The following is a 57,671-nucleotide window of genomic DNA, read 5'->3' as shown; positions in this document are numbered from 1 at the left end:
GGCTTCCGGCGTATGGGATGCTCAACCGGTCTCCGCGTTTGTCCCCGGCCGGTTGATGCCTGATGTATCCGGCCATCTTTGCCTTATTCCTGCCTGCCGTGTCGACATGGTCACCACGGCGCCAGAACTCCCGATGACGACAGGTGAACTTCAGCTCACCGAACTGTTCCTATATCATCAGGCTGCTCTTTCCTTTCACCTGTCCCACAAACGCCGATACACGTATCTTTCGTATGCGCCAACTTCTCTGTGTCTCCCATGGTGACCTTTTTGATGTGCTTATGGGCACAGTTGCCGGACCGCACCTCTTTCTCAGCAAATCAAAAGGAGTGGTTATCACTTATGCATAACTATACGTTTTCGGGAACCCCCAGCCCGGCGGGGGGGGCTTTTAGTCAGGACCACCCGTAAAACAGGCGGCTTGTTCAGCCCTGCAAGGGCTTGTTGCTTACCCACGCATTAAGGGCTCCGGCTTGAACTTCTCTGGTCGGCGCCCTCTCTTTTTCAACAGTTCAAGCCCCATGTCCTTTGACCCGCAGCCTGCTCCTCAAGGAGCTTTCCCTGCTTCGTACGGAACGGATCCGTATATTCCCTGACCGTTCTCTTATCTGGCATGATATCTTCTCCATCCTGCTCCCGTATCTATTTCCTGATTCTTGCTTCGTTCAAACCTGCTGTGCCGACGTCATATCCCACGCTCCGGAATCTCCGGTTGCCATACCGGTATTTCCGCCGGGAACATTCATCAACAATCATCAGGGAACTTTTACCCTTGATATACCCCGTAACCGACGACAGCGCATGCTTTGGCGGTATCATGACAGGCATATGCACATGGTCCATCATCCTATATCCCTCCATCATTTCCCTTCCCTTGCAACGACAAAAGCTGTCGTATGATTTTTCCTGTCTCCTCACGGTATTGCCCGTAAATCACGTTTCTCCTGTACTTCGGGGTGAAGACCATATGGTACCTGCACGGCCGTTTCGTATGCGCCAGATGTTGTTCTTTCGCCATAAAAAAAACACCTTTTCGATGGGGACGGGAGCCTGGACAACTCCGTCTTGTCGAAAAGGTGTTTTTTCAGGTATAACCGTTTTGGCCTCCACCCGCTGAGCGGGTGTTTTTCTGTTTCGGTCGCTTCCGCTCCCTCAACTGCCTGAAGGCCTTTCTCATCCCGTGCCCCTGCCGTCCGGCGGACGGCAGGGGGGCGTTCCTTTCTCAGTTTCCAGAGTGGGCCGCATACAGCCCTTCCGGCGTTTCCAGCACCTTCTTCAGGTGCGCCACCACGTTCTGGTCGAAGCTGGGGCTGCCTTCCAGAGCGGCAATGGCCTTTTCCCAGCTCATGCCCTCACGGTAGGAACGGGAACTCACCATGGCGCAGAAGGCGTTGAGCACGGAAAGCACGCGGGCTTCGGGCAGGATGTCCTCTCCGGCAAGATGGCGCGGATAACCCGAACCGTCCATGTTCTCGTACATTTCATGAAGCGCCCTGGCGATGGGCAGATCAAAGTCGATATTTTCCAGAAGGTTGCAGGCATGTTCCGGAACCTTGCGCACTTCCTCCAGTTCCTCAGGCGTAAGCCTGCCCTTCTTGGTCAGAAGTTCTCGGGGAATGAAGAGCTTGCCCACCTGGGAAAGCATGGCGCCCATGACCACGGTATTTCTGCCGTCTTCGGAAAGGCCCATGCTCTTCGCCACCAGCTCGCCCAGCCTGGCCATGCGGTGCGAATGCCCGGCAAGGTAGGGATCGACGCTTTCCTCGGCGCGGGTGAAGGCCTCGATAAGGCTCCTCTGCTGCTGACGCATGCGGTCGCTGCGCCGCCGGAATTCCGTGATGTCCTTCATACTGACCACGGCGCCGCGCATGCTTTCGCGCATGCGGCTTTCGCTGGAATCAAGGAAGGGGAAGAGCGTCACACGGTACAGGCGCTTTTCTCCGTCATGCTCCAAATACACTTCACAGCCCTGATCCCGGTTGTTGATGGCCACCTGGCGGATGCGGTCGAGAAGTTCCGAAGCCGTATCCACGGGGAAGCAGGAAAAGAGCATCTGCTCTTCCACGTCCTGCACCTGTCTGCCGATAATGGAGGCAAATGCGGGGTTGCAGATATGGATCTGCCCCTTCACGTCGGCCATGAACAGGCCGATGTCCAGAGAAGTGTTCACGCTGTCCAGAAGTTCCTTCTGGCGGGAAACGAGCTGATTGAGGCGCTGCAGTTCGGCCGTCACGGCCCGCTGCTGACGGCCGAGTCCCATCCACCACAGCAGTCCGCAGAGCAGTATGAAGCTCAGCCAGCCGAGCACGCCGCCCACATAGACGGGAAGTTCGGCCCGGAAAAGCAGCCTGTCCACGGCGGCTACGGGCGTTTCATGAATGATGCTCCAGTCCAGCCCGGGAATGAACACGGACATGGAATACACCATACTGTCCTGCGACACGCTCCTGCGCAGGGCAAAGGGAAGCGAACCGCCGGACTCGGTGAACTGACGCGCCGAATCCGCGGCCAGCGCCACGGGCGCGGGCACATGCAGCAATTCCCAGGCATCGCCGTTGCGCTGCATGATGTAGGAAACCGAAAGGTCGTTCTGCTTGGGGCGCGCGGTGAACTGCGACACCTTGGCAAGCACCGGCGTGGTGGACATGAACACGGCCACGCGCTTTTCGGGATTTTCCAGGTCGGACACAGGTTCAAACACATCCAGCGCCAGACCGTTGGGACAGGCCCTCACGGGCAGAAACGCGGTTTTTCCCGTTTCCATGGCCTGCACGGCGGCCCGGGCCTGAGCGGCGGAAAGCGGAGAAGGCGTGCTCAGCGCGGAAAGAATGGTCTGACCTTCGCGGTTGACGAGGCGCGCATCCAGCAGGCCGTTATAATTCATGAATTCAAGCAGTATTCTGCGGATGGCGGGCACTTCCTCGGAAAGCACGGCCGCGCTGCCGGAAAAGCTGATGCCGTGATCGGCGTTGTTGATGCTGCCCGCCACGGCTTTATCCAGCCCAAAGAGGTCGGAGGAGAAAAGCCGGTACGTTTCTGAAGCGCTCACGCGCAGCCTGAGCTTCTGCATGTCCGTATTCCATATATCGATGGCCCGGACGGCATCATCCAGCCAGGAGGACACGTTCTGCTCATAGCGTTCCAGCAGCTCAAGCCGCCTGTTTTCCAGCTGGGAAAAACAGAAGAACAGGGCTACCCCCCCTGAAACAAGCACAAGACAAAGCGCGGCCAGAATAGCCGATTTTTTGGAAAAACCGGAATATCCGGCCTGTTTCGGGCTGTTCATAGGTCTCCTCCATCCTCTCTGCGGAAAACGTCTTCTCTCTTCGCCGGGTCCGCGTCGGTACCTGCGCTAGCGCGGCTTTACATGAACCCAGCGGTATTTCTCGTTCACCGAAAACTGCGGCGCGTAGTTGCGCACTCTCTGCGCCGGCCGCACGGAATCGGAAAGATTGTCCAGAATATAAATATCATCGCCCTGGTACACGGCAAGTATGGCATGGCCTATGTTGCGGATGGTTTCCCGCACCACCACGATGCGCATGTCGTCCACCGGCACGCCGAGTTCCTTGAGCGTATAGTACTTGACGATGCAGTAATCCTCGCAGTCGCCGGACTTGCTCAGAAATTCATAGGGAGCGGCCCAGTAGTCCTGCTTTCTGTACACTTCCTGGTCGGTACGGTAGGGCCACCTGTTCCAGAACCTGTTGACGATATCAAGCTTTTCCCGGAAGGGTCTGCCTTCCGCCTTTTGTCTCAGATCCTTCCAGAGCGTGGAGGAGTTGAAACGGTTCTCGTCGAAAAAAATCGGTTTCTTCCGGTTTCTTTCTATAGCGGAAAGCCAGTTCTTCTGCTTTTTCAGCTCCATTTGAAATTCCACCGTTCCGAACAGGCGCGGCCTGGCCTGTGCGGAGGAGGCGAGGAACGGAACATACGCCAGTGTACAGGTCACGCACAGCAAAAGCGCAAGCATACGCCCGACATGTGCCATGTGCGCCAGAATCCCCATGGGTACTCCACATCCCCCTTTTCTTCTGCCGGAAGATTAATGTCCGAACCCGGCCCTGTAAAGGATACTTTCCAGAGCCGGGTCAGAAAAGCCGGAGGAGATCCTCCGGCTCTTGTACGCTCTTATTCCGGCATGGTGATCTGATCGAGAGGCTCGCTGTCGTGAGGAGTCACCTTGAGCATGTCGGTCTTGATGCCCAGGCTGGGCAGAAGATCACCGGCAAGGGCCTTCATACGGTAGGCGGCGATGAGGGTGTTGCCCAGAGCCGTGGCGGCCTGCGTGGAGGAGTTGAACAGTTCGTTTTCCGCATCCAGCACGTCGAGCAGGCTGCGTTCGCCGAGCACGAACTGCTCTTCGTAGGCGCTGCGCGTGGTCTTGTTGTACTCGATGGCTTCGCGGTAATGCTCAAGCTGCTTCTGGGCGGAAAGAAGCTGCGTCCAGCTTTCTTCCACGTTGAGCTTCAGATCGTCCATGTAGTCGTAAAGCACCTGGCGGCTCTGACGGATGCGGGCCGCGGCGGCCTTGCTTTCCGCCACGTCGGCGCCGCTGTTGAACAGATTCCAGCGCACCACGGCGGCTACGCCGAATTCCGCGGTCCACAGTTCGCTCTTGCCGTCGCGGTCGGAGTAGGAAGGCCCGGCTTCAAGGCTGAGGGAAGGGCTGTAGGCGGACTGCACCTGTTCCCTGACGGCTCTGGCGGCCTTCACGTCTTCCAGATACGCGGCAACCTTGGGGTTACCCTTCTGGGCGGCCTTGAGCACTTCATCGGCATTCTTGAACATCTTGGCAGGCATGTTCACCGGGCCGAGATTCATGGCGGAACGGCCGGTGAGGCGGGTATAGGTGTCTTCACCTATGCGCAGGGAGGCGCGGGCTTCGGTAAGGGTGGAACGGGCGCGGGAAAGACGGCTCTGCGCCTGGGAAACGTCGGCCATGGTGTCCACGCCCTGCGCTTCGCGGGCGCGGGCCTTGGCAAGAATGTCCTCATGGCTCGCCACGTTGTCCTGGGCGAGTTTATAGATCTGCTGACGGCGCAGCACGTCCACATGGGCGATGATGGCGTCAAGCGCCAGCGTATTGGCGTTGTCCAGCACACGATGATCCAGCGAACGGTAGGTGGCCTCGGCCTCGCGCACGCGGCCGCGGGTCAGCCAGCCGTCCCACAGAGGCTGGGTCACCAGAAGCGAAGCGGAGGAATAGGGCGCCACATCATTATAGCCGTAGGAACGGGTCGTGCTGTCGGTAAGCTTGCCGAAGCCGCCCCTCGCCGTAAGATCAACTCTGGGACCGTAACCGGCCTTCGCCCTGTCGACCTCATGGCCGACCGCGCTGCGGTTTTCCTGAATGGCCTTCAGGGAATTGTTGGTGTTCAGCATGGACTCAATGGACTGCTTCAGGGAAGTGGGTGCATCTCCTGCCGCCAGCGCAGGGACGCAGAGCATGACGCCGAGACAGCCGGAAACAAAAACGGTGAACAAAGGTTTCATACATCCTCCGATCGGTTTGTTCGCAATGCTTTCTCCCCAGAATTTCCCCCCCCGGGGGGGAGACACATCGGCAGGAAACATGCACGAAATATGAACTCATACCAGACGCAAAACCGGGAAAAACACTGCGCCCTGCGGCGCAGACAAAGCTGCGATTTTTCCATCTCCTCAGAAACACTTATAAAATTTGTATACTATTATATATATTTTTCTCATATCACCGTCAAGATTTTTTTCCACTTTCATGCGCGGAATAGCATTTCCGTCTTTTCCCTTCCTTATTCTGAACGTGTTTTCTCTTATTTTACATGAAGTCCATTATCAATACAGAAGCCTGTATTCCTTACAAGTATTGTATATCAGAAAATATTTACAAAAAATTTTTATGCACAGAAAAATGCACATCTTTTATTCCTTTACACGCCATACAGTAGTTAATTTTTTCCGCCTGAATATCAGGCCGACACCATGCCCCGGCCGACTTTTTTTCTGATGGCCGCTCTGCTTTTACAGCGTATCTTTCTTTTCAGAACGGGTCAAGTTTCCTGCCCGAAACGCTCTCTTTCTTTGTCTGAAACTTGCCTGTCATGCTTTGCTTCAGAACATACCGGATTATTTTTCTTTCCAGAAGGGGCGGCATTCCATGTCACAATGCGCCCCGGATTCTTCTGCGGGCCGGGAACGGGATGAAACGGAAGCCTCCTTTCCGTTACTTTTCCCTCAGAGCGTTCTGCTTGGCCTTGAGAATGGGCTTGAGCAGGTAATCCAGCACGGTTTTCTTGCCCGTCATGATATCCACGGTGGTCATCATGCCGGGCATGATGGGCAGTTCCTCCCCGTGGTACACGATGGCGGTTTTCGGGGTGCGCACCTTCACCAGATAGTAGAACTCGCCTTTCTTGTCCTCTATGGTGTCGGCGCTTATCTGTTCCAGCACGCCGTCCAGACCGCCGTAAATGGAATAATCATAGGCCGAGACCTTGACCATGGCCTTCTGCCCCGGGTGCAGGAAGGCCACGTCCGCCGGGCGCACTCTGGCTTCCACCAGAAGCGTATCGTCCAGAGGCACGATTTCCATGATGGGTTCGCCGGGTTTGACCACGCCGCCCACGGTGTTGATATAAATCTGCTTCACGGAGCCGCGCACCGGAGAACGAAGTTCCGTTCTGGTCACGCGGTCGCTCCCGGCGGAAAGCCCTTCGCGCAGGGAAGCGAGTTCCAGACTGCGCTTGTTGATTTCCTCCATGATGACGGCGTCAAGTTCCGCCTTGCGCAGATTCATGCGGTGTTCCGCCTCGCTGGCCGCCGCCTCCGTGCGGGGAATGGACACGGTGAGCGTGTCGATTTCCCCCTGAGCCTGCACCGCGCGTTCCTGAAGTTCCAGGTACTGCACGCGCGAATAGCTGCGCCGCTGCAGCAGAGGCTCGGCAATGTTGAGCTGCTGACGTATCAGCGAAAGACTCCTGGTCAGCTGTTCCTTGCGGGAAAGCTGCTCCTTCACTTCCTGGCGGCGCTGCTCGGCCTGCGCCATAAGCACATTGAGCTCGGATTCCCGCTGGCGTTCGTACACGGCATAGGTTTCCTGCTGCACTCTGGTGAGCCTGCGCCCCTGTTCCAGCTGATCTTCGGTAAGGGGATAGCCCGTACCCCGTTCCAGCCATGAGCGCAGATCTTCCGGCCATTCCAGGGGAGTACCGGATACGGAAGCGCGCAGGCGCCGTATGGCGATGAGGTTTTCCATGGCCTTGTAGAGCATGTCGCGCAGGTTGCTTTCCGCCATTTCATTGTTCAGGCGGGCGAGCACGTCGCCTTTTTCCACAATCTGACCTTCATGCACGTCCACCCCGCTCAAAATACCGCCCTCAAGGTTCTGAATGATCTGCGTACGGGAAGAGGGCACCACCTGCCCTTCCGCGCGGGTGACTTCATCGAGCGTGGCAAACCCCGCCCAGACAATGAACGAGGCGAAAAACAGAAATACCCCGACAGAAAGCCACCGGGCCTTTCTGGTGGGACGACGGGCCAGGGCGGCTTCCACCTCGGCCGCATAGGGCAGATCTTCGGGAAGCAGCCTGCTTGAAAGGGAAGCCGGCTCAAAAAGGCTCCGTGCGGGCCGCGGCTGTGCGGGAGCCTGGCCGGGAACAGCCCCGGATTCCGGGGGAACGTCCGAGCCTCTGGCAGGCGTGTTCTTTATTTCTTCATCCATGGAAAAATTTTCCTTTACGGCATGGTCTCATACGGCGTCGATCATCTCCGCGCCCGGCCGCTATCCTGCGTTTTTCCCGTTTCCGGGCGTGCTCTGTCCTGTCTTGTCCAGGGAAGGACATGTTTCCGCCGCGCCCTGTCGCACAGCAGCGACCTTTACAGGCCCGGGCTTCAGGGAAATATTCCGCGACAGCCTGCCCTGCGCGACGCTGTCGGCCTTTTCCGGCTGAGCCGCTTTTTCCTTCCGAACCTCTGCAGCCGCGGAAGGTCCGCCTTCCCGCGGGTCCTTCGTCTCTCCAGACCGGGCACGGCGTGCGGATCGCCCTTCCTGAAGCTTCGCAAGCACGGCATCACGCGGGCCGTCCATGAGCACCTTGCCCGCTTCCATGACGATGAGCCTGTCCACGATACGCAGCATGCTGAGCCTGTGCGTGATGAGGATAAGCGTTTTATCGCCCAGTATGGGGGCAAGGCGCTGCTGGACGAGGCGTTCGGAATCCACGTCCATATTGCTGGTGGGTTCGTCAAGAATGAGCACGTCGGGGTCGCGCACCAGAGCGCGCGCAAGGCCCACGGCCTGCCTCTGCCCGCCGGAAAGGTTGCGGCCCTGTTCGCCCACCTGCGCGCCATACCCAGAAGGATGACGTTTCACCATGTCGGCCACCCCGGAAATGGCGGAAGCCCGCAGAATGAGATGGTCGTTGATGGTGGGGTCGCCCAGGGCGATATTGTCGCGCACCGTGCCGTAAAAAAGAATGACCTCCTGCGGCAGAAAGCCCACACGGCTGCGCAGATCGGCCGTAGCGAGCTGACGTATGTCCACCCCGCCAAAGGAAACCGAGCCTTCGCCCGGCTGATACAGCCCGATGAGCAGCTTGCCCAGGGAGCTTTTTCCCGACCCCATTCTGCCGATGATACCCACCTTTTCGCCCGGACGTATACGCAGGCTTACGCCGTTGAGAGCGGGCGTCTGCGCCCCGGGGTAGGTGAAGGTCACGTTGTCCATGACGAACTCACCGGAAAGGGAGCCGAAATCCATGCAGGCGGACTGATCCTGATTTTCCGAAGGAAGTTCCATGAGCATGTCCAGCGCCTTGAGCGACACGCGGGAATTCTGGAGTCTGGTCAGGAGCGAGGCGAGCTGAAGCAGCGGAGCCATGATGCGGCCCACAAGGATGTTGCAGCCTATGAGCCCGCCCATGCTCATTTCGCCCGCGCCTATGCGGTACACGCCCCAGATGACCATGCCCACCGTGACCATCTGCGTGGTGAAGGTGGCGAAGCTCACGGCCCGGGAACTGTATTTACGCGCCTCATTGGAGGACTGGGCGGAAATACCGGCCACAGCTTCCCACAGGCGCTGCATGCGGCTTTCGGCCATGCAGCCCTTCACGGTTTCCAGGCCGTTCACCATTTCCACCAGCAGGGCGTTTTTCTGCATGTTGTGGCGGTAGCTTTTTTCCGCACTTCTGCGCGCGGCCATCTGCAGATAGACGCCCACGCCGAGCAGCACGGGCATGGCCACAAGGGGAAGCGCCACAAGCGGCCCGCCGATGAAGGCAAGCAGCACGAAAAACAGCACAAGGAAGGGAATGTCGATGCATGCAAGGAAGGTGGTGGAGCTGAAGAACTCGCGCAGCGACTCAAACTCCCGCAGGTTGTTCACCAGCGCACCCGTGGATTCGGGCTTGGCGTCCATGCGCATGGAGAGCACCTTGTCGATGAGCTTGCTGGAAAGCACCACATCGGCGTTGCGACCCGCGAGATCCACAAAATGGCTGCGCATGGTGCGCAGAAGAAAATCGAACACATAGGCAAGCGTCACGCCTGCGGCGAGCACCCAGAGCGTTTCATAGGCGCTGTTGGGAATAACCCTGTCGTACACGTTCATCACAAAGAGGGAACTGACCACGGCAATGGTGTTCACCACCACGCTGGCAAGGGCCACATGCCGGTAAATGGGCATGTAAAAGCGCAGCACATCCCAGAACCAGCGTTTGCTTTCCTTGCGGCGCACGGGCTCCGTGCGGGCGTCGGCCCGGCTTTCCAGCGCGCCGAACACGGCGTAGCCGGAATACTGTTCCTCCAGAACAGCACGGGACATGGTCTGCTCCTCATCCCCCAGTTCCGGCAGGATGACGGTGGCGTTTTCCTTGTCCAGCTTCGTGAGCACACAGGAGGAGTCGCCCTTTAAAAGCAGAATGCAGGGAAACGTGAGCGGAGAAATATCGTCGAGCTTCGGACGGCACATCACCCTCCCCTTCAGCCCCGCCCTTTCTGCGGCGCGCAGGCAGGCCCCGGCGCTTATTTTTTCGGAACCGGAAAGCCCCGCCAGCAAAAACTGCGGGGAAACATGCCTGCCCTTCAGACGTATGAGAACGGAAAGGCTGCGTAAAAGAGCGGGCATGAAATCCACTTCCGAAGGAGAAAGCGGAGCCATCGCCGCAGCGGTGGAAACAGACGTGGGGGATTCACTCATGATGCACCTCTTCAGGCTGCCCTCACGGGCATGCCCGAAGCTGTTTTTAATAAGGGCGGGCAAAGGGTGTCAATGGACGGCAGCCCATGGAAGACAAAAAGTCCGCAGTCCTTCCGCCTGAGCTTCCCCAGGAACGGCCGCCGGACTCAGCAACCTTTGTTCTTCCACCGGGCATACTCGTCGAGCAGAAGCTTCATGTGCAGCGCCGTCACGTTCTTCTGTTCGAAGCGGGCCAGCACATCCCGCCGCGCCGCATCCTGCACGGAAGCAAGCTCCCCGTCCAGAAGAGCGGAAAGGAAGCGTCCGCTCTCTTCTCCCGTACGGAAGAAAAAGGCGTTTTTCCCGTGATGCAGGAAGGAAGGCCCCGCGCCTTCGGGCAGTACGGGAACAACCCCGCAGCTCATGGCTTCCAGCAGTACGGAACTGGGCAGGTCGGGGCGGGGAAACATCACCAGAGAGGCACCGCGCAGAAGGCTCCGGTATTCCTCAAGAGAAAGCTGGCCCGGCACATACGGCCGACTTTTTTCCGGCAGGGCGGCGCACGCCTGCATCCACTGTTCCCGTACCGAGGGGCCGTCGCAAAGTACCGCGGCACGGCATGTGCCGCGCGCCGTGAGAAGGCCCGCGACCATGGTCAGATCTTCCGCCGCGCCGTCCCTGCCCGCGTGGAACAGCACAAGTTCCGGCCGCCTCTTTTCTCCCGGGGAAAACCACCCGGTATTCACCGGACAGGGCACATCCCTTCCATGGGCAAGGCGGGAGGAAAAAAGACTCCTTTCGCCCGTGCCGGGGCACAGAACAAGGTGACTGCTCAGGGCATGGCGGCATTGCAGAAGATGGCGGGTAAAGGTGGGTTCCCCCCGCGCTTTTTCCGTCAGAAAAGCCTTCGCCCCTTCCGCCCAGCCCACACGAAAAGCATGAGGAAAGGCCTCTTCACAGAAAAGGCCGTAGCCGTCGCTGGCGGAAAGAACGATCATATCCGGCGCCATGCCGCTTTCCCCGAGCCGCCTGAAGGCATGAAGCGCATGGCTTCCCACGGAAATCGCGCCTTCCAGACCGGGGGCATACCGGGAACTTCCCCCTGCACGCGCCTCCCGGGAAGAGGCCAGTACGACATGACGCACTCCTGCCAGGGTAAAATCCCGCCGCCGGAAGCCGGAGGCGAAAAGCACCTCATGCCCGCCCGCGGCAAATGCAGCCGCCAGCGCGCCGAACGTGCCTGGAAAAGCGTGGTTGACAAACAAAATCCGCATATTCCCTTCCCCTGGCGGCCCGCGTTTTCATCCCGCGGGAAAAAGGCGCAGGCTCCGGAACGGAGTCTCTGCCCGAATATACCTCAGAACATTCCGTACCGGCAATGCTGCATCGGCTCACCTGCGCCGGCCTCCCCATGAAAAAGCGGTCCGCACCGCAAAGGCAGGACCGCCGGAAAAAGGCCGGGGCGGCCCGAAGGCCGCCCCGGATCATGGTTAACCGTTGCTGTTCTGGAGCAGGAACACCTGCTGCTGTGCGGCGGCATCGTCAACGCTCGTCACATTCTGAAGGGCTGCGCCGGTGCCGGCATCCAGCTGCAGGGTAAGATCCGCCTCGCCTTTGAAGTCGTAGGTGCCGTCATGCTGCTCCGTCCACTTCGTCATATCCAGCGTAAGGGTCTCATTGCCGCTTGCATCAACACTGATGCTGATGCCGTAATCGGCAGCCAGCTTTTCCATACTGGTCAGGCTGAGGGCATCACTGCCCGTGATGAGCACTTCTATGCCGTCCACATTGGGCTTGCCCTCGCCGCCCGCAAGCAGCGCATCCAGCGTAAGGTCACTGTCCGTGGACACCATGAAGTCGATGCCTTCACCACCATTCACCAGCACGTCGTTTGCGTCGTACACGATGATGTCGTTGCCTTCGCCGCCGTAGATGGTGTCGGCTCCCGCACCGCCGTCGATGTAGTCGTTGCCCGCATCGCCATGGATGGTGTCGTTGCCGCTGCCGCCGTAGATGGCATCGTCGCCCGCACCGCCATGGATGGTGTCGTTGCCTTCCTGACCGAAGATGACGTCATCCGCACCGCTGCCGGTGATGGTGTCGTTGCCGTCTTCGCGGCCGGTGAGGCCTGCCAGCTCAACGCCCCCGGCTTCCGAGCCGTCCATGTTCCACACATCGCCGTGCGCATTCACAAGGTAGAAGTCGCCGGTGCCATCCACGCGGGTCTCGTAGCCCAGCTCCTCGGCATGCTCCAGCATGTAATCCACGGTGTCGGTATGCGTCCAGCCTTGGTACTTCGTGCCTGCAAGCAGGGAGGCGTTGTCCTGGTTCTCCAACCACTGGAACACTTCCGCACCGGAGCCGTAGCCGATACCGGCAGCCACCAGGGCGGCCTGAATAGTGGTATTCTGGTTCAGATCATACAGCAGACGGTCGGTGTTCTGCACGTCGCCGTACACGATGACGGACGAGGCGGAATCCGCCGCCGTGATCTCGTCGCTACCAACGGCAACCAGCGCGCCCGGCTTGAAACCGCTTTCAAAGGCGGCGCTCAGGCTGCTGGTATCAGTCACCTGCTGACTGGTACCACCATTGACGGAAACAATGACCTGTTCGAGGAGACTTCCCTCATCAACCGACCTCCAAGACCATCCCGAACGATAGCCCCATTCCCTATGCCAAGAAGAGTAGGTGACTTCCTGCAGGCTACCCTGAATCTCCACATAATAGGTTGCACTGCGGTCAATGGATTCAGGATGTTCATATGTTATGCCACCGGGGGCATACACACCGTCCGAGGATTCAAACCAGCCGTTGGCAGCATGAGCGTCACCCACAGTCTGGGCGGTGTTGTCGAACATGGCAAGGTTTTCCATGTCCGCGTCCGACAAATCGTTACCGAAGCCGATGGCATGGATATTGATGTGGCCATCACCCTGAGCGGACAGCAGTTCCTGATAGGCATTCCACGCTCTCTGATAATCGTCCTTGTAAGCATCATCGGTACCCGCTCCCGCCGGACGACCGTCCGTCAGGAAATACGTGATATTGCCCGTAGCGTTTTCAACACTATCGCCAAGCTTATCAAACCAGGCGGCCGCCTTGGAAAAGGCAGGGCCATAGTCTGTAACGGAGGTACTATCAACATCTGCCCTGTTTATGTCATTCACGAAGCTTCTGCTGAAAGCCTCGAAAGAGGCATAGCTTCTGCCTTCATAGGAATATGTTGTTGCACCTGCCACCTTGGTAATCGTTATTTCGATAGGATTGGCTGCGTCTTCAGCAAAGGGAATGACTGCGACAGTCACGCTGCCGTCGGTAAAGTCCGTGTTTCCTTCAATGCTCGTAATGAAGTTCTGAATGCTCTGTTCAGCCGCTTCAAGTCTGTTCAGCCTACTGTCAGGACCATCGCCTCCAATCCTGTTGTTCGTCATGCTGGTGGACATATCCAGAATGAAGCAGACATTGTAGTTGGCCGCCACCTGCTGGCCTTCGACCACGCCGCCGGTATCGCCTGCGGCCACGGTGCCGGCAACGCCGTCACCGCCGGCGATGGTGATGCTGTCGTTGCCGTTGTCGATGGGACTATCAAGGCCAGGCGTCTGGTCCACCACTTCCAGAGGTACGTCTACCGTAGTACTGACGACGTCGCCGTCGGCGTCTTCGGTCTTGAAGGCCAGCTCGAACTGGTTGGAAGACTGCCCCTCTTCACCGGGCACGCGGAACTGTTCGTACTGTTCCATGGTCCAGCTGCCGTTCTCATCCAGCGTGGCGGTGAAGAGCTGCTCGCCTTCCTCCATCGTACCGGTCAGGATGGATTCGCCGGAAGGACCTTCGCTGAGCGTCAGCGTCACCTTCTGTTCCTGCCCGCCCATCAGAACCGTGATGTCACCGGAGTTGCCGTCGTCACTGAGCGTTCCTTCGTTCACCATGCCGGCGAGGTCGAAGCGCACATGACTGTCCGCATAGACGTCGGCAAAGCCGTCCGCACCGGACTCAGCCGTCACCGTACCTTCGCTGACGATGATGGGGTTGTCGCGCTTGGTGATGAAGTCGATGCCCTGAATGGTGAAGTCGCTGTTTTCGCCATTATCCACAGCAGAAATGACTACTCTGTCAAATCCCTCAAGAACGACATCTCCGGTATTGTAAACAAACTCACCGGACTGAGTTCCTTCCTCCACTGTGGAGTAAACCAGCTGTCCATCCTTATAGAAGGCGATAAGAGCCTTTTCAGACTTCGTATCCCACCCTGTGCCGGTATTACTTCCACCGGAGAAGAAAGCTCCGAAATTGACGGTTATACCGTAAGCATAGCCATCCAGCTCGATGACGACTGCCTCACTGGTAGTACCATTTTCCTGAATTTCCCAGTCCTCATCTGCACCACCGTTGACCGTCAGTCCCCAGTCCGTTTCAGGTGCCGGACGAGACGGGGCTCCATCTCCATATCCAGGAGCAAACGATTGCGATCCGCCTCCATTGTAGGAGCTATAGGCAAGAGTGAAGCCATCCTTATTCTCATTCACAATGAGCGGATTACCCCAAGTATCGGTTCCCCCGTAAGTAACTTCTGCAGCACTGATATGGACGGTATGGCTCTTGACTAGCTGAAAGGACCTAAAAAGGTTATCTGGTTAGTCATGGCAATGAAAAACAAGTATGCGTATCGTTCAAGAATTTCTGAGGCAAAAATTCGGCAACTTGTGAAGCTTTTTTCTGTCGATTTGACGGCTTCTCAGATTGCAGAATTGTCTGGTGTCAACCGTAATACCGTTAACCGCTATGTGTCGGCTTTCAGGGAAAGAATCGCCCGATACTGTGAAGCGGAATCTCCTGTAAAAGGTGAGATTGAAGTCGATGAAAGCTACTTCGGAGCACGACGTGTTCGAGGAGTTCGAGGTCGTGGAGCACGTGGAAAAACCATTGTTTTCGGCCTGTTCAAACGTAACGATAAAGTCTATACAGAAATCGTTCCTGATTGCTCCAAGGCCACTCTCCAGGGGATTATCCGAGGACGTGTAGACCTGGAAAGTGTCATTCACTCAGACGGATGGCGTGGGTATGACGGACTGGTGGATTTGGGGAATCAGAAGCACTTTCGTGTCCAGCATTCCCATAACGAATTTGCCACTAAACACTCGCATATAAATGGGATAGAAAGTTTCTGGGGTTTTGCTAAAACTCGACTGATTCGATTTCGTGGGCTCCCGAAGCATACTTTTTATTTCCACTTGAAGGAATGCGAGTTTCGGTTTAACCATAGACAGGAAAACATCTATCTTTTGGTGTTAAAAATGCTCAGAGAACATCCTCTCAGCTAGTCAAGAGCCTAAAAAATAAAAAAAGAAATATTTTTATATAGAATAAAAATCGGAAACTGTTTCAACCAATAAATGCATCATTAATGTTTTTTTTATGGAAAAATAAAAGAATATATCCATGATGGGTATTTTTCGATGCTTCGGTATGTCATTTTTTTTCGTGCAATATGCGGGAGGATGGTTGCTAAAAGATAAATACGGATATACAAAGAGAAAAAGTGACTGTTTCATGGAAACAGGCCGTTTTTTGTCGACAGAAATGCTGCAACGGCTGTTTTCAGGGTGAACACGATGAATGACGACGACACAAAAATCATAGAACAGCTATCCCGCAGAATCTGTTTTCTTGAAGCCGTGCTGGACGAACTGCCGACACCTGTTTTCGCCAAATCCGCCGATGCCCGCTTCTGCTTCTTCAACAAGGCCTATGAAGACTTTTTTCATGTCGACCGCAGAGATCTGCTGGGGAAAACGGTGCTGGATCTTGAGTTTCTTTCCCCTGAGTCCCGGGAAAGATGCCAGCGCGAGGATGTGGCCGCCATCCGCAACGGAAGCGTTGTTCATTACGAGACCGTAAGCCCTGCGTATGCCGGTCCACGGCATGCATTGTACTGGAGCAAGGGCTTTTCCGTGCCTTCCACGGGAGAGAAGGGGCTGGTAGGCAACCTGGTGGATGTTTCCGACATCAAGATCATGGAAAGGGCGCTTGCGGAGAAGATCGCGGAACTTGAGAGGGTGCAGGCGGAACTGCGCAGGATGAGCTATACCGATCCTCTGACCGGTCTGCTCAACCGGCGGGCCTTTGAGAAGCGCACGCTGGAATGGATGAAGCTGAGCGTCCGGCATGAACAGCCGGTTTCCGTGGTCATGATCGACGTGGATTTTTTCAAGAAGATCAACGACACCTTCGGGCACGACGCAGGGGATGCCGTTCTGAAAGTTCTTGCTGCAGGTTTCCGGAACTGTTGCCGGGAGGAAGACGTCGTTGCCCGCATCGGGGGAGAGGAGTTCGTGATTCTGCTCCCCATGGTAGACTGGGAAGGGGCCATGGCCTTTGCCGAACGCATCCGTGACGCCGTGCACGACTGCCGGAATTTTCCTCACGGCATCGGGCTGACATGCAGCTTCGGCGTGACGCAGTTCTCCGCGCCGGAATCGCTGGACAGCTTCATCAAGCGTGCGGACGAGGCCCTGTACCAGGCCAAGCGGAAAGGCCGCAACGGCATAGGCATGCATCTTGTGGAGAAAGTTGCTCAGCCCTGACGCATGGCAGGAGAAGAGCGGAGATAGAACGTGCTGTCAATCTCCGCTCGCCGTTTATGTGCAGGCGGTCTGGTCTTACGGCGTCTGCAGGTCCTTTTCGTGCGCTTCCGCCTTCTTTCGCAGTTCCTGCGCCACGGAAAGGGTATAATTGCGCCCCGTGGCGGTGAGTATGTTTTCACCGAGCATATCGAGTGCGTCGGCCTTGAGGATCAGAAAGCTTCTTTCTTCCGGCCAGAGGGCGAGCAGATGGTCGGCAAGGCGTGCGGCCCAGGCCGGGTCGTTCCGGGCAAGAGCGTTCTTTGCCTCTTTCAGAAGGGTATCCTGTCCGCCCGCAAGTGCGATCATGCGCAACGCTTCTTCGCGAGGTGTGAAGTCCCGGTAAAGATGCAGCGGATTGCCGTCGAACCAGCCCACATACTGGTTGAAGATGTTGCGCACCGTCCATGCGACATTGCCGTAGTATTCCTTCAGGTAGTCATGCTCTGCCAGCTCTGCGGGAAGCCTTATCTCTGCAGCGAGTTCGTCCGGCGTTTTGCCTGCATTCATGCCGTCGACGGTTTTTCTATAGATGTATTCCAGCGCTTCACGGTACCGGGTGAGAACTTCATGCACGATTTCTCCGCCCAGAAAAGGATCGGTATGCCCGGGAGCCAGTGCTTCTGGTTTCAATGCTGCCATGAGCTTCAGACTGACGCACCATGTGGAGATATCCCGCATGCCCGTTCCCCGGACGGGATAAACGTTGGGAAAGGAGCGATAGAACGCATCGCCGCAGAACAGTACCTTTTCTTCCGGGAACCAGACGGAGAGGGCATCGTCGGTTTCGCCGGGGGTGGCGAACAGATACAATTCCACCCCGGCCATATGGATGTGTATGTTGTCACCGCTGAAAAAGTGGTCGGGCGGGACTGCGCCCGTTTTGCCGCTGAATACGGCTCCTCCGGCCTTGGGATAACGTACGGGAGCGATGCCGTTGCAGATGCGTTTTTCCGGCGGAAGGCGGAATCCACCCTGCCGGGCTCCGCGTTCCTTGAACAGCGGCATGAGTCCGGCGTATTCAAAAGGGGTGGTTTCCGCTCCGAAGTTGCTTCGTGCCCAGATCTGGGGCCGGGTACCTTCGTTGCAGAATACCGGAGAACCGCCGGTGTGGTCTCCGTGGCCGTGAGTGTAGATGACGGCTTTCACAGGATGCGTGTCGGAAGGAACGATTTCACGGAACTGCTCCAATACTCGGGCGGCTCTGTCGGGAATCATGCCGGTGTCGATGACGATGATGCCGTCCTTGCCGATGATCATGCCTATGTTGGAGACATCTTCCGCAATACTGAGCCAGACGCTTGGGCTGAGCCGGACAAGATGAGGAGTGAGTTCGGCACTTCTTTTTTCCAAGGCAAGCGTAGCGGGACTTCGGCGCATGGGAACCTCCTGAAGATGTTTTGTTGAACATAGTTTGATATCGAATTAATTTTTAGTTTGATATCGAATTAAAGTCAAGAGCCCGACCTCATGACATGCACGTAGGGGGCGTCATGCCGAAGGGCGAACGCATGGCTGCGGGATGGGAGTCTCGCGGAGAAGCTTTCTGAAAACAAGAAAGGAGAACGCTGCTGCCGACCTCGGGCGCAGGGAGGTTTTCCGCTTTTCCACAGTTCGTTATGTCTTTTTATGTATCGACGTCAGGCGAACGGACGGGAGCAGCTTGCAGGCTTCGGCGGGACGGCAGGAGAAGCGAATGCTGCTGCAAAGGGGAAGACGTAAGAGAGCGGCATGGTCATGCTATGCTGGAATAAGCCGGAAACCTGGTGGAAAACTGGCTGCGTATGCAGGATCCGCCTTTCGGCAGGAGGAGGGGCCGGTGTGGGCGAGTCCGCTCCGAGGGGAGCATGTACTCTTTTTACCTGACATGGGCTCACATGGTAGAGAAGAACATGGCCCGGAACAGGGATGCTCCGGGCCATGAAAGAAGAAGAAAAAGCTTTGGTTATACCTGCGAGACGATGGGCACCACGATGGGGTCTCTGCCGAGCACGTCGCGGAAAAAGCGGCGCAGGCTTGAGCGTATTTTGTCGGAAAGACGGGAAATGTCGTTGGGGTTGGTGGATTCGAGCTGGTCGAGCACAAGGCACTTGGCGTCTTCCAGAAGATGGCTGTACTGCTGCTCGAACACAAAGCCCCGGGAGATCATTTCCGGCCCGTGCAGCACTTCGCCCGTTTCTGCGGCGATCACGAGCACCACGGCCACCAGGCCTTCGCCGCCCAGAATGCGGCGTTCCTTGAGTACCATGCGGCCCACGTCGCCCACGCCCTTGCCGTCCACCATGACGGATTCCACGGAAACGGGTTCTTCCATGCGTATGGAATCCTCCGTGAAGGTGACGGGCTGCCCGTCTTCAATGATCTTGATGTGGTCGTGGGACACGCCGCATTCTTCGGCAAGGCGGGCGTGCAGGGCCAGATGCCGGTATTCCCCGTGCACGGGGATGAAATAGTCGGGCTTTGTGGTTTCGATGATGTCCTTGAGCTCACCCCGGCAGGCGTGACCTGTGGCATGCACGGTTCTTTCGGGGTTGTGGTAGACTTCGGCCCCCAGACGGTAGATCTGATTGAGCACCCGCGACACGGCCCGGGCGTTGCCGGGAATGACGCGCGAGGACATGATGATGGTGTCGCCCTCATGAAGGGAGAGCTGGCGGTGTTCCCCCCGGGCGATGCGCGCCAGGGCGGAGAGGGGTTCTCCCTGCGTGCCCGTGGCAAGCACCACGCTCTGCCCGGGATCAAGTTCCGGGAAGCCCGCGGCTTCGTTGTAGACGTTTTCCGGCCGTTCCAGCAGGCCCAGTTCCACGGCCTTGTCGATATTGGTGGAAAGGCTGCGTCCGCTCACGAGCACGGAGCGGTGGTATTTTTTCGCAAGTTCCAGCACCGTGCGTATGCGGCGGATATGGCTGGAGAAGAGGGCGATGATGATGCGGCCCTTCACTTCGGAGAAAATGGCGTCCAGATCGTCGCGCACCTGCCTTTCGGGCAGGGAGCGGCCCGGGTTCTCCACATTGGTGGAATCGGCCAGAAGAAGACGTATGCCCTTTTGTTCTCCTTCTTCGGCAAAGCGGGCGAAATCGGAAAGGGGGTCGCAGGCTTCGTTGTCCAGCGGGGCCTGATCGAGCTTGATGTCGCCGGTATGGAGCACCTTGCCGACGGGAGTTTCCACGGCCAGAGCGTAGCACTGGGGAATGGAATGGTGCACGGGAAGGAAGTGGAAGATGAGGCTGCCCAGCGTCACCGTACCGTAGGCGGGCATGGGCACAAGTTCCACCCTGTCCAGCAGGGCCTGTTCCTCAAGCTTGTGTTCCACAAGGGCAAGGGTGAAGGGGGAACCGTAAATGCGTATGCCGCGCAGACTTTTATACTGGAGCAGGAGCCACGGCAGGGCTCCTATGTGATCTTCGTGGCCGTGGGTGAGCACGATGCCGAGCACTTTTTCACCTTCGGCAAAGACGGAATCCAGCCTGGGGATGACGACATCCACGCCGAGCAGCGCGTCATCGGGAAACATGAGGCCGCAATCCACCAGCACAACCCCCTGGTCGGTTTGCCACTTCTGGCAGTTCATGCCGATTTCGCCGTGTCCTCCCAGCGGGGTTATGGTCAGGTAAGGTTCAGACATGTTCGGAAAATCCTTTGATTCTTTAGGGTACAGGCCATCGTATCCCAGTCCGCTTTTCTGCACAAGCTCTTGTGTCGGGGGAGCGGACCGGTATAATGCGCGAAACCCCGTCTGAGGAGCAGATATGTCTTTTTTCGCCATCCTTGCCATTGCCCTGGCACTCGCCATGGATGCTTTTGCGGTGTCCGTTTCCGCTGCCGCAACGCTTCCCGTCATCACCTGGAGGCACTATTTCCGCCTGTCCTTCCATTTCGGCCTGTTTCAGTTTCTCATGCCCGTCATCGGCTGGTTTCTGGGGGTGTCGGTGCACAGCTACATCGAGGCCTGGGATCACTGGATAGCCTTCGGTCTGCTTTCTCTTGTGGGGGTGAACATGCTGCGCGAAGCCTGGTCCGGCGAGGAAGAGGAAGCCGGGGCCGGGGGAGATCCCTCCCGGGGGCTGCAGCTCATCATGCTGGCCGTGGCCACCAGCATTGATGCTCTGGCCGTGGGGCTTTCCTTTGCCATGATCAATGTTTCCGTGTGGTGGCCCGCCGCCGTCATCGGCATTGTCTGTGCCGCGGTCACCGCGGCAGGGGTGAAGCTCGGCCGCATGCTCGGTTCCACCAGTCTTTCCGGCAACAGAGCCGCCATTCTCGGCGGGCTGGTGCTCATAGGCATCGGCGTGAAAATTCTGCATGAACACGGCGTGTTGTAGGCAGGATAAAAGACGATGTCCGGCACAACGCCCTTGACCGGAAGGGGGATCGGATACATATAAAAGGAAAACACTTGCGGAGGCTCTCATGATTTCCCCTGTTCGCTCGGAACTGACGGTAACGGACAATGTCCCCTTCGGCCAGCCCGTGGCCGGCCCTGCGGGAGTCTACCGTTTCTACGCGCTCACACTGGAGCGCCCGTCCTGGAAAAGCTGGCATCCCGGTCAGTTCATCATGCTGCGCCCCATGCAGGACGGCGAAGGCTCCACCTGGGCGCGTCCGCTTTCCATCTGCCGGGTGACTTCGCAGAGCCTCGTGCTGTTTTTCCGTGTTCTCGGCCCGGGGACGGATCGCCTTTCCCGGCTGAAAAGCGGCGACAAGGTGGTGGTATGGGGGCCTCTCGGCACCAGCTTCGAGATGCGGCCCGACACGCCGACGCTGCTTCTGGCCCGGGGCGTGGGCATAGCCCCCTTTGCCGGTTATGCCGACGTGCATCCCGCCCCGGCGAGCCTGTTCATGCTCTTCGGGCACGGACTGCCCAGCAACAACTATCCCACCGATGCCATGGCCGCCCGCATGGAAATGGAAAACATGCGTGACCGTACGCCCGGGGAACTGGAGCAGTTCCACAGGGTGGTGCGGGAAAAGATGGTGGAATACAAGGAACACGGGGGCATGTGTCTGGCCTGCGGTCCCATGCCCTTTTTGAAGCGGGTGTGGGAGAGAGCCATGGAGCTGGACCTGCCCACGCAGCTTTCCCTGGAAGAGCGCATGGCCTGCGGCACCGGGGCCTGCCTCGGATGCACCACCATCACCTCGAAGCACTGGCCCGACCCCGTCCGCGCCGGACTTCCTGTTCAGACCTGTACCAGCGGCCCGGTGTTCTGGGCTTCCGATATTGACCTTCATGCCGTCCTGCCGGGAGAAAGGAGCGTATGATGGATTTTCGCGTATCTCTTGCCGACGGCCGTCTTGAATTGAAAAATCCCGTGCTCAGCGCTTCCGGCACCTTCGGAAGCGGTCTTGAGTACCGTCCCTACGGCGACATCACCCAGCTTGGCGGCATCATCACCAACGGACTCACGCTCCGCCCCTGCGCAGGAGCGCCCATGCCCCGCGTGGCGGAAACCCCGTCGGGCATGCTGAGCGCCATAGGCACGCAGAACGACGGCGCGGCCCATTTCGTCAGTGCCGTGCTTCCTGAGCTTCCCTGGCAGGAAGTGCCCATCATTCCCAACCTGAACGCCTCCAATGTGGATGAGTTTTCCGCCCTTGCCTCCGTGCTGGCGGCGGAAAAGGGCGTGGCCGCGCTGGAAGTGAACCTTTCCTGCCGCAACGATCATCGCGGCGGACAGCGCTTCTGCCAGAATCCCGTCACGGCTGCGCGCGCCGTGAACGCGGTGAAGCGCGCCGCAGGCAACAAGCCCGTCATTGCCAAGCTCTCTCCGCAGATCATGGACATTGTGGAAGTGGCGAGGGCCGTGGAGGCCGCCGGGGCCGACATCATTTCCTGCATCGGCACCATTCAGGGCATGGCCGTGGACATCGCCACCCGCCGCCCCATGCTCGGCAACGTCATCGGCGGGCTTTCCGGTCCTGCGGTGAAGCCCATGGCTCTGCGCTGCGTGTGGCAGATCGCCAGGGTGGTTCAGGTGCCCATCATCGGTGTGGGCGGGGTACGCTCCGCACGCGACGTGCTGGAATTTCTGCTGGTGGGCGCCCATGCCGTGGCCGTGGGCACGGCGAACTTCAGCGATCCCGGAACCATTTTCCGCATCATCCGCGAGCTGCCCGCCCTGTGCGAGGAAATGGGCATCGACGATCTGGCCTCCTTCCGGGGCTCGCTTGAGGCGTAGCGTTTTCTTTTTCTGAACAGAAGCCCCTCCTTCCGCGTTGTGCGGCAGGAGGGGCTTTTTTTATCTTGAGGAAAGAGGGATTACTCCGTCTTGTTCTTCCCGAGCAGACAGGTCACTTCATAGGGAATGGTGTCCCACCAGGTGGCGATGTCCTGCGCGGTCACGGCGTTTCCCGGGCCGCCCAGCACATAGGCGATGTCGCCGGGAACGGGCGGAACGGGCAGATCGGTGAGATCCACGCAGGTCATCTGCATGGCCACACGGCCGATGACGGGCACGCGCGTGCCGTTGACGCACATGCAGGTACCGGGAGCGGGGTTGCGGCGGTAGCCGTCGGCGTAGCCTATGGCCACCCAGCCCACAAGGCGTTCCGATGCAGCCTTGTAGGCACGGCCGTAGCCCAGGCTTTCCCCCTTGTGGAGCGGATGCACGCTGATGATGGGGGCGGAAACCTCCATCACGGGCAGCAGCCCCTTGCAGGCGCCTTCTCTGGACGTGCCGAACATCGGATCGTAGCCGTACAGGGCAAGTCCCGGCCGGCAGATGTCGTCCTTCTTCGTCACCTGAACGGCCAGCCCCGCAGTATTGCCGAGAGAGCAGCGCATGTCGGGAAAATACCGGTGCATGATGTCCGCCGCGCGGTAGAAGATGTCGCACTGCATGGCGGTGTAGGCGTCCTCATCCGGCTCATCGGCCACGGAGAAGTGGGAAACCTGCACAAGGGGCCTGATGTTCGTGTGTTCTGCAAGGAAGGCGGCGACCTTTTCCATGTCGCTCAGGGGAAAGCCGAGACGGGCCATGCCGGTATCGACCTTGACGGCGATGTCCAGCGTGTTGCTGCTCCCGTCGAGGGCCTCCTGCACACTGTGCAGGCCTTCCTTGTTGTGAATGAGCGGGACAAGATTCTTTTCCAGCGCAAGCGCCACGTCGTCCCTGCCGGGTACGCGCGAGAGAAGCGCCACGATATGCCCGGTGAAGCCGCTTTCGCGCACGAGGGCGGCTTCCCTGAGGGTGCCTGCGGCGGCCCACCGTATGCCCAGCCTCTCCAGTTCCATGGCGGCCTTCGCCACGCCGTGCCCGTAGGCATCGGCCTTGATGACGGGCATGAGCTCATGCTCTTTCTGCATCAATATACCGATATTATGACGGAAATGTTCCCAGTTGACGTGCACGCGGCAGGAAGGTTCTATCATGATAAAGCTCCCGTTCCTTATTGGATGCGTTCGGCGTTAAGCCCTGTCCGGGGGCTTTTTTTCGCACGATTTGTATGTTATGGAACTTCAGGTGCCGGCCGGAACTTCCGGCAGTGGTGTCCGGCGGGCGTCTTTTGTTGTGCCCTTTTGCCTCTACCGCCTCTTCCTCTGTCTTGCAACCCGGAAAATGCCGTGTTTTTTCCTTTTTCTTTCTCCTCTCCCCGGTTTCGCCTGTTTCTGGCCGTGATTGCCGTGTTGTGCTGTCTTTCCGCCCCTGCAGCGGCGGCGGAAGGTCAGAAGTCCATGAACACGCGCGGCGAGCTTCCCTGGACGCTCAATGCCGACAAGCTCGTCAGTCTTGAGGACGGCGTAATCGTGGAAGCCACGGGCAGTGTGCTTCTCCAGCGCGGGGAAGACTACATGAAGGCCGATTTCGCCAGATACTACACGACCACCAACTGGATTTTCGTGCAGGGCCATGTCGAGGCCCGCATGGGCCGGGACATGCTGAACGCCACGGAGGCGGAATTCGACCTCACGTCCCGTACGGGCTGGCTCAAGGACGGTTCCATCTTCATTGCCGGGCCGCACATGTATGTGACGGGCGAAAAGGTGGACAAGCTTTTCGGCGACCGTTACCGCTTCAAGAATGCGAGAGTCACGGCCTGCGACGGCGATGTTCCCGCCTGGTCTCTGGATACGAGCCTTGCGGAAATCGAGATCGACGGCTATGCCAAGCTTTCGCATACCACGCTGAACATTCTCGACATGCCCGTCATGGAAGCTCCCTTCCTGGTGCTTCCTGCCAAGACGACCCGTCAGTCGGGGCTGCTCATGCCCGACTTCGGCTACAGCAGCCTGAACGGCGCCTTTGTTTCCGTACCGTATTTTCAGGTCATTGATGAAAGCCGCGACCTGACCTTCTATTCCACCTACATGAGCAGGGCGGGCTTCATGCCCGGCATTGAATACCGTTCCCATACCAGAGATCAGGACAAGACATGGCTGGGACTTGACGTTCTTTACGACAAGCACACCTTCCGTTCGGAAACGGGCGACCGCATCAACGATACCGACGGCAAGATCAATACCAATGAGGAACGTTACTGGCTGCGCGGCATGGGCGACGGCTTCCTCGGAGATTCCGGCTGGCGTTACCGCTACAACCTCGACTATGTCTCCGATCAGAACTTCCTGCGGCAGTTCCGCGACATGCGCACGGGCTTCAACCGCAGCCGCGACGCGCTCTACGACATGTTCGGCCGCGACATTCAGGAAGTGGACAAGAACCGCGTGAGCGAAGGCTTCGTGTACCGCGACTGGGACCGCTTCATGGTGTCCGCAGGCTTCCGCTATGAGCAGAATCCCGCCCTCGGGCACGGCAATACCCCCCACAGTGAAGATACGCTGGTGCAGCGTATTCCCCTGAACCTTTATCTGTTCAAGGGTCGCATGCTGGAAGATCTGCCGCTGGAACTGCAGGGCGAGGTTTCGAGCACCTATGAATATCGTGCCAAGGGCATACGCGGCCTGCGCACGGAAATTCATCCCGAACTCAGCCTGCCCGTCAATCTGCCCGGGGCCTCCATGATCGTGTCGGGCGGCATCCGTCAGACGTATTACAACAGCAACCATACGGACCTTGTGAGCAACAGCCAGTGGGCCCGCGGCGGCGGTTCCAAGGATCGTTTCATTCCTGATGTGAGTGCGGAACTCTTCACGCAGGTTTCCCGGGTATGGGACATGCCGGAAAACAGCCTGGAGGCCACGGCGGAAAACGTGGGCAAGACCAGCTGGACCGGCCTGCGCCACAGACTGCAGCCCCGCCTGACCTATGACTGGACGCCGGACAGGGATCAGTCCGACAACCCCATATTCGAGGAGACGGATCGCATCAAGCCTTCCCAGCGTCTGAAGCTTTCCTTCACCAACATTCTTACCGCCCGTCGTGAGACGGTATCCGGTGCCAAGGGCAGTTATTCGACCAAGGAAAGCTATTTCGATCCCATCCGCTGGGAAGTGGCCACCGGCTATGACATTGACGAGGCCGATCGTACCCGGTACCGCAATATCTACGGCCGCAGACCGTGGATGGATGCCTATTCCTACCTTGAACTTCGTCCCGTGAACTGGCTGAGCCTGTGGAACAGACTCTATGTCTCCATGTACGGCGAAGGCGTGACCCGCAGCGATACCGGCGCCACGCTGTCCAATGCCCGCTGGGGTTCGTGGAGCGTCTCCTACAGCACCCGCGACAAGTACTACAACTATCTTGATGAAATGAAGCGCGACAATCTCGGCGACATGCGTTTCACCTCGCCGCAGCGCCTTCTGGTCAATACCTTCACCTTCCGCCCGTGGAGCAAGATTGCCCTGTATTACCGCACGGAAGACAATATCGAAACCGGCAGAAACTATGAACGCCGCTTCATCATCGGCTATTATCACCAGTGCTTCCATATTCTTGGTTCCATTCAGAGCAAGGCCAGGGATAATTCCTACCGTCTCATCCTTGAGCTGCCCGGTCTGAACTTCTGAGGTCGCCATGGTGGTACAGCTTGCCTGCGGCGCGATTCAGGGCGTGGACGCCTTTCGCGTCGATCTGGAGGTGGACTTCAGCCGTCAGGGCATGCCGTCGTTCGTGATGGTGGGCCTTGCCGAAGGCGCGGTGCGTGAATCGCGCGAGCGGGTGATGAAGGCGCTGCAGAATTCCGGCTTCCGTCTGCCGCCCGGCCGCATCACGGTGAACCTTGCGCCTGCCGACAGGCGCAAGGAAGGTTCCGCCTATGATCTGCCTCTGGCCATAGGTCTTCTGGCTGCGGCGGGCATACTTCCCGCAGAGTCCGTGAAAGGCTGGTTCTTCTCCGCCGAGCTGTCTCTCGACGGGCGACTCAAGCCCGTGCCGGGCGTGCTTCCCGTGGCGCTGCTGGCGCGGGAGGAAAAGGCCCGCGGCTTCATCGTCGCCCCGGACAACGGAGCCGAGGCAGCCATTGCCGAAGGTATCGACGTATTTGCGCCGCGTACGCTGGGAGAGGCCGCCGACTTTCTTGCCGGCAGGCTCTCTCTTTCCCCTGTGGAACCCGCGCCCATGGCGGACGGGGAGGAGTGCTTTTTCGACCTTGCCGAGGTGAAGGGGCAGGAAAGGGCCAAGCGCGCCATGGAGGTGGCCGCCGCAGGAGCGCACAACCTTCTGTTCATAGGTCCTCCGGGCAGTGGAAAGACCATGCTTGCCCGGCGCATGAGCGGCATACTTCCGCCTCTTTCGCGGGAAGAGGCGCTGGAAGTGACCAAGATCTACAGTGTGGCCCGCATGCTGGACGGGCGTGGTCTTGTGACCGCCCGGCCTTTCCGCACGCCTCATCACAGCGATTCCAGCGTGTCCATCATAGGCGGAGGCGTGCCTCCGCATCCCGGCGAGGTGAGCCTTGCCCACAGGGGCGTGCTTTTTCTGGATGAACTTCCCGAATTTCAGCGGCAGGCTCTGGAAGTGCTGCGGCAGCCTCTGGAACAGGGCAGGGTGTTCATTTCCCGTGCCGCCTACGCCGTATCCTATCCCGCCGATTTCATGCTGCTTGCAGCCATGAATCCCTGCCCCTGCGGCTACCGTACCGACCCGCGCCACGAGTGCACCTGCACGGCCCAGGCCGTGGCCCGTTACCGGGCAAAGCTTTCCGGGCCGCTTCTGGACCGCATCGATCTGCATGTGGAGGTGCCCGCCGTTTCCTATGAGGACATCCGTTCCGGGCACTCCGGTCCCGGCTCGGCCGAAGTCAGGGAAAGGGTCATCCGTGCCCGGGAAGTGCAGACGGCCCGGTACAAAGGCACGAACTGCCGTACCAACGCCGACCTGTCGGGCCGCATGCTGGAAGAATATTGCCGCCTCGGGAGCGCGGAACACGAATTCCTCGGCCGTGCCGTGGACGCGCTGGCCCTTTCCGCGCGGGCCTGCACCCGCATACTGCGGGTGGCGAGAACCATTGCCGATCTTGACGGTGCGGCGGACATTGCGCTTGCACACCTTGCCGAGGCCATCAGCTGCCGTGTGCTGGACAGAGGGCAGGTATGACGTTTTCCCGATTGTTCTGTGCTGTTCTTGTGGTCGCCGGTTCTCTGGGGCTTTTTCTCGGGACGCCCAATCCCGTTTTTCATGTCCCCGGAGCCGTGCTTGTTTACCCTGCATGCCTTTTTCTGGCCGCGGAAAGCGGCATTCCCTTCCGCCTGGGCTGGTGTGTCGGCATTCCCGGTGCCGCGGCGGCGCTGTACTGGATAGCCGTGGCCGCACACATGTACGGTGCTTTTCCATGGCTTCTGGCCGCGCCCTGTTCCCTGCTTCTCGGCACCTATGTCGCCCTGTGGGGCGGGCTGTTCTGCCTCTGCGCCTCGCGCCTTTCCGGTCTTTCGCCGTGGCGGAGGATTCCGGCGCTGGGGCTTGTATGGTTCCTTCTGGAATGGACGCGCGGCTGGTTCTGCACCGGTTTTTCCTGGCTGACGCTCTCCTCGGGCCTTGCGGCCTGGCCGCTGCTTGTCCAGCCCCTGAGTCTGGTGGGAGAATACGGCTATTCCGGTATGCTGGCAGTTCTGGCCTTTCTTTTTTGCGAGGGCTTTCTTCTGCTTGCCGGAAAGCAGCAAAGGCGCGCGGCGGCTTTTCTTGCGGGAGGGGCGTGCCTGGCCGCGCTCATCGTAGCCTTCGGGGCATGGAGGCTTTCCTCCCTGCCGGAGAAGCTGGCCGCGGAAGGCCGGCCCGTTGTCTGCACCATGGTGCAGGGCAGCGTGCGGCAGGATGTGAAGTGGTCGCCCGAGTATCAGCGGCAGACGCTGGAACATTACATACGCCTCAGCGTGGAGGGCGTGCGCGCCGACATACAGGGCCTTGCCGGAAGCGGCCGGGGCCCGGGGCGGGAGGAACTTGCCGCCTCCATGGGGCTTTCTCTGGGAAAAAAGCCGGACGGAACCCTTGCCCCCGCGCTGCCCGATCTCATCATCTGGCCGGAAACGGCCATGCCCTTCGCCTATCCCTCTTCGCCTCTTGCCGGGGAACTGCGCGCCTTTGTGCGGGAACTCGGTCTTCCCCTCATGTTCGGCGCTCCGGGGGTGGAGCGCTCGGCAGGCGGCACGGAGCTTTTCAACCGGGCCTTTCTGCTCCTGCCCGGAGGAGATGCCGGGCATTACGACAAGGAACATCTCGTGCCCTTCGGCGAATACCTGCCGCCTGTTCTCGACTGGAAGATATTCGAGTCTCTGCTGCAGGGACTCGGGGGCTTCACGGCAGGGACGGGCGAGAAGCTCTTTTCGCTGGATCTGAAGGAGCGCGGTCGTGCGGATGTGGGCATGCTCATCTGCTATGAGGCGATTTTCCCGGAACTTTCCCGCAAGCGTGTGGCCTCAGGTGCGGAACTTCTCCTGAACATCAGCAACGACGCCTGGTACGACTACACCTCCGCGCCCATGCAGCACCTTCAGCTTTCCCTCATGCGCGCCGTGGAGCAGGGGCGTTATGTGCTGAGGGCCACCAACAGCGGCATCACCGCCGTTCTCGATCCTCTGGGCGGAGTACACGCCATGGGTTCGGCACAGGACGGCTACGCGCTGTTTCTTGCCGGGAGCCTTACGGGCACGGCGCTTGCCTTGCAGGGCCATACGCCTTATTTCTATCTTCATCCGTGGCTGCCCGCTCTTGCTCTGGCGTTTCTTTTCGTGCTTGTTCTGCCCGCTCTGCGCGGCGGAAGAGGAAAAGAGGCGCGATGCGGGCGTTGACATGATCTGCATCGATTAAAACCATACCATACAAAAGGATACCGTTATGCTTCAGTTGGCCGAACTGCGTTCCCGCTGTCATGCCCTTGCCGAACAGTTCAATTCCCTCTGGGGGCGTCTTTGACCTGCCCACGCGGGAGGCGCGCCTTCAGGAAATAGAAACGATCATTTCCAGCCCCGACGCATGGTCCGATCAGGAAAAAATGACCCCCGTGCTCAGGGAAAAGAGCCGTCTGGAAGCGGAAGTCGCCCGTTTCCGCGAGCTTCAGGCAAGCTATGAGGAAATGGAGGAGTGGCTCGGCTTTGTTTCCGAGGGCGAGGAAGAGGCCCTGGAAACTCTGAGCGAACAGGCCGATATTCTGGAAAAGCTTTTGACGGAAACGGAAATGACCGTGCTGCTCAGCGGCGAGGCCGATCACATGGACGCTCTTCTGGACATTCATCCCGGAGCGGGCGGCACCGAGGCCCAGGACTGGGCGGAAATGCTGGAACGCATGTACCTGCGCTGGGCTGAAGGGCATCACATCAAGGCCGAAATCGTGGACTTTCTGCCCGGGGAAGAAGCGGGCATCAAGGCCGTCACCATACGGATGCAGGGCGAGAACGCCTACGGCCTGCTCAAGGGCGAGAAGGGCATTCACCGGCTCATCCGCATTTCTCCCTACGACGCTTCCGGCAGAAGACACACGTCCTTTGCCTCCGTGGACCTCATTCCCGACGCCGGGGAGATTTCCAACATCGAAATCAAGGAAAGCGATCTGCGCATCGACGTGTACCGTGCCTCGGGCGCGGGCGGTCAGCATGTGAACAAGACCGAATCGGCCGTGCGCATCACGCATCTTCCCACGGGCATCGTGGCCCAGTGCCAGAACGAACGTTCGCAGCAGAGCAACCGCGAAAGCGCCATGCGCGTGCTTAAAGCGCGCCTGTACGCCTACGAGCAGAGCAAGCGCGACGCCGCGCGTCAGGCCGATTACGCAGGCAAGGACGCCATCGCCTTCGGCAGTCAGATACGCACCTATACGCTCCAGCCTTACCGGCTGGTCAAGGATCATCGCACGGGCTGTGAATGCGGTGATGTGGACGCCGTGCTGAACGGCCGCATCGACACCTTCCTGCGTGATTACCTTCTTTACCAGCACGAGCACAGCCGCCAATAGGCGTTTTTCCTTGCAAGGCAACGGATTTAGGGTTATAGAGAATTGGCTTGCCGTGATGGAGTTCCCCGGGGGCATCCCCTGAATCATAATCCTTCTCCCTGCCGGCACGCCTCGGCAGGTCAATACCGTATGACGGAGATGTCATGAATAAAAGCGAACTGATCAAGAATCTCGCCGAACAGTCCAACGTGTCGCTGGATGAAGCTACCCTTGTGGTCAATACTTTTGTCGACTGCATGAAGGAGGCTCTTCTGGCCGGCGACCGTGTGGAAATTCGCGGCTTCGGCAGTTTCAAGGTTAAAGAATACGGTTCCTATGCAGGGCGCAATCCCCGCACGGGCGACCGTGTGGAAGTCAGCCCCAAGCGTCTTCCCTTCTTCCGTGCCGGTAAGGAACTCAAGGAATACCTCAACAACGACTAGGCATTCCGTTCACGGCCTGCGGGCCGTACGGAAGCTCTGAGCGATCGTTTTTGCGGAAGGGCGCGGCGGCCTCCCTGGGAGGACAGAAGCGCTTGAAGGGCGTTTATCGCTTCCGCGGGGACTTGGCGAGATATTTCCGGGCGCGTGATGCGCGCGAAAAAGGCAGGTTTTGCGACCTGCCTTTTTTCGTGTCTTGGTTTCCCCGGGGCAGGGGAGCTTTTTTCTTGAGCTTGCGGGCATTGTCGCGTAAGTTCAGCCGAACGGAAAAAGGAAGGAATTATGTCACTCATGCGTTTTGTATCGTGGAACGTCAACGGCTTTCGCGCGGTCAGCAAAAAGCCCGACTGGGAGTGGTTTTCCAGGACGACGGCCGATGTGGTGGCCCTTCAGGAAACCAAGGCCTCCCCGGAGCAGATTCCCGCATCCCAGCGCGAACCGGAAGGCTGGCAGTCGTGGTGGTCGTCTTCCACGGTGAAGAAGGGCTATTCCGGCGTGGCCGTGTTCAGCCACAGGGAGCCCATGCGCGTGGAGCATGAACTGCCGGATCCCGATTATCACGGTGAAGGCCGCGTGCTGCATCTGGAATTTCCTGAACTGCACTTTTTCAACATCTACTTCCCCAACGGCGGAGAAGAGGTGGAGAAGGGCGTTTTCAAGCGCGTGCCGTACAAGATGGGCTTTTTCAATGCCTTTCTGGACTATGCGGAAGAGCTGCGTGAAGACAAGCCCGTGGTGGTATGCGGCGACTTCAATATTTCCCACCGGGAAATCGACCTGGCCCGCCCCAAGGAAAACGTGTTCAATACCGGTTTTCTGCCCGAGGAACGCGCCTGGATGGACCGTTTCGTGGAAGCGGGCTATGTGGATACCTTCCGCCATGTGCACGGCGATGTGGAAGGGGCCTACAGCTGGTGGTCGTACAAGACGCGGGCGCGTGAGCGCAATATCGGGTGGCGGCTGGACTACTTTTTCGTTTCCGCCGAACTGCGGAATCACATCCGCGATGCGTGGATAGAAAACGACGTATACGGTTCCGACCACTGCCCCGTGGGGCTGGCGCTGGAACTGTGAGTACATGCGGCGCATGCCGCATGCACGATGAGGCCGGGCGGGTGCATCCCGCCTTTTTTCCGGCATGTTCACCGGACAAAGAGTCATGTTGCGGGTGAAGCCGTAGGCGTGCGCTTTTGGGGAAGGATGTTTTCCTTCCTGCGCGCTGACGGATGCCGGCACTGTGTCATGGAAAAGCAGGCTGCCGCGGAACGTGTGGCAGGGCTTGGCGCGCGTATCCGGCAGGAAACGCGCTACAGGCTCTCAGACCGGCTTTTTCTTCTGAAGGCAGCCGGGAACCCGGCATACGGGTTTTCCGGCACGGAAACTGAGGACGGAAGGAATATGGATATCAGACTCTGCAGAACACAGGGCATAAAAAAAGCCCCGATGAAATCGGGGCAAAATATGGGGCGAATAACAGGGTTTGAACCTGCGACCCCCTGGGCCACAACCAGGTGCTCTGCCAACTGAGCTATATTCGCCGTGCAGAAAGAGTAATTATTCGATTGCAGAGGAATAGTCAAGCGTTTTTTTTGCAATCTTTTCGGAGGATGAGATTTTGGACAGTTTTATCATACAGGGCGGGGTTCCGCTCAAGGGCGTCATCGAGGTCAGCGGCTCCAAGAATGCCGCTCTGCCCATCATCATGGCGTCCATTGCCGTGGATGACGAGGTGACCTATACCAATGTGCCCGACCTTCGGGATATCCATACCACCATACGGCTGCTCAACATGCTGGGGCGGAGCGCGGAGCTGGAAAACGGCATCGCCACCCTGGAAGACGGCGTTGTGAAGCTGAAAAACGGCGTGGTCGTGGTGAAGAACGGCGATCTGGGCATGGAGGCTCCGTATGACCTCGTCAAGACCATGCGTGCTTCCGTGCTCTGCCTGGGGCCGCTTCTGGCCCGCAAGGGCGAGGCCAAGGTTTCCCTGCCCGGCGGCTGCGCCATAGGCGCGCGTCCCGTGGATCAGCATCTTTCCGCGCTGGAGAAGATGGGCGCGGTGTTCGACCTGGAGGGCGGCTACATACACGGCCGCTGCCCCGAAGGGCTGAAGGGCGCGCATATCCGCTTTGATTTCCCCACCGTGGGCGGCACGGAGAACGTGCTCATGGCGGCCTGCCTTGCGGAAGGGGAAACCGTGCTTGAGAACGTGGCGAGAGAGCCGGAAATCGTGGATCTGGCCCGCTTCCTGAACCGCTGCGGCGCGCATATCGAAGGGCAGGGCACCAACGTGATCCGCGTGCAGGGTGTGGAAAAGCTGCACGGCTGCACCTACGCCATCATGCCCGACCGCATAGAGGCCGGAACCTTCCTCATTGCGGCAGGCGTCACGGGCGGGGAACTTCTTCTGAAGAACTGCCCCCTTGCGGATATGGACGCCGTGGTGGAAAAGCTGCGTGCGGCGGGCATGGTCATTGAAGAGACGCCGGAAGGCGTGCTGGCCCGTGTGGGAGCGGACGGACTTCGTGGGGTGGACATCAGCACGCGCCCCCATCCCGGCTTTCCCACGGACATGCAGGCCCAGTTCATGGTGCTCATGTGCTGTGCGCAGGGTTCCGGGCTTGTGGAAGAGAACATCTTCGAGAATCGTTTCATGCATGTGCAGGAACTGGTGCGCATGGGGGCCGACATCCATGTGCGCGGTTCTTCGGCCATGGTGCGCGGCGGGCGCAGGCTGACCGGCGCTCCCGTCATGGCTTCCGACCTGCGCGCGGGCGCGGCGCTGGTGCTGGCCGCCCTTGCCGCCCAGGGAGAAACCCGGGTGCAGCGCATCTATCATGTGGACAGAGGCTATGAGCACCTTGCGGAAAAGCTTTCCGCCGTGGGCGCCCATATCCGCCGTGTGAAGGATCCGGATTGACGCACGGCCTTCCGGTACGGCGCTCCCGTGCCGGAAGGCGCGTTCAGGTCTATGAAAACCTTACCCTTACTGCCGCCGCTTCTTTTCCGTCAGAAGCTTCTTCTCGCCGCACTGGCCGGGTCTGTCTCCCTGCGCGACGTAATGCTGGGCGTCGCGTTTTTTCTTCTTCTTGTCGTGGTGTCGCACAGGGAACGGCCGTTGCGGTATCTTCTGCTCGGGGCGGCCTTTCTTCTGGGCTTCGGCCTTACCTTTTCCGCCCGTTCGGAGCCTCCGGCCTGTCCGTCATGGGCCGCCGTGCCCGGAAAGAGCGTGGGCGTCGAAGGCCGTGTCGCTTCCGTCACGGGGCTTCCCGGCGGAAGGGTGCGTGTGCTTATGGAAGGACTGCGGCCGTGGAAGAGCCTGCCGCCCATGTCCGGGGAAACGGAAAATGCCGTGCGGCAGGCCCTGGAACGCAGGGTGGACATGCCCCGGCCGGGACGCAAGAACTATCCCGGAGAAGTGGTGAAAGATGAAACGTCGCCTCTTCCCGACCTGGTGGCCATGACGCTGGATGCCGCCACCCTCAGCCATACCGGGCGCCCGGTGCAGGGGCAGACGCTGCGGGCGCTCCTGCGCCTGTATCCCGTAAGCGGCAGCCTCAATCCGGGAACGGGCGACATCGCCGTGTACTGGGCGGATCGTGATGTGCGGCACCGGGCCCGCCTGGACAGAAAAAGCGGTGTTCCCGTTTTCCTGGAATGGCAGGAAGGGGAAGGCTGGCTCTGCCGGGCCGCCCTTATCCGGGAAGAGTGGCGTGCCGCCCTGGTGCGCGCCCTTGCCGGGAATCTTCCGGAAGATGCGGCAACGCCGGAATATCAGACGGCGCGGCAGGGCGCCTTGCTGTTTTCGCAGGGGAAGGCCATGCTGGTGGCCCTGCTTTTCGGCGACCGCTCCTTTCTTGACCCGGAAACCGTGGATATCTTCACCCGGGCCGGACTGGTGCATTCCCTGGCGCTGTCCGGTCAGCATCTCTCCCTGGCGGCCATGGCCGGAGCGGCTGTGATTTTTCTGCTCTCCCGTGTCCTGCACGGCCTTTATCTTGTCAGACCGCGGCGCGTGCTGGTGGTGTCGGCGGGCATTCCCTTTGCTCTGGCCTATCTTTTTCTGGGAGGTGCGCCGTTTTCCCTCATCCGTGCCGCGTTCATGATGCTGGCGGCCGCCTTCTTTCTCTGTCTGCGCCGTCCTTCGGCTCCTCTGGATGCACTTTTCGCCGCCGCGCTGCTGCTTTTTCTCTGTTATCCGCTGGTGGCCTTCGATCTTTCCGCACAGCTTTCCGTGCTGGCGGTGGCAGGCATACTGCTTGTCATGCCGATTGATCTTGCGCTGTTGAAACGCTTTCCTTCACGGCCGGAAGGCAGGGGAAAAGCACCGTTCTCCCTGCCGCGCCGCATCGTGCACGCCTGCATCCGCTGGGCGGGAACCATGCTCCTGATCTCCTTTGCGGCACAGCTTGCCGTCATGCCCATACTCGTTTCCATGTTCGGGGTGGTCAGCCTCAATCTGTGGGAGAATCTCCTCTGGCTTCCGCTGCTCACCTTCATCACACTGCCGTGTGCCGCACTGGGGCTGATACTGCTTGTCGTCTGCGGAGCGCAGCCTGTTTCCTCTCTGCTTTTCAGCGTCGCCGCCTTTCCTGCCGATGCGGTGCTCGATCTGCTGTTTTTTCTGGGGGATGCCGGTCAACTGTCCCAGGTCCAGTTCCTCCGGCCGTCATCTCTGAGCGGCCTCGGTTACGGAGCCGTGCTTGTGGGGCTGGCGATTGCCGCACAGGCCGCACTCTGCAGGAAGAAGGCCGGATCCGCGGTCAGGAGACTTCTGGTCGCAGGCCTGCTGCTCATGCCCGCAGGGCAGCTTCCCGTATGGGTGGACAACGTGCTTGCCTGGTATGAGCAGCGCGTCACGCTGACGCTCCTTGATGTGGGGCAGGGGCAGGCCGTGCTTCTGTCCTATCCGGGCGGCAGAGTGCTGGTGGACGGCGGCGGAAGCCCTTCTCCGTTCTTTGACGTGGGGCGCAGCATTCTTGCTCCGGTACTCACGGCAGGACGCATGCCGTACCTTGATGCCGTAGTCGTCAGCCATACGGATATGGATCATGCGCGGGGGCTGCGCTGGATTCTGGAGCATTTCAAGGTGGGCTGCCTTTACTGGTCGCCGTATTCCGCGTCATCCGCAACGGCGGAAGGAGAGGCCCTGCGAAGGATCGCCCAGAGCAGGGGCATTCCCGAAAAGGTACTGACCCGGGGCGATGTGCTGAGGCTGCATGACGACGTGTGCCTTGAAGTGATCTGGCCGGATATGGAGGTTCTGCCCACCCTGCACCGGAACGGCAGGGCCACGGACAACGAGGCTTCCCTTGCCCTCCGCCTGACAAGAAACGGGGAAGGGCTGGCCCTTCTGTGCGGAGATATGACCACGCCGGCACTTCGCCGGCTGGTGGAGACGGGGCAGGACCTGCGTGCAGGCGTGCTGGTGCTTCCTCATCACGGTGCGGCATCCAGCTTCCAGACGGCGTTTTATGATGCCGTGAACCCCGATGCGGCGCTTGCCTCATCGGCGGCCTTCCATCGTTTCGGTTTTCCCAGCCGCAAGGTGCGGGAAGAAATGAAAAGCCGCAGTATTCCCCTCTACAGCACGTCCCAGAGCGGTGCTCTGCGCGTGAGCTGGACAAAGAACGGCGACATGGAAATACGCCCCGCGGCCTGAACCTGCAGTGTTTCGGGAAAAAAGGGCGCCATGCGGCCTTTTCTGCATAGGCCCTGATAAAGAAGCCGGATCTTACGCCGCCAGGCTGCTTCCCCGGAGAAAAGGCGGAAGAAACGCCCGCAGCAACAGGTGTTGACCCTTTTCCATGCCCGTGCAGCCCTTGGGGGGAGTCTTTTCCTTACTGAAAGCGTCACCGGAGGGAAGGGAAAACGGCCTTCCTGCTGGACTGCCGCCCTGAGGAGAAGGCACAGGAAAGGGCCTGAGGTGGCTTCTCTGAGCAGAACAGCCGTTTTGAACATCAGGCAGGGAAGGGGACGGAAAGTTCGTCAGATGCCGTTTTCAGCGCTCTTCAACGGCCATTCCCAGAGCGCGCAGCTCTTCCACCAGACGTGCTCCCATGGAGGATATGGCCTGTTCGCATACGGGGGAAAGGCCTACGGCCATGGTGTGATAATCGAAAGGCTGCATGCCGTAGACCACGCCTTCCGGCCTGTGGCCGAGCATGTCGCAGTAGATGAGCGTGTCCACAAGGTCGGTCTGATGCAGGGAATCGCGGAAGCTCATGCTCTTTCTCAAATCGTTATCCGTCAGGCGGCAGATGCTGCCGGGAGCCTTGTCGCAGAGTACGGCGTCGAGCACATAGACGCGGTCGCACTGCAGAAGCGCATCCATGAGGCCTATGCCCAGGGTGCCGCCGTCCAGCAGCGTGACGTTTTCGGGGAAGAGAAAGTGTTCGCGCAGCCATTCGAGGGCGCGTACGCCGATGCCTTCGTCGGTGAAGAGAATGTTGCCTACGCCGAGAATGAGTATGCGTTCCATGGTGTTTCCTGGAGGAGTGGGGGAAGCGGTGCGGTCGGGCATGGGCGGAGCGCTTTTGCGCCCTGCCTTTCCCTGCGGCAGGCCCTCTGTCGAGCGTTTTCCGGGCCTGGCCCGGCCCGGGGAAAGATGCCCCGCAGGGGAAGCTGAGGGGCCTTTCGTGCGGCTCTTTTGCGAGGAGGGGCGATGCCGTCCGGCCTTTCTGCCTTTTCAAAAAAAGACCGAAGAAGCGGAAAACGCCGTTTCTTCGGTCGGAAAAAGAACACCGGGGAGCCGAAGCTCCCCGGAAAGCAGTTACAGAACCTTGAAGTCGTAGCCCTGGTTGGTGCGGCCGTCGATGACATGCACGCCGCAGGCGATGCACGGGTCGAAGGAGTGCACGGTACGCAGGATTTCCACGGGGCGCTTGGGATCGGCCACGGGAGTACCCACAAGGGCGGCTTCCACGGCGGAGAGCTTGCCTTCGGCACAGCGCGGGCCGAGGTTCCAGGTGGAGGGCACCACGAGCTGGAAGTTGGCGATCTTGCCCTTTTCAATCACGATCCAGTGCGACAGGCCGCCGCGGGGAGCGTGGACGAAGCCCGCGCCTTCGGCATTCTGAGGCACCTGCGTGTTGATGCAGATCTTTTCGTCGCCCTTGGCGATATTGTCTTCCAGTTCCTGAATCCAGCTGCCGATGCCGTTGGCCACCACCACGGCTTCCACGCCGCGGGCGGCGGTGCGGCCCAGCGTGGAGAACAGCGCCTCAGGACCGACGTTCAGGGCCTTGAGCACGGTATCCACGGTGGAGGTGACGAGCTTGTCGCCCTGAGCGTAGGAAATGAGCATCTGGGCCAGAGGGCCGGTTTCCACGGCATGGCCGTCGTAACGCGGGGCCTTCATCCAGGAGTAGCGGTCCGTATCGCCGAGCTTCGTGAACTTGGGATCGGTCACGCCCTGATAGGGGACGCGGGCCTCTTCGCCTTCATACCAGCTGTGGCGGACGTGTTCGGAAATCTTCGAGGGATCGAAGGGGAGCACGGTGGAAAGATCGCGGTTGTAGATGACGCCGGGCTTGAGATAACGGGTGGTGAGGTCGCGTTCCTTGCCCGGGAATTCGCCGAAGTCCATGTAATCGGAAACGCCGCCGCCGATGGAGGCCCAGTCCTTGTAGGCTCCGGCCACGAGCAGCAGGTCGGGAATGTAGACCTGTTCCACAAAGGCGCGGGCCTTCTGGTACAGAGACTTGAAGAGGGCGATGGTGTCGGGCCGCAGGGCGTTGTAGCAGGTGACGCCGCCCGCAATGAGGAACTGCGGATGCGGGTTCTTTGCGCCGAACACTGCGGTGGCCCGGGCGATTTCCACCTGTACGCGCAGCGCTTCCAGGTAGTGGGCCGTGGCCACGAGGTTGGCCTCGGGTTCCAGATAATAGGAAGGATGCCCGCCCAGGAAGTAGGCGTTGGTGAAGGGGCCGAGCTGGCCGCTTTCCACCAGGGCCTTCACCTTGGCCTGTACGGCGCGCAGTTCCTCTTCACTGGTGGGACGCGGGGAAATGGAGGCGTTCAGCTTGGCGGCCTTGGCCGGATCGGCCTGAAGGGCGGAAGCCACGTCCACGAAGTCCAGCGCATGCAGGTGATAGAAGTGCACCACATGGTCGTGCAGGTTCTGCATGCCGAGCACCAGGTTGCGGATCAGCGAGGCGTTGCGGGGAATTTCAATCTGCATGGCGTCTTCCAGAGCACGGGTGGACGCCAGGGCATGGGTATAGGTGCACACGCCGCAGGTACGGGCGGTGAAGAACTGGGCATCGCGCGGATCGCGGCCCTTGAGGATGGTTTCCAGTCCGCGGAACAGGGTGGAGCAGCTTCTCGCGTCTTTGACGCGCCCGTTTTCCACTTCCACCTCGATGCGCAGATGGCCCTCGATACGGGTCAGCGGGTCCACCACGATGGGACCGGTGTAGGAACTCTGAGGAGTGGTTTTTGCTTCGCTCATGGTGGCATTACTCGCTAGTTTTCAAAGAAGGGGGTCATCTTGTCCCAGAAGTTCGGTTCGGAACAGCCGATGCAGGGATGTCCGGCGGCCACGGGCCAGTTCACGTCGTTGAACAGGGCCTTGGGGCAGTTGTTGTACGTCACCGGGCCCTTGCAGCCGAGCTTGTAGAGGCACCAGCCCTTGCGGGCTTCCTCGGAATCGAAGGAGGGCGCGAATTCCCCGGCCTCGAAGTGGGGCAGGCGTTCGCACAGTTCGTGCACGGTGTGGCCGAAGAAAAGCTTGGGGCGGTTCAGCGCGTCGAGTTCCAGCTTCATGCCGGCAAGCACGGCGGCGATGGTGCCCACAAGGTTCAGCGGGTTGGGCGGACAGCCCGGAACGTTGATGGCCTTGATGCCGAGATCGGCGAAGCAGTCGTTCACGCCCTTGCAGCCGGAAGGATTGGGCGCAGCGGAAGGAATGCCGCCGAAGCAGGCGCAGGTACCGTAGGAAATCACGGCCTTGGCGCCGGGCAGAACTTCCTTGTTGATGGCGTACATGGTCCTGCCGCCGATGGTGCCGTAAAGCCCGTCCATGGCGGTGGGAATGGCGCCTTCCACGATGCAGACATAGCCGTTGGGGTTCTTCATGGCCTGATGCAGAGCATCTTCGGCGGCTTCACCGGCGGCGGCCATGATGGTTTCCTGATAGTCGAGGGAAATGGTGTCGAGGATGAGCTCGTCGATATACGGCTTGCTGGAGCGCAGGAGCGCTTCCGTGCAGCCCGTGCATTCCGCGTCGTGCAGATAGATGACGGCGGGACGTGCGGCGGACGTGAGAGCCTTGGCCAGGCGGGGAGCGAAGGCAGGCCCCATGCCCATGGCGACAGCCACAGTGGAACAGAATTTCAGAAAGTCGCGGCGCGATACGCCCCGCTTTTCAAGGCGTTCTTCCGCGCCTTCTTTCCCCAGACCGATGGAGATTTGCATAAGGCCCTCCTGGCGCTGACATACAGGACTTGTCCGCGAAAGCTTCCATGGCGGCGGGAAGGTCGCGGCTTTTGCCGACGTTGCGTAAGGCAGAAAGTCATGCGCGGGCGCATGAGCTTCTACTGGTATCAGTTTCTGAAACTCTAACATCACCGCAGGGGCAGGTCAACAGAAGAGAATGTTTTTTCTCAAGAAATGATAGAAAAATCACATGGTTCCATGTATCATACAGAGAGGGCGCAAGTGCGGGAGATGACAGTCCTTTTTCCTTTCCTCCCCTGTGCAGGGGAAACGGTATGGCCGCCTTCTGCAAAGATTTTTTTGCAGGGCATATCTTTTTCCCGGCATGGAACGCCGCCGGAGGGCATCCGGGGAAGGGTTCCGCCTTTCTGTCCGAATGCTGCGTGTTCTCCTGCAGGGAGAGGGGCATGTAAGCCGGAGAAGATGGTGCGTTCCGTGCGCCGGAAGGGCGGTTCCTGCCTGCGCATGCCTTTCAGGCTGCGGGGGAACGTGCGGTCTTGCCGGAGCACGGACACAGGAAAAGACTCCCGGAGAAGGTCTGCGGGAAGGTATCCTCAGAGGCAGGGAGAATCAGTGTTTTTCGGCCGCACGCCCCGCAAGCATGGCCTTCAGTTCTTCCAGCATGCGTTCCGGCGTGATGCCCGTGATGCAGGCATTGTTTTTCGGGCAGGAGCCTGAGCCGTGCAGCGAGCAGGGGCGGCAGGGCATGTCGAGCTGCACCACGCGATCCTCAGGCCCGGAGGGGAAGAACCCCCATTCCCGGCAGGTGGGGCCGAACATGGCAAGGGCGGGCGTGTCCACGGCGGTGGCGATGTGCATGGGCCCGGAATCTCCGGTGACGAGCACGTCCGCCGCAGAAGTGAGCGCGCACAGGTCACGCAGGCCTGTTTTTCCGATGAAGCTGCGTTTTTCCTCTGCTTCCGGCAGACCTTCGCCCTGTCCCACCCAGAAGAAGGCGATGTTTTCCTGTTCCAGCAGCCCGGCAAAGTGCAGCCATGTTTCCATGGGCCAGGTCTTTGCCTCATGGGTGGCGAAGGGATGCAGCGCCACAAGGGGCGCGCCTTGCCGGCGAAGGGGGGCGAGGGTGTCGCAGGCCTGTTGCTTTTCCTCTTCGGTGAGGAAAATGCGCGGGCGCAGTTCTTCGGCGGAAGGGACGTCCTTCTTGTCATAAAGGCCTGTGGCGTAACGCTGGGGCACGTTGTAGCGGCGCAGTTCCTCCCCGAAGAACTTTCCCTTGCTCCACAGGAAGATGCGCCTTGCCAGCGCCATTTTGTTGTAGCAGATGATGGCGTCGCGCCAGATGCGCGCCAGCATGGCGGAACGCAGGTTGCGGTGCAGATCGAGCAGGGGGCTGTCGCGGTATTTTTCCATGAGCCCGCGGAAGTTCATGGCCTGTGCCTGACCGTGCAGGTCGTTTTCATCAAAGCCTATGACGTTGTGCACTGCCGGGTGATGGGCAAAGAGCGGTTCAAAGGCCTCTTTGGTGATGACCGTGAACTTCGTGCCGTGCTTTTTGTACCAGTCGAGAAGAACACCCGTGGTGAGCACCACGTCGCCCATGGAGCTGAACCGTACCGCCACCATGTGCCTGTTGCTGATCCTTGAAGAGTAGCGTGCCATGATACCTGCCTGTGGAAAAAGTGCCTTGCGTATCGCGGGAATGTCCGGGCCTGCCGTATTGTTGCAGGGATTCGGAGAGGACCGGGCATGTTTTTTTGTATGTTCCCCGCAAGGGCGCGTCAACCGCTTCTTGCGGGCCTGTCGACGTGCCGGGGGGCTGCGCAGCCTCTGCGGCATGGCCGTGCCTGTCGGAAAGGGGAAAGGCTGCCGGCGCGGGGCGGCTGCGCGGCATCGGTTGCCGGATTTCGGCCGAGGCTCCCGTCTTTTTCGGGACCCGTCAGAGAAGGCACGAGTCTGTGTTTTCCTTCTCGCAGACCGTTTTTTCTCCGGGACTTCTCAGGGGCATGCTCGGCGGCCCGGTTCACGGGAATAAAGCAGGCCCGGTGTCGTCATGAGGAGAACCGGTGCAGAAAGCTGGAGCCTTTTTCCGTGGTGCTGCACCGCCCGAGGCATTTTTCTGTGCCGGAGAGCATGGTTTTTGTCGCCGGAGGGGCATCCCTTTCCTCCATGCCCGAGGGAAGGGACTCCAGTCTTTTCTTGAGGAGCGACGCGGGGATGCGCTCTGGACGGAGCATCCCTTCCGGGACAGGTTGCCGGGGAGCGGGGAACGTTTTTTGCCGGTTCCGGTTCGGATGTGAAGAAAAGGCAGGCCCGGGCGCATCGGCGTCCGGGCCTGTTCGGAAAAGTTCTGCCGGAGGGAGGGCCTACTTCGTGCCGAAGATGCGGTCGCCGGCATCGCCGAGACCGGGGAGAATATAACCCTTTTCATTGAGACAGGTGTCGAGGGCTGCGGCGTAGATTTCCACATCGGGGTGTTTGTCGAGCACGGCCTTCACCCCTTCGGGGGCGGCCACGAGGTTCAGGGAGCTTATCTGCGTGCAGCCGCTGGCCTTGAGCACGTCGATGGCGGCGATGAGGGAACCGCCCGTGGCGAGCATGGGGTCAAGAATGAAGGCCACGCGCTGATCGATGCGGCGGGCCAGCTTCTTGTAGTATTCCACAGGTTCCAGCGTTTCTTCATTGCGGTACAGGCCGAGCACGCTGATCTTCGCGCCGGGCACCATGTCGAGCACGCCTTCCATCAGCCCCAGGCCTGCGCGGAGAATGGGCACGATGGTGATCATTTTTCCGGCGAGATAGTCCACTTCCACCTGACCGGCCCAGCCTTTGACCACCTTTTTTTCCGTAGGAAGATTCTTCGTGGCTTCGTAGGTGAGCAGACGGGCCACTTCCTTGGCCAGCATACGGAATTCGCTGGTGGAGGTGCTTTCCTTGCGGAGCAGACCGAGCTTGTGCCGGATGAGGGGATGGTCGACGATATGAAGAGCCATGGCGAAAATCCTTGTTTGAGAGAAACGCGGGATGCGCAGAGTACACAGACTATGCTGCCGTTATATCCGTGGCTTCCTGTTGCGTCAAGGCGCGGAATTCTGCAGGTATGCCGTCATGATGCCGGAAAAGCGGGATTTTTCACCGGAGGGAGGAGCAGAGGGGGCGGGTGCGACCCCGTTTCGTGAGTTTTTTCATGCTTCCTGAAGGGAGCTCCGACGGAGGGATGGCCCGGCAGAAAACGGGGGGCGTATCCGCCGTGTCTGACGGATGGTTTCAGAAGGGAGAGGGGATTTCCCGGCGGGAGACGGACGTTTTTTCCGTTGCCGCGGCGGAAGAGGGGGGGCTTTGCGCGGTACGCTCTTTCCTTTTTTCCGTGCGGTGCGGGCGCACGGAAAAAAGGGGCAGCCAATCAAACACCTGATGTCCGTACTGCCGTGCGGTACAGGCGCGTTGCCCGGCAGGAGCGCTGCTCTTTTTTACGGCAGGGGCTGGAGTTTCGGGCCGATGCGGAAGAAGCCGTCTTGAGGAGGGGAGATGTTCCGCCTTGCGGAACGGCGTCGTCTGCCGGGCGACGCGCGAAGACCCCATGCTTTTGCCGGGGGAAAAGAAAAAGTCCGGGTGCATTTGCAGCCCGGACTTTTTGATCAGCTCATGCCGGATATTCCGGCGTAAGGCTTATTCGGCGAGTTCGAAGGGTTCCCCGCCTTCACGCTTCATTTCAAGCGCGATCTTCCACAGCAGGGTGACGACCAGCGCACCCACGGCGAAGATGCCGAGACCGATGGAGATTTCCCAGAAGGTGGGAGTATAGACTTCATAGGTTTCGTAGGGAGTGGGAGAGAAACCGCCGATGAGAAGGCCGAGGCCCTTGTCGATCCAGGAGGCGATGATGAGCATGACCAGCGCCCAGGGCAGGATCTTCATGTTGTTGCGGAACTTGGGAATGGCCAGGAGGAAGATGCTGGCGAAGGCCAGCACCACGGCGAACCACATCCAGCCGTTCAGCCACACATTGAGGCCTTCATGTCCGTTGAAGATGAACACGATGGGGTGGGCATGGCCGGGAATGCCGCTGTAGAAGGCGGTGAACAGTTCCAGCACATAGAAGAACATGTTCAGGCCCATGGCATAGGCGATGGTGATGGACAGGGACTTCACCACGGACTTGCCGGGATCGAAGCCGGAGAGGCGCTTCAGCAGAAGCAGGGACAGCAGCAGGATGGAAGGACCGGCGCAGAAGGCGGAAGCCAGGAAGCGGGCGGCCATGATGGCGGAGAGCCAGTAATGGCGGCCGGGCAGGCCGGCGTACAGGAAGGCCGTGACGGTGTGGATGGAGAAGGCCCAGAAGATGGACACGACCACGAGCACCTTCACCCAGCGGGGCACGGGCACATGGCGGCTTTCATGTTCCAGCGACGTCCAGCCGATGACCGCGTTCAGCAGCAGGTAGCCGCAGAGAACGGTGGCGTCCCAGAACATGACGGAGTTCGGCGTGGGGTGCAGGATGATGTTCAGCACGCGCTGCGGCTGGCCCATATCCACCACGATGAAGAGCATACACATGATGACCGCGCCGATGGCGAGAAATTCCGCAAAGACGATGACGCGGTGATACGGATGATAGTGGTGGAAGGTGGCGGGCAGCACCAGCATCACGGCCGCGGCGGCAACGCCCACCAGATAGGTGAACTGGGCGATGTAGAAGCCCCAGGACGTGTTGCGGGTAAGGCCGGTCATCTGGAGGCCGTAGATGAGCTGGAACACATAGACGATGAAGGCATAGCCTATGATGGCCAGCAGAAAGAGCAGCCAGATGTAGTACTTGGGAGAACCCTTGAGAACTTTTTCAACCATGGTTCCCTCCTAGATGATGTAGTAGACGCCGGGATCGGTGCCCAGTTCGGGCTTGCGGCGAATGCTGAAGTTCTTGGAAAGGACACGGCGGACGATGGAGTTCGGGTCGTTGAGATCGCCGAACATGATGGCCCCGTTGGAGGCCTCCACGCAGGCGGGCATGAGGCCCTTTTCCAGGCGTTCGGCACAGAAGGTGCACTTTTCCACCACGCCGCGCATACGGGTGGGGTAGGCGGGGTTCAGGTCCTTGATGAAGGGACGCGGATCCTGGAAGTTGAAGCTTCTGGAGCCGTAGGGGCAGGCGGCCATGCAGAAACGGCAGCCCACGCAGCGGTGATAGTCGATGGCCACGAGGCCGTCAGCCGTCTTGTAGGTGGCGCCGGCGGGGCAGACGCGCACGCAGGAAGGATTGGTGCAGTGGTTGCACAGCAGGAAGAAGCGGCGGTTTTCGATGTTTTCAGGAAGCATCGGATCCGGGTCGTTGGCGAAGGCGTGTTCGAACGTGTCGTCCCAGATCCACTTGATTTCGCGGGGAGCGGGGATGTCGGGCACGTTGTGCACCTTGTGGCAGGCTTCCACGATGGGGCGCATGTCTTCGGGCGTCTGGATGCGGCGGGTATCGATGACCATGGCCCAGCGATGGGCCTTCAGGCCTTCGGGATAGGCTTCATAGGAGGCCTCGGCCGCTTCCGCGCGGGCCGCGCCGGCGGCCAGGGCGAAGGTGGACAGGCCTGCGACCTTGAGAAAATAACGTCTACTCGAATTCATGATTGTTCCCCTGGGGGATGACGTGGCAGTCCCAGCAGTACGGGTTCACGCTGTTGGCATTGTGGCACTTGTCGCAGAAGTCGGCCTTGTTGCTGTGGCAGGCCATGCAGGTGTTCTGCAGGCTGGTTTCCCATTTCTTGCCGTCGGAGGCGACGTAGATGCGCTTTCCTTCACGCAGGGCCTGGTCGCGCCATTCAAGGAGCAGTTCCATGTGGTTGGCGGCCATCCATTCCCTGGGCTCGACGCATTCGGAGCGCGCTTCGCCGAAGAAGGTGACGGGTTCCGCGGGGAGCACCACTTTGACCTCTTCATGGCTGGAAGAAAGCATATTGATCCAGAAGGGCGCGGTGAACAGCCCGGCAAAGACAATGATGCCGGGGATGACGAATTTTGCGTTATACATTTATGCTTCCTCCGAGGCGGCAGGATCTTCATCGGGGAAGGGCAGATCTTCCTGACGCAGGTCCATGGTGCGGGGAATTTCGCCCTTCATCACCAGAGCGTTGGCCACAAGTTCGTGCAGGCCGCTGACCGTGACGCCGGGCACCCAGTAGTCGACGAGCGGAGGCAGAGCCGCACGGTCGAGGGCGCAGACGCAGCCCATCCAGTTCACACCCTTGGTGTCGTGCACATAGCGCAGGGCGTTGGCGCGGGGGAAGCCGCCGCGCAGACGCTGATCCATGATTTCTTCGGCGTTCAGGCCGGAACCGGAACCGCAGCAGAAGGTTTCCTCACGGATGGTGTGCTCGGGCATTTCCACAAAGTTGTTGCAGACGTGCCGGAGAATGTAGCGGGGCTCTTCCAGCAGACCCATGGCGCGGGCCGGGTTGCAGGAGTCGTGCCAGGTGGTGATGATGTGGTTGTTGCGCTCGGGGCGCAGGTTGAGCTTGTTGTGCTTGATGAGGTCGGCCGTGAATTCGGCGATGTGCACCATCTTGGTGGCGGCGGCGTTCTTGAACACCGTGCCGGTGATGGGGGAGACGGGCACTTCCATGTTGGGCGGAGTGGGGCCGTTGTAGGTGGCCATGTACTGGTTCACCACACGCCACATGTGGCCGCATTCGCCGCCGAGGATCCACTTGACGCCGAGGCGTTCGGCTTCCGCGTACATCTTGGCGTTCAGCCTCTTGGCCACGTCGAAGGAGACGAAGGAACCGAAGTTGCCGCCTTCGGAAGCGTAGGTGGAAAGGGTGTAGTCCAGGCCGATTTCATGGAACAGCATGAGGTAGCCCATGAAGGTGTAGATGCCGGGGTCGGCGAAGTAGTCGCCGGAGGGGGTGATGAAGATGACTTCATGGCCCTTTTCGTTCCACGGCGGATCCACGCGGATGCCGGTGATGGTCTCGATGTCGTCACAGAGGAATTCCACGATTTCACGCATGGAATGGGGCTGGACGCCGAGGTGGTTGCCGGTGCGGTTGCAGTCGTTGACCGAGTTCATGATCCAGTGGATGCCGAGGCCGAGGTCCAGCAGCATCTGGCGCACGATGACCGTGATTTCGGCGGTATCGATGCCGTAGGGGCAGAACAGGGAGCAGCGGCGGCATTCGGTGCACTGGTAGAAGTAGATGAACCACTCCTTGATGACGTCCTTGTCCAGCTTGCGGGCACCGGCGTACTTGCCGAGCAGACGGCCGGCGGTGGTGAAGTCCTTGCGGTACACGGAACGCAGAAGTTCGGCGCGCAGCACGGGCATGTTCTTGGGATCGTTGGTGCCGAGGAAGAAGTGGCACTTGTCGGCGCAGGCGCCGCAGCGCACGCAGCAGTCCATGAACACCTTGAGGGAACGGTGCTTGTTCAGGGCGTCCTGCAGGGAATTGTGCAGGATCTCCTCCCAGTTTTCGGGCAGTTCCCAGTCTTCGTTGTCGGGCGCCCAGTCATGGGCGTTCTCGAAGCCGAGGCCTTTCAGTATTTCCGTCTTGGCGGGATAGCAGAAGCTGCCGGGATGGAAATCCGGCTTGGTGTCCATCCATCCCTCTTTGGGGAAGGAAGTGGGCGTGGCCGCCAGCAATTCTTCGGGTGTGGGCATTTTTGCCATGACCAGTAACTCCTTAGGCTTCCGTCTTGGGTTCAGGCTGCTTTTCTACAGGGATGCCGGCCTCAACCATGGCTTCACGGAAATCATCTTCATATTCGGCGTAGGTGTGGTAATGCTTGGGCGGGTTCCAGGGGTTCACATGACGTTCTTCGCGGGTGTTGCACTTCATGTTGCGGGTGGGGCTCATGAAGACGCCGCCCATGTGCATCAGCTTGGAGAAGGGGAAGTAGATGAGCAGGGCGCTCACCAGCGTCACATGAATGAAGAAGATGGAACCGATGCCGGAAGGATCCACGGGCTGCAGCGTGGCAAGACCCATGATGACTTCCTTCACCTGATTGATGTCCACCTTGGAGATGTAGCGCATGCAGATGCCGGAACCGGCAATGGCGATGAGCAGGAACAGCGCGAAGTAGTCGGCCGGCAGGGAGATGTAGCGGAGCTTTTCCGTGCACACGCGGCGCAGCAGCAGGAAGGCGAGACCGGCGAGGATGAAGGCGTCGGTCAGGTAGAAGCGGGGAGCACCCACCTGGAACACGCCGTCCACGAATTCAATGACGGCGATGCAGACGGGCACCGGATCAAGGAAGAAGCGGGCGTGGCGGATGATGATCACCAGCATGCTGTAGTGGAACAGCAGGGCGAACACCCAGAGCCACTTGTTGGAAAAATAGGTGATGCGCGGCACACCGTCGATGGTGGTGCGCTCGGCCCTCGTGTTGCGGAACAGGGACCGGAAGGTGAACACCTCAAGGATCATGCGGCCGACGACGGCGGGCGTGGTCCAGGGGCATTCCAGGCGGTTGGGCTTGATCCAGTCCAGAGAGCGCTGCTGGCCCGCCACCGTGGGAATGGCGAACGGGACAGGCGATTTGGCCCAGCGGATGATTTTCCAGATAAAGCCGATGATGAACACAGCACCCGCTATCAGCGGTAAGATCACGCCGAGCAGATACTGCAGGCCAAGTGCTGACCCCGCCCATCCTACGCACAGGATAAGCAGAGTTGCCGCAAATGCGATGGTCATTCCTCTACCCCTCGATTTTCAGTTTCAGAAGCAGGTTCCGCCTGCTCCCTCCGAAGCTTGGCCAGCCGTATCACCTGCGACTGGCTTCGCTTTACTTCCTCCACTCTGATCCTGAACACGCGCTCCCGCGCTTCGGAATACATGTCCAGCGCCATGAGCCCCAGCGTGTCCACCCTGGATTCCATGGCGAGGTAGTCGTTGAGCACCCCGGTGCCGGCATGTTCCGGTTTCAGGCACTCGGGCAGCACTTCGGCGCGCAGCAGTTCCTTGAGCAGGTACAGCGCCCCCACGGCTTTGGAAGGGGGCATGTCCTGCACGGCGCGTATCCAGATGAGGTCGTGAAGGGCTCCCTTCACGGTTTCAGGCTCGGCGTCCATACCGATGACGGCGTTGAAAAGCACGCCCGCCGCCATGCGCGTCGTTTCCCCAACGGGATTGGCGAAGCGGTCGCGGCTTGTCCGCATGAAACCCTTGCTGTCGAGAGGATAGCTGGCAAAGAACCGGTTTACCCAGCGGTCTACCAGCACATCTCGCCGGCTGCTGCACAGTTCTGTGATGTCCATGTATGCCTTGCGTGAGTAATGGTGAAAAGGCCCGGCCCCACAGGGCCGCTAATTTGGCAGAGGTTAGCTTAACTTTCGGTCGTGCACAAGTCGGCATTATTGCCGATAGCCGTGTTTTTTCCTGCAATGTCGCGTGATTGAAAAAATTTGGCAGATTGTGAAGGTTATGGCAGCATACCGCTTGTATCAATGAGCCCTTCACCGGAGCCTTGCGGAGCGGCTTCTTCACAGGGAGAATCGGCCGTACCGTCGCAGAATCCGGCCACATTCATTTCAGGAAAAAGTCCTGAGGAAGGCTCTTCGGGCACGGCGGGGGTGTCTGCCGGCGCGGGCTCTTCGGTCAGGAAGGCGGGCAGGCCTTGAAATTCCAGGAAGGGCAGGCGGTCGCTTCCTGCGGAAAGCACATGGGCGTGATTCTGCCAGAGCCTGAACTGCAGAAGCAGCATGCCGGGCCTGAGCAGGCCGAAACGGAAGCTTTGGTCCTGCTGAAAGTCCGGCAGGGCGGGCACGGCCTTCTGCGCCGCGTTCACGGCTTCTGCAAGGGGCATGCCCTTCTGCAGGTTTTCCTCCATGGCGGAAATGACCCAGATGTCGCGCGTGTCCTCGGGCACGGGGAACCAGGCGGCGTCCTTCATGTCTTCCGAGCGGGAAAGAAGCGTCTGGCAGGCCCGGCAGCTGGGGGAGAAATAGACATGCACCGCGGCCTGCTCCGTTCCGGGCAGGGGCGACCAGGGTTCGGAAAGGTCGCGCACCACGCCGCCCGCGTTCACCACAAGCAGCAGGCCCCACACAAGGGCCAGTGCGGAGCGTTCCTTTTCCCGCGGCATGGCTTCGCTGCGGAAGGCCAGGAAGGAAAGGGCGATGAGGGTGCCGACGATGAGGCAGTTCACGCAGGGCGCGGTGAAGATCATGATGCAGAGAAGAACCGCATCCGCCGCAAGAGCCAGCGCGGCGCAGAAAAACGCCGCCTGCACGAGGCGCGCGAAGGCAAGCAGCAGAAGAACGGCGAAGAGGACGGCGCCCGCCTGCCAGAGGGAGACTCCGGCGAGACGGAAATCCTGAAAGAGCGTGCAGCCGTCGGTCAGGCAGAGCGCTTCGCCTCCGGTGAAAAATACCCAGAGGCAGAAGAGAAGGCCCGCAAGGGAGACTGCGGCTGCGACAAGAGGAAAGGGACGGGTGTTTCTGAGCATGACGGCTCCATAATGGTCTTTCTTCGGAAGTAGCGTAGTCACCCGGTCGCGTAAAGAGTTTTTTATGCGCTCTGCGTTCCCTGTGCGGAAGATTCTCATGCCGGTTCCGGGGAACGGACCGGGGGACGGCATCCGCCTGCGGGGAAGCCGTTTTTTCTTCAGAAAAAGCATGATTTTTCTCTTCCCGGGAGGCGGTCTGCGTTCTTTTCGCCGCATCGCAGGCCTGCCCGCGGTCCGGGAGGGCGCCTCTGGCCTGTCCCCATCTTTTATGGTAAGGAGCGCGGGAACAAGGAGAACACGATGCAATATCCTTCCATAGATCCCGTGGCGCTCTCCATAGGGCCGTTGCAGCTGCACTGGTACGGACTCATGTATGTTTTCGCCTTCCTCGCAGGCTGGCTTCTGGGGCGCTTCCGGGCTTCCCGCCCCTGGAGTTCCTGGACGGGCGCGCAGGTGGACGACTTCGTCACCTGGGCCATGCTCGGCGTCATCGTCGGGGCAAGACTCGGTTATGTGGTGTTCTACGATTTTTCCGCCTACATGGCGGATCCTCTGGAAATACTGCGCGTGTGGAACGGCGGCATGTCCTTCCACGGCGGCCTTCTCGGCGTGGTCACGGCAAGCTGGTTCTGGGGCCGCAGAACCGGCAAGAGCCTTGTGGATATTCTCGACTTCGTGGCGCCTCTCGTGCCCACGGGGCTGTTTTTCGGGCGTCTCGGCAACTTCATCAATGCCGAACTGTGGGGCAAGGTGACCGACAGCCCCCTCGGCATGATCTTCCCCGGGGCCGGGCCTCTGCCCAGGCATCCTTCCCAGCTCTATGAGGCCGGGCTTGAGGGCCTGCTCACCTTCGTGATTCTGTGGATCTATTCCTCGAAGCCCAGGCCGCGCGGTTCCGTGGCCGGACTCTTTGCCGTGCTCTATGCCGCAAGCCGCATCATTGTGGAATTCTTCCGCGTGCCCGATGCGCAGCTCGGATACCTTTTCGCCGGCTGGGTCACCATGGGACAGATTCTCTGCCTGCCGCTTCTTCTGGCCGGGCTCTGGCTCATGTTCCGCACGCACGGCAGGGGAGGGAAGGCGTGAAGACGCTTTTTCTGGGCGGCATGGCCGTCACCATGGATAAGGAGCGCCGCGTGCTGTGCGCCGACATTCTGGTGGACGGGGATTGCATAGCCTCCGTCAGGCCGCATGCGGAGCAGCTTCTTCCGCCGGAGGACGCGGAAGTGGTGGATGTGCGCGGCAAGGTGGTGATTCCGGGCCTTGTTCAGGCGCACATGCATGTGACGCAGGCGCTTTTCCGGGGGCTCTGCGACGATCTTGCCCTCATGGAATGGCTGAGGGAGCGCACCTGGCCTCTGGAAGCCGCGCATACGGCCGAGAGCAATGCCGCCTCCGCGCGCCTGGCCGCCATGGAGCTCATCAGAAGCGGTACGACCTCGCTCATCGACATGGGCACCACCCAGCATGAGGACGCGATATTCGAGGTCATGGCCGAAACGGGCCTGCGCGGCCTCTTCGGCAAGTGCATGATGGATGAAGGCGAAGGGCTGCCCGCCGTCATGAAGGAGGACACGGACGCCTGTCTGAAGGAGACGGAGCGGCTTATCCGCCGCTGGCACATGGCGGAGCACGGCCGTCTGCGCTATGCCGTGGCCCCGCGCTTCGTGCCTTCCTGTTCGCAGAGGCTTCTCTCTTCCGCCAGAGACATGGCGCGGCAGAACGGCCTGCGCCTGCATACGCACGCTTCGGAGAATCTGGGGGAAATCAGGCTGGTGGAATCTCTGTGCCATGAGCGCAACGTGCTTTACCTGCACCGCATGGGCTATACGGGCAGGGACGTGGTGCTTGCCCACTGCATCTGGCTGGATGAGGAGGAAAAGCGCCTTCTTGCCGAAACGGGCACCCATGTGGCGCACTGCCCTTCCTCCAATCTCAAGCTGGCCTCCGGCATCGCGCCCGTGGCGGAACTTGCCGCCCTCGGCGCAGGGGTGGGCATAGGACTCGACGGCGCGCACAATCACATGGACGGGCTGGAGGAAGTGCGCCGGGCGTCGCTTCTTCAGAAGGCGCTCACCCACGATCCGAAGGCACTGCCCGCCATGCAGGCGCTGGAAATGGCCACCCTCGGCGGGGCCGCGGCCATGGGGCAGGAAGAGGAGACCGGCAGTCTGGAGGAGGGCAGAAAGGCCGATCTTGTGGTGCTCGACATGGACATGCCCCATTCCCTTCCCGCCTGCGGGCGCGACATCGTGCAGAGAGTGGTGTATCAGGCCACCCGTGAAAATGTGCTGCATACCATGGTGGACGGGAAATTTCTCTACCGCGACCGGGTTTTTCTCACGCTCGATGAGAAAAAGACGCTGCAGGAGGCGGAAGAGCAGTGCGCGCTTCTCATGCGCCGCGCAGGTCTCTGCGGCGATGTTTCCGGCATTGCGGAGAAGAACGGAAAGCGCGCGGAGCCGGATTTCTGACATGGGAAAAAACAGGGGATGGTTCTGCTTTCTCCTGGAGAACGACTCTGGACTTGCCTCCGGAAGTGTGTTCTACTGCATGTTGTTAAAAGGGATACTGCTGTCCTTTTTTGTCAGACATTGAAAGGCTTTTTCTGTGCCGGGCAAAGGAATCACATGGTTCGGCCGGTTTGAAAAGTCTTCAAGGGGAGTCTCTATGAACATCACTAGGCTTGATAAAGCCAGGGACCTGAAATTCAAGCGTCAGGTCGAAGAAGAGAGCGGTCAGAACCTGTCGGCCTGCTATCAATGCGGCAAGTGCACGGCGGGCTGCCCCGGCGCCCAGTTCTATGACCGGCAGGTCAGCCAGATCATGCGCGCCGTGCAGATGGGCCTCAAGGAAGAAGCCCTGAAGAACCGTTCGCTGTGGCTGTGTCTGTCGTGTTCGACCTGCAGCGCCCGCTGCCCCAACAATATCGATGTCGCCGCGGTGATGGAAACGCTCCGCATGATGGCCCGTCGTGAGGGGTGGGTGCAGGATCGGCCCATCGAATCCTTCTGGAAGGCGTTTCTGGATACCGTACACGTTACGGGTCGCTCGTATGAGCTCGGCGTCATGGCCGACTACATGGGGCGCACGCTGCGCGGCTGGGGCAACCTGGAAATCGCTCCCACGGCGCTTCTGAAGAACAAGATGCCCTTCATTCCCTCCGTCATTCACGGGCGCGAGGAAGTGGCGCGCATATTCAAGCGCTACGCCGAAAAGAGGAGCTGAGCCATGAAATACGCCTATTATCCCGGCTGTTCGGGGCACGGCACCTCGGTGGAATATGAAGTTTCCACCCGCGCGGTGTGCAATGCGCTGAACATGGATCTTGTGGAGATCGAAGACTGGAACTGCTGCGGCTCCACGCCCGCCCATTCCGTAAGCCACGAGCTTTCCGGCGCTCTTGCCGCCCGCAATCTGATGCAGGCCGCAAAGACCGGTGCGGACTGCGTGATTTCTCCGTGCCCGAGCTGCTCTTCCAACCTGAAGATGGCCCGTTACCGCATGCAGAATCCCGCCTTCAAGGCCGGTGTGGATGAACTGCTCGACGCGCCCACTCCGGCCAATGCCGAAGGCGGCGCCGACCTTATGGAAACCTACTCCGTGCTTCAGGCCATCGTGGAGCATGTGGGTGTGGAGAACGTGGCCTCCCGCGTGACCTATCCTCTGGAAGGCCTGAAGGTCGTCACCTATTACGGCTGCCTTCTGAGCCGTCCCGCCCAGGTGGCGAAGTTCGACGACCCGGAAAACCCCGTTTCTCTCGACAACATCATGAAGGCCCTCGGTGCGGAGGTTCTGCCCTTCGCCCTGAAGACCGAATGCTGCGGCGCGGCCATGGGCATCCCGGATGTGAACATTCCCGGTTCCCTGAGCGGCCGTATCCTCGATACCGCCAGGGCCGTGGGTGCGGAAGCCGTCATCACCGCCTGCCCCCTGTGCCACATGAATCTCGACCTGCGTCAGCGCCAGGCCGCCAGAATCTCGAAGAAGGACTTCTTCGGGCTGCCGGTCTTCTACTACACCCAGATGATCGCGCTCGCCTTCGGCCTGCCCGAGAAGGTCATGCGTCTGGACAAGCTGGCCGTCAATCCCTATCCCCTTCTGGACAAGATCGCCGGGCGCCGCAAGGCGCGTGTTTCCGCCGAGCTTGACGCCATGAAGGCCGCAGGAGCCGCATCATGAAAATCGGCGTATTCGTCTGTCACTGCGGCAGCAACATCGAAGCCACGGTGGATACCGCCACGGTTGCCAAGATCGCGCTGACCTACCCCGATGTCGTGTTCTCCGAAGACACCATGTACACCTGTTCCGAACCGGGGCAGGAAAACATCGTGCAGGCCATCAAAAAGCACGGTCTCGACGGCGTGGTCGTGGCTTCCTGCTCTCCGCGCATGCATGAACCCACGTTCCGCCGTACCGTGGAACGCGCCGGGCTCAACCGCTATATGTTTGAAATGGCCAACATCCGCGAGCATGTCTCGTGGATCGGCCGCGACCGCGAAGCCAACACCAACAAGGCCGCCGAACTGGTGCGCCTTGCCGTGGAAAAGCTGCGCCGCGACACCCCCCTCTACGCCAAGCAGTTCGACGTGACCAAGCGCGTGCTGGTCATCGGCGGCGGCGTGGCCGGCATTCAGGCCGCTCTTGACGCGGCCGAGTCGGGCATCGGCGTGGTCATGGTGGAACGCGAGAGCACCATCGGCGGCAAGATGGCCAAGCTCGACAAGACCTTCCCCACCATCGACTGCTCAAGCTGCGTGCTCGCGCCCAAGATGGTGGACGTGGCCCAGAACCCCAACATCACGCTGTACGCCCATTCCGAGGTGGAGAGCATTTCCGGCTTCGTGGGCAACTTCACCGTGAAGATCAGAAAGCGCGCCACCTATGTGGACTGGACCAAGTGCACCGGCTGCGGCACCTGCACCGAGAAATGCCCCAGCAAGAACGTGCCCGATGCCTTCAACGAAGGCATCAGCAACTGCCGGGCCATCAACATTCCCTTCCCCCAGGCCATTCCCAAGAAGGCCACCATCAACCCCGACTACTGCCGGAAGATCAAGGAAGGCAAGTGCGGCGTGTGCTCCAAGGTGTGCCCCACCGGAGCCATCGTGTACGACATGGTGGATGAAATCGTGGAAGAAAAGGTGGGCGCCATCATCGCGGCCACCGGCTACGACCTCGTGGACTGGACCGTGTACAAGGAATACGGCGCAGGCGCGTACCCCGATGTCATCACCAGCCTCCAGTACGAGCGCATGATGTCGGCCTCCGGCCCCACGGGCGGCCATATCCACCGTCCTTCCGACGGCATGGAACCGAAGAACATCGTGTTCATCCAGTGTGTGGGTTCCCGCGACTGCTCCATCGGCCGCCCCTACTGCTCGGGTTTCTGCTGCATGTACACGGCCAAGCAGGCCATCATGACCAAGGACCATCTCCCCGACTCGGAAGCCTTCGTGTTCTACATGGACATCCGCGCGCCGGGCAAGATGTATGACGAATTCACCCGCCGCGCTCAGGAAGAGTACGGCGTTCAGTACATCCGCGGCCGTGTTTCGGCCATACAGCCCACGGTGCGCCCCGACGGCAAGGTGGGGTACATCGTGCGCGGTGCGGATACGCTGCTTGGCGAATCCGTGGAGGTGGATGCGGACATGGTGGTTCTCGCCGTGGGCGTGGAAGGTTCCAAGGGTGCGGGCAACCTTGCGGAAAAGCTCCGCATTTCCTACGACCATTTCGGCTTCTTCATGGAAAGCCATGTGAAGCTGCGCCCGGTGGAGACCAATACCGCAGGCGTGTACCTCGCCGGCGTGTGCCAGGGCCCCAAGGATATTCCCGCCTCCGTCGCGCAGGGCAGCGCCGCGGCCGCCAAGGTCATGGCGCTCTTCTCCAAGCCCAAGCTGGAGAACGACCCGCAGGTTTCCGTGGTGGACATCAAGCGTTGCGTGGCATGCGGCAAGTGCATCAAGGTCTGCCCCTATCAGGCCATTGAAGAAGTGGAAATCCGCGGCCAGAAGAAGGCCCATGTGATTGAAACCGTCTGCCAGGGCTGCGGCGTCTGCACGGCCACCTGCCCGCAGGGCGCCATTCAGGTCGCCCACTTCACTGACAATCAGCTTCTCGCGGAGGTGAACGCCCTATGTCTGTCTTAGCCGGCAAGGAGCTCCGTATCGTAGGTTTTCTGTGTAACTGGTGCTCTTACGGCGGCGCCGACACGGCCGGTACCGCCCGCGCCGTTCAGCCTACCGACCTTCGCATCATCCGCGTTCCCTGCTCGGGCCGCGTGAACCCTCTCTTCGTGCTCAAGGCCCTCATCAACGGGGCCGACGGCGTGCTGGTTTCGGGCTGCCATCC

At 59.9% G+C, this 57,671-nt stretch carries 41 protein-coding genes, 1 tRNA gene and 2 pseudogenes (1 of these 44 running past the window's edge); 19 read left to right on the top strand and 25 right to left on the bottom strand.

Annotated elements, in window-relative coordinates; translation table 11 throughout:
- The 9 genes and pseudogenes from Q0K07_RS01470 to Q0K07_RS01430 form a co-directional block, all read right to left on the bottom strand.
- A pseudogene (locus Q0K07_RS01470) lies at positions 1–229 on the bottom strand (transposase); its annotated part reaches 17 nt to the left of the window's first position; the annotation flags it as partial.
- A 275-nt stretch (positions 230–504) separates the two neighbouring features.
- Positions 505–1,018, bottom strand: a pseudogene (gene tnpA, locus Q0K07_RS01465) (IS200/IS605 family transposase).
- Positions 1,019–1,222: 204 nt separating this feature from the next.
- The gene (locus tag Q0K07_RS01460; protein ID WP_294555445.1) at positions 1,223–3,286 is read right to left on the bottom strand and encodes an HD domain-containing phosphohydrolase; all 2,064 of its coding nucleotides are present in this window, start codon (positions 3,284–3,286) and stop codon (positions 1,223–1,225) included.
- Between the two features lie 66 nt (positions 3,287–3,352).
- The gene (locus tag Q0K07_RS01455) at positions 3,353–4,009 is read right to left on the bottom strand and encodes a transglutaminase-like cysteine peptidase (protein WP_294555443.1); all 657 of its coding nucleotides are present in this window, start codon (positions 4,007–4,009) and stop codon (positions 3,353–3,355) included.
- Positions 4,010–4,131: 122 nt separating this feature from the next.
- A complete protein-coding gene (locus tag Q0K07_RS01450; RefSeq protein WP_294555440.1) occupies positions 4,132–5,496 on the bottom strand; it encodes a TolC family outer membrane protein in 1,365 nt (454 codons plus the stop codon).
- Between the two features lie 709 nt (positions 5,497–6,205).
- Positions 6,206–7,702, bottom strand: a complete 1,497-nt coding sequence (locus Q0K07_RS01445) for an HlyD family type I secretion periplasmic adaptor subunit (RefSeq protein WP_294555437.1) — start codon at positions 7,700–7,702, stop codon at positions 6,206–6,208.
- Between the two features lie 60 nt (positions 7,703–7,762).
- On the bottom strand, positions 7,763–10,180 hold the full coding sequence (locus Q0K07_RS01440; RefSeq protein ID WP_294555435.1) for a type I secretion system permease/ATPase: 2,418 nt from the start codon (positions 10,178–10,180) through the stop codon (positions 7,763–7,765).
- Positions 10,181–10,326: 146 nt separating this feature from the next.
- Complete coding sequence (locus tag Q0K07_RS01435; protein WP_294555433.1) at positions 10,327–11,433, bottom strand: hypothetical protein; 1,107 nt, start codon at positions 11,431–11,433, stop codon at positions 10,327–10,329.
- Between the two features lie 216 nt (positions 11,434–11,649).
- On the bottom strand, positions 11,650–14,256 hold the full coding sequence (locus Q0K07_RS01430) for a VWA domain-containing protein (RefSeq protein ID WP_294555431.1): 2,607 nt from the start codon (positions 14,254–14,256) through the stop codon (positions 11,650–11,652).
- A 546-nt stretch (positions 14,257–14,802) separates the two neighbouring features.
- Between Q0K07_RS01430 and Q0K07_RS01425 the strand changes: the two genes are divergently transcribed.
- Both Q0K07_RS01425 and Q0K07_RS01420 read left to right on the top strand, forming a co-directional pair.
- Positions 14,803–15,483 (top strand): IS1595 family transposase, encoded by a 681-nt coding sequence (locus Q0K07_RS01425; RefSeq protein WP_294555428.1) that lies wholly within the window; start codon positions 14,803–14,805, stop codon positions 15,481–15,483.
- A 291-nt stretch (positions 15,484–15,774) separates the two neighbouring features.
- A complete protein-coding gene (locus Q0K07_RS01420; protein ID WP_294555425.1) occupies positions 15,775–16,746 on the top strand; it encodes a diguanylate cyclase in 972 nt (323 codons plus the stop codon).
- Between the two features lie 75 nt (positions 16,747–16,821).
- Here the strand turns inward: Q0K07_RS01420 and Q0K07_RS01415 are convergent, their stop codons facing one another.
- Positions 16,822–18,162: an alkyl/aryl-sulfatase gene (locus Q0K07_RS01415; RefSeq protein ID WP_294555421.1), complete on the bottom strand. Its 1,341-nt coding sequence runs from the start codon at positions 18,160–18,162 to the stop codon at positions 16,822–16,824.
- A 565-nt stretch (positions 18,163–18,727) separates the two neighbouring features.
- On the bottom strand, positions 18,728–20,407 hold the full coding sequence (locus Q0K07_RS01410; protein WP_294555417.1) for a ribonuclease J: 1,680 nt from the start codon (positions 20,405–20,407) through the stop codon (positions 18,728–18,730).
- Between the two features lie 124 nt (positions 20,408–20,531).
- On the opposite strand from Q0K07_RS01410, the gene Q0K07_RS01405 reads away from it, so the two are divergent.
- From Q0K07_RS01405 to Q0K07_RS01395, 3 genes are all read left to right on the top strand, one after another.
- Positions 20,532–21,104, top strand: a complete 573-nt coding sequence (locus tag Q0K07_RS01405; protein WP_294555413.1) for a manganese efflux pump MntP family protein — start codon at positions 20,532–20,534, stop codon at positions 21,102–21,104.
- Between the two features lie 88 nt (positions 21,105–21,192).
- Entirely contained in the window at positions 21,193–22,044 is an 852-nt protein-coding gene (locus Q0K07_RS01400; protein WP_294555411.1) for a dihydroorotate dehydrogenase electron transfer subunit, read from the top strand.
- Positions 22,044–22,961 (top strand): dihydroorotate dehydrogenase, encoded by a 918-nt coding sequence (locus tag Q0K07_RS01395; protein WP_294555567.1) that lies wholly within the window; start codon positions 22,044–22,046, stop codon positions 22,959–22,961. Before Q0K07_RS01400 ends, Q0K07_RS01395 begins: the two co-directional genes overlap by 1 nt.
- A gap of 80 nt (positions 22,962–23,041) precedes the next feature.
- Here the strand turns inward: Q0K07_RS01395 and alr are convergent, their stop codons facing one another.
- The gene (gene alr / locus Q0K07_RS01390) at positions 23,042–24,154 is read right to left on the bottom strand and encodes an alanine racemase (protein ID WP_294555408.1); all 1,113 of its coding nucleotides are present in this window, start codon (positions 24,152–24,154) and stop codon (positions 23,042–23,044) included.
- Positions 24,155–24,457: 303 nt separating this feature from the next.
- Between alr and Q0K07_RS01385 the strand changes: the two genes are divergently transcribed.
- The 6 genes from Q0K07_RS01385 to xth all read left to right on the top strand — a co-directional run bounded on the left by Q0K07_RS01385 (position 24,458) and on the right by xth (position 32,561).
- Positions 24,458–26,692 (top strand): LPS assembly protein LptD, encoded by a 2,235-nt coding sequence (locus Q0K07_RS01385; protein WP_294555406.1) that lies wholly within the window; start codon positions 24,458–24,460, stop codon positions 26,690–26,692.
- 7 nt (positions 26,693–26,699) lie between these two features.
- Complete coding sequence (locus Q0K07_RS01380; protein WP_294555404.1) at positions 26,700–28,220, top strand: YifB family Mg chelatase-like AAA ATPase; 1,521 nt, start codon at positions 26,700–26,702, stop codon at positions 28,218–28,220.
- Positions 28,217–29,908 carry an apolipoprotein N-acyltransferase gene (lnt, locus tag Q0K07_RS01375; RefSeq protein WP_294555402.1) on the top strand — a complete coding sequence of 564 codons (1,692 nt, stop codon included), beginning with the start codon at positions 28,217–28,219 and terminating at the stop codon, positions 29,906–29,908. The genes Q0K07_RS01380 and lnt overlap by 4 nt, the downstream gene beginning before the upstream one ends.
- A gap of 46 nt (positions 29,909–29,954) precedes the next feature.
- Positions 29,955–31,068, top strand: a protein-coding gene (gene prfB, locus Q0K07_RS01370) for a peptide chain release factor 2 (protein ID WP_294555400.1) whose coding sequence is annotated in 2 segments (ribosomal slippage) — positions 29,955–30,029 and positions 30,031–31,068 — 1,113 coding nt in all. Because the reading frame shifts where the segments join, the coding sequence is not laid out codon by codon here.
- Positions 31,069–31,211: 143 nt separating this feature from the next.
- Complete coding sequence (locus tag Q0K07_RS01365; RefSeq protein WP_077071715.1) at positions 31,212–31,490, top strand: HU family DNA-binding protein; 279 nt, start codon at positions 31,212–31,214, stop codon at positions 31,488–31,490.
- A gap of 279 nt (positions 31,491–31,769) precedes the next feature.
- Complete coding sequence (gene xth / locus Q0K07_RS01360) at positions 31,770–32,561, top strand: exodeoxyribonuclease III (RefSeq protein WP_294555397.1); 792 nt, start codon at positions 31,770–31,772, stop codon at positions 32,559–32,561.
- 388 nt (positions 32,562–32,949) lie between these two features.
- On the opposite strand, the gene Q0K07_RS01355 is transcribed toward xth, so the two are convergent.
- Positions 32,950–33,025 (bottom strand) — tRNA-His (locus tag Q0K07_RS01355).
- A 77-nt stretch (positions 33,026–33,102) separates the two neighbouring features.
- Here Q0K07_RS01355 and murA point away from each other — a divergent pair.
- Together murA and Q0K07_RS01345 are read left to right on the top strand one after the other, a co-directional pair.
- On the top strand, positions 33,103–34,407 hold the full coding sequence (gene murA / locus Q0K07_RS01350; protein ID WP_294555395.1) for a UDP-N-acetylglucosamine 1-carboxyvinyltransferase: 1,305 nt from the start codon (positions 33,103–33,105) through the stop codon (positions 34,405–34,407).
- A 51-nt stretch (positions 34,408–34,458) separates the two neighbouring features.
- A complete protein-coding gene (locus Q0K07_RS01345) occupies positions 34,459–37,149 on the top strand; it encodes a DNA internalization-related competence protein ComEC/Rec2 (RefSeq protein ID WP_294555392.1) in 2,691 nt (896 codons plus the stop codon).
- A gap of 339 nt (positions 37,150–37,488) precedes the next feature.
- Here the strand turns inward: Q0K07_RS01345 and Q0K07_RS01340 are convergent, their stop codons facing one another.
- The 12 genes from Q0K07_RS01340 to Q0K07_RS01285 all read right to left on the bottom strand — a co-directional run bounded on the left by Q0K07_RS01340 (position 37,489) and on the right by Q0K07_RS01285 (position 51,317).
- Positions 37,489–37,968 (bottom strand): HyaD/HybD family hydrogenase maturation endopeptidase, encoded by a 480-nt coding sequence (locus Q0K07_RS01340; RefSeq protein ID WP_294555389.1) that lies wholly within the window; start codon positions 37,966–37,968, stop codon positions 37,489–37,491.
- A 291-nt stretch (positions 37,969–38,259) separates the two neighbouring features.
- The gene (locus tag Q0K07_RS01335; protein WP_294555386.1) at positions 38,260–39,939 is read right to left on the bottom strand and encodes a nickel-dependent hydrogenase large subunit; all 1,680 of its coding nucleotides are present in this window, start codon (positions 39,937–39,939) and stop codon (positions 38,260–38,262) included.
- Between the two features lie 14 nt (positions 39,940–39,953).
- The gene (locus Q0K07_RS01330) at positions 39,954–40,904 is read right to left on the bottom strand and encodes a hydrogenase small subunit (protein WP_294555383.1); all 951 of its coding nucleotides are present in this window, start codon (positions 40,902–40,904) and stop codon (positions 39,954–39,956) included.
- A 591-nt stretch (positions 40,905–41,495) separates the two neighbouring features.
- Entirely contained in the window at positions 41,496–42,545 is a 1,050-nt protein-coding gene (locus Q0K07_RS01325; protein ID WP_294555379.1) for a glycosyltransferase family 9 protein, read from the bottom strand.
- 704 nt (positions 42,546–43,249) lie between these two features.
- Positions 43,250–43,876, bottom strand: a complete 627-nt coding sequence (upp, locus tag Q0K07_RS01320; protein ID WP_077071724.1) for a uracil phosphoribosyltransferase — start codon at positions 43,874–43,876, stop codon at positions 43,250–43,252.
- A 676-nt stretch (positions 43,877–44,552) separates the two neighbouring features.
- On the bottom strand, positions 44,553–45,731 hold the full coding sequence (gene dsrP, locus Q0K07_RS01315) for a sulfate reduction electron transfer complex DsrMKJOP subunit DsrP (RefSeq protein ID WP_294555376.1): 1,179 nt from the start codon (positions 45,729–45,731) through the stop codon (positions 44,553–44,555).
- A 9-nt stretch (positions 45,732–45,740) separates the two neighbouring features.
- A complete protein-coding gene (dsrO, locus tag Q0K07_RS01310) occupies positions 45,741–46,499 on the bottom strand; it encodes a sulfate reduction electron transfer complex DsrMKJOP subunit DsrO (protein WP_294555373.1) in 759 nt (252 codons plus the stop codon).
- Positions 46,486–46,902 (bottom strand): sulfate reduction electron transfer complex DsrMKJOP subunit DsrJ, encoded by a 417-nt coding sequence (gene dsrJ, locus Q0K07_RS01305; RefSeq protein WP_294555369.1) that lies wholly within the window; start codon positions 46,900–46,902, stop codon positions 46,486–46,488. The genes dsrO and dsrJ overlap by 14 nt, the downstream gene beginning before the upstream one ends.
- Positions 46,903–48,537 carry a sulfate reduction electron transfer complex DsrMKJOP subunit DsrK gene (dsrK, locus tag Q0K07_RS01300; RefSeq protein ID WP_294555366.1) on the bottom strand — a complete coding sequence of 545 codons (1,635 nt, stop codon included), beginning with the start codon at positions 48,535–48,537 and terminating at the stop codon, positions 46,903–46,905. It abuts the gene before it with no gap.
- Between the two features lie 13 nt (positions 48,538–48,550).
- Positions 48,551–49,564, bottom strand: coding sequence for a sulfate reduction electron transfer complex DsrMKJOP subunit DsrM (gene dsrM / locus Q0K07_RS01295; RefSeq protein ID WP_294555363.1), 1,014 nt, complete (start codon positions 49,562–49,564; stop codon positions 48,551–48,553).
- Positions 49,561–50,127, bottom strand: coding sequence for an RsbRD N-terminal domain-containing protein (locus Q0K07_RS01290; RefSeq protein ID WP_294555360.1), 567 nt, complete (start codon positions 50,125–50,127; stop codon positions 49,561–49,563). Before Q0K07_RS01290 ends, dsrM begins: the two co-directional genes overlap by 4 nt.
- Before the next feature lie 164 nt (positions 50,128–50,291).
- Positions 50,292–51,317 (bottom strand): hypothetical protein, encoded by a 1,026-nt coding sequence (locus tag Q0K07_RS01285; protein ID WP_294555357.1) that lies wholly within the window; start codon positions 51,315–51,317, stop codon positions 50,292–50,294.
- A 300-nt stretch (positions 51,318–51,617) separates the two neighbouring features.
- On the opposite strand from Q0K07_RS01285, the gene lgt reads away from it, so the two are divergent.
- From lgt to Q0K07_RS01255, 6 genes are all read left to right on the top strand, one after another.
- Positions 51,618–52,403 (top strand): prolipoprotein diacylglyceryl transferase, encoded by a 786-nt coding sequence (gene lgt / locus Q0K07_RS01280; RefSeq protein ID WP_294555354.1) that lies wholly within the window; start codon positions 51,618–51,620, stop codon positions 52,401–52,403.
- Positions 52,400–53,791, top strand: coding sequence for a 5'-deoxyadenosine deaminase (locus tag Q0K07_RS01275; protein ID WP_294555351.1), 1,392 nt, complete (start codon positions 52,400–52,402; stop codon positions 53,789–53,791). The genes lgt and Q0K07_RS01275 overlap by 4 nt, the downstream gene beginning before the upstream one ends.
- 196 nt (positions 53,792–53,987) lie before the next feature.
- The gene (locus Q0K07_RS01270; protein WP_294555348.1) at positions 53,988–54,545 is read left to right on the top strand and encodes a 4Fe-4S dicluster domain-containing protein; all 558 of its coding nucleotides are present in this window, start codon (positions 53,988–53,990) and stop codon (positions 54,543–54,545) included.
- A 3-nt stretch (positions 54,546–54,548) separates the two neighbouring features.
- Complete coding sequence (locus Q0K07_RS01265) at positions 54,549–55,499, top strand: CoB--CoM heterodisulfide reductase iron-sulfur subunit B family protein (RefSeq protein ID WP_294555345.1); 951 nt, start codon at positions 54,549–54,551, stop codon at positions 55,497–55,499.
- Positions 55,496–57,469: a CoB--CoM heterodisulfide reductase iron-sulfur subunit A family protein gene (locus tag Q0K07_RS01260; protein ID WP_294555342.1), complete on the top strand. Its 1,974-nt coding sequence runs from the start codon at positions 55,496–55,498 to the stop codon at positions 57,467–57,469. Before Q0K07_RS01265 ends, Q0K07_RS01260 begins: the two co-directional genes overlap by 4 nt.
- A partial coding sequence (locus Q0K07_RS01255; protein ID WP_294555339.1) for a hydrogenase iron-sulfur subunit occupies positions 57,457–57,671 on the top strand: 215 nt, incomplete at its 3' end. The genes Q0K07_RS01260 and Q0K07_RS01255, both read left to right, overlap by 13 nt.

This window comes from uncultured Mailhella sp. (genome assembly GCF_944324615.1).
In the GTDB taxonomy this organism is placed as follows: Bacteria; Desulfobacterota; Desulfovibrionia; order Desulfovibrionales; family Desulfovibrionaceae; genus Mailhella.
The sequence above is the reverse complement of the archived record's forward strand: the minus strand, read 5'-3'. Positions and strand labels throughout refer to the sequence as shown.

Excerpts from the sequence above, each read along its gene's own strand:
- Q0K07_RS01460 (WP_294555445.1), bottom strand. The coding sequence starts at position 3,286 with ATGAACAGCCCGAAACAGGCCGGATATTCCGGTTTTTCCAAAAAATCG.
- Q0K07_RS01455 (WP_294555443.1), bottom strand. The coding sequence starts at position 4,009 with ATGGGGATTCTGGCGCACATGGCACATGTCGGGCGTATGCTTGCGCTT.
- Q0K07_RS01450 (WP_294555440.1), bottom strand. The coding sequence starts at position 5,496 with ATGAAACCTTTGTTCACCGTTTTTGTTTCCGGCTGTCTCGGCGTCATG.
- Q0K07_RS01445 (WP_294555437.1), bottom strand. The coding sequence starts at position 7,702 with ATGGATGAAGAAATAAAGAACACGCCTGCCAGAGGCTCGGACGTTCCC.
- Q0K07_RS01440 (WP_294555435.1), bottom strand. The coding sequence starts at position 10,180 with ATGAGTGAATCCCCCACGTCTGTTTCCACCGCTGCGGCGATGGCTCCG.
- Q0K07_RS01435 (WP_294555433.1), bottom strand. The coding sequence starts at position 11,433 with ATGCGGATTTTGTTTGTCAACCACGCTTTTCCAGGCACGTTCGGCGCG.
- Q0K07_RS01425 (WP_294555428.1), top strand. The coding sequence starts at position 14,803 with ATGGCAATGAAAAACAAGTATGCGTATCGTTCAAGAATTTCTGAGGCA.
- Q0K07_RS01420 (WP_294555425.1), top strand. The coding sequence starts at position 15,775 with ATGAATGACGACGACACAAAAATCATAGAACAGCTATCCCGCAGAATC.
- Q0K07_RS01415 (WP_294555421.1), bottom strand. The coding sequence starts at position 18,162 with ATGCGCCGAAGTCCCGCTACGCTTGCCTTGGAAAAAAGAAGTGCCGAA.
- Q0K07_RS01410 (WP_294555417.1), bottom strand. The coding sequence starts at position 20,407 with ATGTCTGAACCTTACCTGACCATAACCCCGCTGGGAGGACACGGCGAA.
- Q0K07_RS01405 (WP_294555413.1), top strand. The coding sequence starts at position 20,532 with ATGTCTTTTTTCGCCATCCTTGCCATTGCCCTGGCACTCGCCATGGAT.
- Q0K07_RS01400 (WP_294555411.1), top strand. The coding sequence starts at position 21,193 with ATGATTTCCCCTGTTCGCTCGGAACTGACGGTAACGGACAATGTCCCC.
- Q0K07_RS01395 (WP_294555567.1), top strand. The coding sequence starts at position 22,044 with ATGGATTTTCGCGTATCTCTTGCCGACGGCCGTCTTGAATTGAAAAAT.
- alr (WP_294555408.1), bottom strand. The coding sequence starts at position 24,154 with ATGATAGAACCTTCCTGCCGCGTGCACGTCAACTGGGAACATTTCCGT.
- Q0K07_RS01385 (WP_294555406.1), top strand. The coding sequence starts at position 24,458 with ATGAACACGCGCGGCGAGCTTCCCTGGACGCTCAATGCCGACAAGCTC.
- Q0K07_RS01380 (WP_294555404.1), top strand. The coding sequence starts at position 26,700 with ATGGTGGTACAGCTTGCCTGCGGCGCGATTCAGGGCGTGGACGCCTTT.
- lnt (WP_294555402.1), top strand. The coding sequence starts at position 28,217 with ATGACGTTTTCCCGATTGTTCTGTGCTGTTCTTGTGGTCGCCGGTTCT.
- Q0K07_RS01365 (WP_077071715.1), top strand. The coding sequence starts at position 31,212 with ATGAATAAAAGCGAACTGATCAAGAATCTCGCCGAACAGTCCAACGTG.
- xth (WP_294555397.1), top strand. The coding sequence starts at position 31,770 with ATGTCACTCATGCGTTTTGTATCGTGGAACGTCAACGGCTTTCGCGCG.
- Q0K07_RS01345 (WP_294555392.1), top strand. The coding sequence starts at position 34,459 with ATGAAAACCTTACCCTTACTGCCGCCGCTTCTTTTCCGTCAGAAGCTT.
- Q0K07_RS01340 (WP_294555389.1), bottom strand. The coding sequence starts at position 37,968 with ATGGAACGCATACTCATTCTCGGCGTAGGCAACATTCTCTTCACCGAC.
- Q0K07_RS01335 (WP_294555386.1), bottom strand. The coding sequence starts at position 39,939 with ATGAGCGAAGCAAAAACCACTCCTCAGAGTTCCTACACCGGTCCCATC.
- Q0K07_RS01330 (WP_294555383.1), bottom strand. The coding sequence starts at position 40,904 with ATGCAAATCTCCATCGGTCTGGGGAAAGAAGGCGCGGAAGAACGCCTT.
- Q0K07_RS01325 (WP_294555379.1), bottom strand. The coding sequence starts at position 42,545 with ATGGCACGCTACTCTTCAAGGATCAGCAACAGGCACATGGTGGCGGTA.
- upp (WP_077071724.1), bottom strand. The coding sequence starts at position 43,876 with ATGGCTCTTCATATCGTCGACCATCCCCTCATCCGGCACAAGCTCGGT.
- dsrP (WP_294555376.1), bottom strand. The coding sequence starts at position 45,731 with ATGGTTGAAAAAGTTCTCAAGGGTTCTCCCAAGTACTACATCTGGCTG.
- dsrO (WP_294555373.1), bottom strand. The coding sequence starts at position 46,499 with ATGAATTCGAGTAGACGTTATTTTCTCAAGGTCGCAGGCCTGTCCACC.
- dsrJ (WP_294555369.1), bottom strand. The coding sequence starts at position 46,902 with ATGTATAACGCAAAATTCGTCATCCCCGGCATCATTGTCTTTGCCGGG.
- dsrK (WP_294555366.1), bottom strand. The coding sequence starts at position 48,537 with ATGGCAAAAATGCCCACACCCGAAGAATTGCTGGCGGCCACGCCCACT.
- dsrM (WP_294555363.1), bottom strand. The coding sequence starts at position 49,564 with ATGACCATCGCATTTGCGGCAACTCTGCTTATCCTGTGCGTAGGATGG.
- Q0K07_RS01290 (WP_294555360.1), bottom strand. The coding sequence starts at position 50,127 with ATGGACATCACAGAACTGTGCAGCAGCCGGCGAGATGTGCTGGTAGAC.
- Q0K07_RS01285 (WP_294555357.1), bottom strand. The coding sequence starts at position 51,317 with ATGCTCAGAAACACCCGTCCCTTTCCTCTTGTCGCAGCCGCAGTCTCC.
- lgt (WP_294555354.1), top strand. The coding sequence starts at position 51,618 with ATGCAATATCCTTCCATAGATCCCGTGGCGCTCTCCATAGGGCCGTTG.
- Q0K07_RS01270 (WP_294555348.1), top strand. The coding sequence starts at position 53,988 with ATGAACATCACTAGGCTTGATAAAGCCAGGGACCTGAAATTCAAGCGT.
- Q0K07_RS01265 (WP_294555345.1), top strand. The coding sequence starts at position 54,549 with ATGAAATACGCCTATTATCCCGGCTGTTCGGGGCACGGCACCTCGGTG.
- Q0K07_RS01260 (WP_294555342.1), top strand. The coding sequence starts at position 55,496 with ATGAAAATCGGCGTATTCGTCTGTCACTGCGGCAGCAACATCGAAGCC.